This is a genomic window from Gemmatimonadales bacterium (genome assembly GCA_035502185.1).
Taxonomy (GTDB): Bacteria; Gemmatimonadota; Gemmatimonadetes; order Gemmatimonadales; family JACORV01; genus Fen-1245.
Genome location: DATJUT010000077.1, coordinates 1 through 57,671, shown reverse-complemented (window position 1 = coordinate 57,671; position 57,671 = coordinate 1). Strand labels below are relative to the sequence as shown.

54 protein-coding genes (1 of these 54 running past the window's edge) are annotated in these 57,671 nt (G+C 72.5%); 21 read left to right on the top strand and 33 right to left on the bottom strand.

Annotation, left to right across the window (positions count from 1 at the left end):
- The 3 genes in view from VMF70_10630 to VMF70_10620 are tightly spaced (at most 45 nt apart) and all read right to left on the bottom strand, a layout consistent with a single transcriptional unit that may run on beyond the window.
- Positions 1-1,056 carry the 5' portion of an Mrp/NBP35 family ATP-binding protein gene (locus VMF70_10630; protein HTT68474.1) on the bottom strand. 36 nt of this gene lie to the left of the window's left edge, so the window shows 1,056 of its 1,092 coding nt (coding positions 1-1,056); it begins with the start codon at positions 1,054-1,056; the stop codon falls past the left edge of the window.
- A 5-nt stretch (positions 1,057-1,061) separates the two neighbouring features.
- Positions 1,062-1,310, bottom strand: coding sequence for a NifU family protein (locus tag VMF70_10625; GenBank protein HTT68473.1), 249 nt, complete (start codon positions 1,308-1,310; stop codon positions 1,062-1,064).
- A 45-nt stretch (positions 1,311-1,355) separates the two neighbouring features.
- The gene (locus tag VMF70_10620; protein ID HTT68472.1) at positions 1,356-2,393 is read right to left on the bottom strand and encodes a bifunctional oligoribonuclease/PAP phosphatase NrnA; all 1,038 of its coding nucleotides are present in this window, start codon (positions 2,391-2,393) and stop codon (positions 1,356-1,358) included.
- A 219-nt stretch (positions 2,394-2,612) separates the two neighbouring features.
- On the opposite strand from VMF70_10620, the gene VMF70_10615 reads away from it, so the two are divergent.
- Both VMF70_10615 and VMF70_10610 read left to right on the top strand, forming a co-directional pair.
- Positions 2,613-2,939 (top strand): hypothetical protein, encoded by a 327-nt coding sequence (locus tag VMF70_10615; GenBank protein ID HTT68471.1) that lies wholly within the window; start codon positions 2,613-2,615, stop codon positions 2,937-2,939.
- Between the two features lie 11 nt (positions 2,940-2,950).
- Positions 2,951-5,182, top strand: a complete 2,232-nt coding sequence (locus VMF70_10610) for a hypothetical protein (GenBank protein HTT68470.1) — start codon at positions 2,951-2,953, stop codon at positions 5,180-5,182.
- A gap of 89 nt (positions 5,183-5,271) precedes the next feature.
- Here VMF70_10610 and VMF70_10605 read toward each other — a convergent pair whose 3' ends face one another.
- From VMF70_10605 to VMF70_10590, 4 genes are all read right to left on the bottom strand, one after another.
- The gene (locus VMF70_10605; protein HTT68469.1) at positions 5,272-6,780 is read right to left on the bottom strand and encodes an amino acid permease; all 1,509 of its coding nucleotides are present in this window, start codon (positions 6,778-6,780) and stop codon (positions 5,272-5,274) included.
- Between the two features lie 143 nt (positions 6,781-6,923).
- Positions 6,924-8,384 (bottom strand): IMP dehydrogenase, encoded by a 1,461-nt coding sequence (gene guaB / locus VMF70_10600; GenBank protein HTT68468.1) that lies wholly within the window; start codon positions 8,382-8,384, stop codon positions 6,924-6,926.
- Positions 8,385-8,415: 31 nt separating this feature from the next.
- The gene (locus tag VMF70_10595) at positions 8,416-8,778 is read right to left on the bottom strand and encodes a DUF2281 domain-containing protein (GenBank protein ID HTT68467.1); all 363 of its coding nucleotides are present in this window, start codon (positions 8,776-8,778) and stop codon (positions 8,416-8,418) included.
- Positions 8,775-9,713 carry an SH3 domain-containing protein gene (locus tag VMF70_10590; GenBank protein ID HTT68466.1) on the bottom strand — a complete coding sequence of 313 codons (939 nt, stop codon included), beginning with the start codon at positions 9,711-9,713 and terminating at the stop codon, positions 8,775-8,777. Before VMF70_10590 ends, VMF70_10595 begins: the two co-directional genes overlap by 4 nt.
- Positions 9,714-9,844: 131 nt before the next feature.
- Between VMF70_10590 and gpmI the strand changes: the two genes are divergently transcribed.
- The 11 genes from gpmI to VMF70_10535 all read left to right on the top strand — a co-directional run bounded on the left by gpmI (position 9,845) and on the right by VMF70_10535 (position 19,332).
- Entirely contained in the window at positions 9,845-11,395 is a 1,551-nt protein-coding gene (gpmI, locus tag VMF70_10585; GenBank protein HTT68465.1) for a 2,3-bisphosphoglycerate-independent phosphoglycerate mutase, read from the top strand.
- Positions 11,392-12,180, top strand: a complete 789-nt coding sequence (locus VMF70_10580) for a hypothetical protein (protein HTT68464.1) — start codon at positions 11,392-11,394, stop codon at positions 12,178-12,180. Before gpmI ends, VMF70_10580 begins: the two co-directional genes overlap by 4 nt.
- A 77-nt stretch (positions 12,181-12,257) precedes the next feature.
- The gene (locus VMF70_10575) at positions 12,258-12,683 is read left to right on the top strand and encodes a 6-carboxytetrahydropterin synthase (protein ID HTT68463.1); all 426 of its coding nucleotides are present in this window, start codon (positions 12,258-12,260) and stop codon (positions 12,681-12,683) included.
- A 3-nt stretch (positions 12,684-12,686) separates the two neighbouring features.
- Positions 12,687-13,421: a formate dehydrogenase accessory sulfurtransferase FdhD gene (locus tag VMF70_10570; GenBank protein HTT68462.1), complete on the top strand. Its 735-nt coding sequence runs from the start codon at positions 12,687-12,689 to the stop codon at positions 13,419-13,421.
- A complete protein-coding gene (locus VMF70_10565; GenBank protein ID HTT68461.1) occupies positions 13,414-14,259 on the top strand; it encodes a hypothetical protein in 846 nt (281 codons plus the stop codon). Before VMF70_10570 ends, VMF70_10565 begins: the two co-directional genes overlap by 8 nt.
- A gap of 14 nt (positions 14,260-14,273) precedes the next feature.
- Entirely contained in the window at positions 14,274-14,867 is a 594-nt protein-coding gene (locus VMF70_10560; GenBank protein ID HTT68460.1) for a molybdenum cofactor guanylyltransferase, read from the top strand.
- Positions 14,840-15,361 (top strand): molybdopterin-guanine dinucleotide biosynthesis protein B, encoded by a 522-nt coding sequence (mobB, locus tag VMF70_10555; protein HTT68459.1) that lies wholly within the window; start codon positions 14,840-14,842, stop codon positions 15,359-15,361. Before VMF70_10560 ends, mobB begins: the two co-directional genes overlap by 28 nt.
- Before the next feature lie 111 nt (positions 15,362-15,472).
- Entirely contained in the window at positions 15,473-16,993 is a 1,521-nt protein-coding gene (dacB, locus tag VMF70_10550; GenBank protein HTT68458.1) for a D-alanyl-D-alanine carboxypeptidase/D-alanyl-D-alanine-endopeptidase, read from the top strand.
- The gene (gene glp / locus VMF70_10545) at positions 16,990-18,249 is read left to right on the top strand and encodes a gephyrin-like molybdotransferase Glp (GenBank protein ID HTT68457.1); all 1,260 of its coding nucleotides are present in this window, start codon (positions 16,990-16,992) and stop codon (positions 18,247-18,249) included. Before dacB ends, glp begins: the two co-directional genes overlap by 4 nt.
- 151 nt (positions 18,250-18,400) lie before the next feature.
- A complete protein-coding gene (locus tag VMF70_10540; protein HTT68456.1) occupies positions 18,401-18,658 on the top strand; it encodes a hypothetical protein in 258 nt (85 codons plus the stop codon).
- The gene (locus VMF70_10535) at positions 18,655-19,332 is read left to right on the top strand and encodes a hypothetical protein (protein ID HTT68455.1); all 678 of its coding nucleotides are present in this window, start codon (positions 18,655-18,657) and stop codon (positions 19,330-19,332) included. Before VMF70_10540 ends, VMF70_10535 begins: the two co-directional genes overlap by 4 nt.
- A gap of 100 nt (positions 19,333-19,432) precedes the next feature.
- Here VMF70_10535 and VMF70_10530 read toward each other — a convergent pair whose 3' ends face one another.
- The 9 genes from VMF70_10530 to VMF70_10490 form a co-directional block, all read right to left on the bottom strand.
- On the bottom strand, positions 19,433-20,404 hold the full coding sequence (locus VMF70_10530) for an electron transfer flavoprotein subunit alpha/FixB family protein (protein ID HTT68454.1): 972 nt from the start codon (positions 20,402-20,404) through the stop codon (positions 19,433-19,435).
- Positions 20,404-21,156: an electron transfer flavoprotein subunit beta/FixA family protein gene (locus VMF70_10525; protein HTT68453.1), complete on the bottom strand. Its 753-nt coding sequence runs from the start codon at positions 21,154-21,156 to the stop codon at positions 20,404-20,406. Before VMF70_10525 ends, VMF70_10530 begins: the two co-directional genes overlap by 1 nt.
- A gap of 91 nt (positions 21,157-21,247) precedes the next feature.
- Positions 21,248-22,435: an acyl-CoA dehydrogenase family protein gene (locus VMF70_10520; GenBank protein HTT68452.1), complete on the bottom strand. Its 1,188-nt coding sequence runs from the start codon at positions 22,433-22,435 to the stop codon at positions 21,248-21,250.
- A gap of 20 nt (positions 22,436-22,455) precedes the next feature.
- Entirely contained in the window at positions 22,456-23,205 is a 750-nt protein-coding gene (locus tag VMF70_10515) for a SprT-like domain-containing protein (protein HTT68451.1), read from the bottom strand.
- Between the two features lies 1 nt (position 23,206).
- A complete protein-coding gene (locus VMF70_10510; GenBank protein ID HTT68450.1) occupies positions 23,207-24,028 on the bottom strand; it encodes a metallophosphoesterase in 822 nt (273 codons plus the stop codon).
- Positions 24,025-25,407 (bottom strand): hypothetical protein, encoded by a 1,383-nt coding sequence (locus tag VMF70_10505; protein HTT68449.1) that lies wholly within the window; start codon positions 25,405-25,407, stop codon positions 24,025-24,027. The genes VMF70_10510 and VMF70_10505 overlap by 4 nt, the downstream gene beginning before the upstream one ends.
- A gap of 77 nt (positions 25,408-25,484) precedes the next feature.
- Positions 25,485-25,943 carry an isocitrate/isopropylmalate family dehydrogenase gene (locus tag VMF70_10500; GenBank protein HTT68448.1) on the bottom strand — a complete coding sequence of 153 codons (459 nt, stop codon included), beginning with the start codon at positions 25,941-25,943 and terminating at the stop codon, positions 25,485-25,487.
- Between the two features lie 10 nt (positions 25,944-25,953).
- On the bottom strand, positions 25,954-26,472 hold the full coding sequence (locus tag VMF70_10495; protein ID HTT68447.1) for a hypothetical protein: 519 nt from the start codon (positions 26,470-26,472) through the stop codon (positions 25,954-25,956).
- A 180-nt stretch (positions 26,473-26,652) separates the two neighbouring features.
- On the bottom strand, positions 26,653-27,498 hold the full coding sequence (locus VMF70_10490) for an SDR family oxidoreductase (GenBank protein HTT68446.1): 846 nt from the start codon (positions 27,496-27,498) through the stop codon (positions 26,653-26,655).
- A gap of 85 nt (positions 27,499-27,583) precedes the next feature.
- Here VMF70_10490 and VMF70_10485 point away from each other — a divergent pair, with 85 nt between their 5' ends.
- Together VMF70_10485 and VMF70_10480 are read left to right on the top strand one after the other, a co-directional pair.
- Positions 27,584-29,620: a carbon starvation CstA family protein gene (locus VMF70_10485; GenBank protein HTT68445.1), complete on the top strand. Its 2,037-nt coding sequence runs from the start codon at positions 27,584-27,586 to the stop codon at positions 29,618-29,620.
- 46 nt (positions 29,621-29,666) lie between these two features.
- Positions 29,667-29,885, top strand: coding sequence for a YbdD/YjiX family protein (locus tag VMF70_10480; GenBank protein HTT68444.1), 219 nt, complete (start codon positions 29,667-29,669; stop codon positions 29,883-29,885).
- Between the two features lie 59 nt (positions 29,886-29,944).
- On the opposite strand, the gene VMF70_10475 is transcribed toward VMF70_10480, so the two are convergent.
- Positions 29,945-31,549 (bottom strand): DUF885 domain-containing protein, encoded by a 1,605-nt coding sequence (locus VMF70_10475; GenBank protein ID HTT68443.1) that lies wholly within the window; start codon positions 31,547-31,549, stop codon positions 29,945-29,947.
- Between the two features lie 76 nt (positions 31,550-31,625).
- Here VMF70_10475 and VMF70_10470 point away from each other — a divergent pair, with 76 nt between their 5' ends.
- The 4 genes from VMF70_10470 to VMF70_10455 all read left to right on the top strand — a co-directional run bounded on the left by VMF70_10470 (position 31,626) and on the right by VMF70_10455 (position 36,088).
- Complete coding sequence (locus VMF70_10470) at positions 31,626-32,828, top strand: M20/M25/M40 family metallo-hydrolase (GenBank protein ID HTT68442.1); 1,203 nt, start codon at positions 31,626-31,628, stop codon at positions 32,826-32,828.
- 14 nt (positions 32,829-32,842) lie between these two features.
- Entirely contained in the window at positions 32,843-33,946 is a 1,104-nt protein-coding gene (locus tag VMF70_10465) for a prephenate dehydrogenase/arogenate dehydrogenase family protein (protein HTT68441.1), read from the top strand.
- A gap of 62 nt (positions 33,947-34,008) precedes the next feature.
- Positions 34,009-35,028, top strand: coding sequence for a putative zinc-binding metallopeptidase (locus VMF70_10460; protein HTT68440.1), 1,020 nt, complete (start codon positions 34,009-34,011; stop codon positions 35,026-35,028).
- 7 nt (positions 35,029-35,035) lie between these two features.
- Positions 35,036-36,088 carry an ATP-grasp domain-containing protein gene (locus tag VMF70_10455; GenBank protein HTT68439.1) on the top strand — a complete coding sequence of 351 codons (1,053 nt, stop codon included), beginning with the start codon at positions 35,036-35,038 and terminating at the stop codon, positions 36,086-36,088.
- On the opposite strand, the gene VMF70_10450 is transcribed toward VMF70_10455, so the two are convergent.
- The 11 genes from VMF70_10450 to VMF70_10400 all read right to left on the bottom strand — a co-directional run bounded on the left by VMF70_10450 (position 36,085) and on the right by VMF70_10400 (position 45,736).
- A complete protein-coding gene (locus VMF70_10450) occupies positions 36,085-37,101 on the bottom strand; it encodes a sugar phosphate nucleotidyltransferase (protein ID HTT68438.1) in 1,017 nt (338 codons plus the stop codon). The genes VMF70_10455 and VMF70_10450 overlap by 4 nt on opposite strands.
- A 1-nt stretch (position 37,102) precedes the next feature.
- Positions 37,103-37,471 carry a cupin domain-containing protein gene (locus VMF70_10445; GenBank protein HTT68437.1) on the bottom strand — a complete coding sequence of 123 codons (369 nt, stop codon included), beginning with the start codon at positions 37,469-37,471 and terminating at the stop codon, positions 37,103-37,105.
- A complete protein-coding gene (locus tag VMF70_10440) occupies positions 37,468-38,046 on the bottom strand; it encodes a 4Fe-4S dicluster domain-containing protein (protein HTT68436.1) in 579 nt (192 codons plus the stop codon). Before VMF70_10440 ends, VMF70_10445 begins: the two co-directional genes overlap by 4 nt.
- Positions 38,043-41,099, bottom strand: a complete 3,057-nt coding sequence (locus VMF70_10435; GenBank protein HTT68435.1) for a M1 family metallopeptidase — start codon at positions 41,097-41,099, stop codon at positions 38,043-38,045. Before VMF70_10435 ends, VMF70_10440 begins: the two co-directional genes overlap by 4 nt.
- Positions 41,100-41,108: 9 nt before the next feature.
- On the bottom strand, positions 41,109-41,675 hold the full coding sequence (gene atpH / locus VMF70_10430; protein HTT68434.1) for an ATP synthase F1 subunit delta: 567 nt from the start codon (positions 41,673-41,675) through the stop codon (positions 41,109-41,111).
- The gene (gene atpF / locus VMF70_10425) at positions 41,672-42,214 is read right to left on the bottom strand and encodes a F0F1 ATP synthase subunit B (protein HTT68433.1); all 543 of its coding nucleotides are present in this window, start codon (positions 42,212-42,214) and stop codon (positions 41,672-41,674) included. The genes atpH and atpF overlap by 4 nt, the downstream gene beginning before the upstream one ends.
- Positions 42,211-42,474 carry an ATP synthase F0 subunit C gene (gene atpE, locus VMF70_10420; protein ID HTT68432.1) on the bottom strand — a complete coding sequence of 88 codons (264 nt, stop codon included), beginning with the start codon at positions 42,472-42,474 and terminating at the stop codon, positions 42,211-42,213. The genes atpF and atpE overlap by 4 nt, the downstream gene beginning before the upstream one ends.
- Before the next feature lie 33 nt (positions 42,475-42,507).
- Positions 42,508-43,365 carry a F0F1 ATP synthase subunit A gene (gene atpB, locus VMF70_10415; protein ID HTT68431.1) on the bottom strand — a complete coding sequence of 286 codons (858 nt, stop codon included), beginning with the start codon at positions 43,363-43,365 and terminating at the stop codon, positions 42,508-42,510.
- A complete protein-coding gene (locus VMF70_10410) occupies positions 43,362-43,715 on the bottom strand; it encodes a hypothetical protein (GenBank protein ID HTT68430.1) in 354 nt (117 codons plus the stop codon). The genes atpB and VMF70_10410 overlap by 4 nt, the downstream gene beginning before the upstream one ends.
- Positions 43,712-43,984: an AtpZ/AtpI family protein gene (locus VMF70_10405; protein HTT68429.1), complete on the bottom strand. Its 273-nt coding sequence runs from the start codon at positions 43,982-43,984 to the stop codon at positions 43,712-43,714. Before VMF70_10405 ends, VMF70_10410 begins: the two co-directional genes overlap by 4 nt.
- 99 nt (positions 43,985-44,083) lie before the next feature.
- Entirely contained in the window at positions 44,084-45,736 is a 1,653-nt protein-coding gene (locus tag VMF70_10400; protein ID HTT68428.1) for a tetratricopeptide repeat protein, read from the bottom strand.
- Between the two features lie 149 nt (positions 45,737-45,885).
- On the opposite strand from VMF70_10400, the gene VMF70_10395 reads away from it, so the two are divergent.
- Positions 45,886-46,902 carry a MoxR family ATPase gene (locus VMF70_10395; protein HTT68427.1) on the top strand — a complete coding sequence of 339 codons (1,017 nt, stop codon included), beginning with the start codon at positions 45,886-45,888 and terminating at the stop codon, positions 46,900-46,902.
- A gap of 21 nt (positions 46,903-46,923) precedes the next feature.
- Here VMF70_10395 and VMF70_10390 read toward each other — a convergent pair whose 3' ends face one another.
- From VMF70_10390 to VMF70_10370, 5 genes are all read right to left on the bottom strand, one after another.
- Complete coding sequence (locus VMF70_10390; protein HTT68426.1) at positions 46,924-49,770, bottom strand: DUF4388 domain-containing protein; 2,847 nt, start codon at positions 49,768-49,770, stop codon at positions 46,924-46,926.
- 113 nt (positions 49,771-49,883) lie between these two features.
- A complete protein-coding gene (locus tag VMF70_10385) occupies positions 49,884-52,532 on the bottom strand; it encodes a carboxypeptidase-like regulatory domain-containing protein (protein ID HTT68425.1) in 2,649 nt (882 codons plus the stop codon).
- Between the two features lie 8 nt (positions 52,533-52,540).
- A complete protein-coding gene (locus VMF70_10380; protein HTT68424.1) occupies positions 52,541-53,380 on the bottom strand; it encodes a hypothetical protein in 840 nt (279 codons plus the stop codon).
- A 2-nt stretch (positions 53,381-53,382) separates the two neighbouring features.
- Positions 53,383-53,889 (bottom strand): hypothetical protein, encoded by a 507-nt coding sequence (locus tag VMF70_10375; GenBank protein HTT68423.1) that lies wholly within the window; start codon positions 53,887-53,889, stop codon positions 53,383-53,385.
- 112 nt (positions 53,890-54,001) lie between these two features.
- Positions 54,002-54,499, bottom strand: coding sequence for a hypothetical protein (locus tag VMF70_10370; protein ID HTT68422.1), 498 nt, complete (start codon positions 54,497-54,499; stop codon positions 54,002-54,004).
- A 506-nt stretch (positions 54,500-55,005) separates the two neighbouring features.
- On the opposite strand from VMF70_10370, the gene VMF70_10365 reads away from it, so the two are divergent.
- The coding region (locus VMF70_10365) for an AAA family ATPase (GenBank protein HTT68421.1) at positions 55,006-57,671 on the top strand (2,666 nt) is incomplete at its 3' end.

Genomic DNA, 57,671 nt, shown 5'->3' with positions numbered 1-57,671 from the left:
GGCCGTGCGCTCCTGCAGAGCCGCCGCGAGCGCGGCGAAGGCCAGGGCCGCCGGCGACCCGGGCTCCGCGAGCACCACCGGCGTGCCCGCCTCGCCCAGCTCCTGGATCCGCGCCTGCAGCGGGATCTCGGCCAGCAGCGGCAAATCCAGCTCCGCCGCCAGGCGCCGGCCCCCGCCGCTCGAGAAGACGTCGGTGCGCTGCCCGCAGTGCGGGCAGTGGAAGTACGACATGTTCTCCACGATCCCGAGCACCGGCACGCCGACCTTCTCGAACATCTTCGCGCCGCGCAGCGCGTCGCCCACCGCGACTTCCTGCGGCGTGGTCACGATGATCGCGCCCGTCACCTGCACCGACTGCACCAGGCTCAGCTGGGCGTCGCCGGTGCCGGGCGGCATGTCCACCAGCAGGTAGTCGAGCTGGCCCCATGCCACGTCGGAGAGGAACTGCTGGATGATCTTCATGATGATGGGGCCGCGCCAGATGGCCGCGGCGTCGCGCTCGACCAGGTTGCCGAGCGACATCACCTTCACGCCGTGCGCCTGGATCGGCTGGATCCGGCCGCCGGCGACCTCGGGCCGCTGGTCCAGGATGCCGAGCATCCGCGGGACATTCGGGCCGTACACGTCCGCGTCCATCACGCCGACCCGCTGGCCCGCACCGGCCGCCAGCGCCGCCGCGAGGTTCACCGCGACGGTGGACTTGCCCACCCCGCCCTTGCCGCTCGAGACCGCGATCACCCGGCCGAGGTTCGGCAGCTCGCGCGCCGTGGGCGGCGGCACGGTCTTGGGCGTCGTGGCCGGCTGCTGCTGCGCGCCACCCGCCACCTGCATCTTCACGCCCGCCACCCCGGGCACTGCCTGGGCCGCGAGCCGCGCCTCGCGCACCAGCGTGGCCGGGTCCTCGCGCCCCAGGGCGAAGGCGATGCGGACCTGGCCGCCGGCCTCCACCGCGATGTCCTCCACCATGCCCGCCGCGACCACGTCCCGCTCGAGCCGCGGGTTCATCACCTTCCGCAGCGCGGCCTCGACCCTGGCCTTGAGATCGCCGTCCGCCACGCCGCTCACACCGCCGCGACGCCGCGGACTTCCGGCACCGCCATCTTCAGGCGCGCTTCGATCCCCTGCTTCAGCGTGGCCCGCGACATCGGGCAACCCACGCAATGGCCCATCAGACGCACCGTCACGAGACCTTCACTCTCGTCGAAGTCCACCAACTCCACGTCTCCGCCGTCCATCTGGATCGCCGGGCGCACTGTCCCCAGCACTTCCTCGATCTTCTCCAGCGTGGTCGCCACTGCTCGCTCCCGCATATGCGACCACTCCGGTCGCAAATTAGTTGGGCGTTCGGATGAGGGTCAAGAAACCCGCCCATTGGAGAGCAAGCGCCGTGCCGCTGCGAGGACCTGGCCCTGCACCTCGTCCAGCGTGCCGGGAATGGACGCACCCGAGGCCTTCGCGTGGCCGCCGCCGCCGAAGGGCTGGGCAAAGGCAGCCACGTCCACGTCGCCGACGGAGCGGAACGACACCTTGATCCTGCCGCTCGCCAGGGTGCGGAACAGCAACGCCAGCCGGGTGCCCTGCACCGAGCGCGCCAGCTCGACCAGGCCGTCTAGGTCGTCGGCGCTCACGCCGTGCCGCTCCAGCGCGCCGGCCGGCACCGTGATCCACGAGAGTCCGATCTCCGGCTCCACCACGAGCGTCTCCAGCACCTCCGCGGTGAGTCGCAGGCGGCCGACGGGCGCGGTCGCGTACACCTGCTCGTAGATGCGCTCGGGGTCCAGGCCGCACTCGAGCAGCGAGGCCGCGACGCGCAGTGTGCGGGGCGAGGTGTTCGCGAACCGGAAGCCTCCCGTGTCGGTCAGCAGGCCCACGTAGAGCGCGCGGGCCGCGTCGGCCGTGAGCCGCCAGCCCGCGACCTCGGCCAGGTCGAAGACCAGCTCGGCGGTCGCGGAGGCCGCGGCGTCCACCAGGCGCGGCCCCTTGGGCAGCGTGCCGGGCGAGAGGTGATGGTCCACGCAGGCCGTGACGACGTCCCGGCCGTGAATCGTCTCGGCCAGCTGGCCGAGGCGGCCGAGGTCCGAGATGTCGAGCACCAGGAACAGATCCGCATCGCGCAGGGCGGCGACCGCGCGCTCGGTGCAGTCGTGCCGCTTCACCGGACTGACGAGGAAGGCGAAGCGCGGAGGGATCGGCGTCGGGTTCGCGATGCGCACGTCCTTGCCCAGCGCCTCGAGCAGGTGCACCAGCGCGACCTCACTGCCGATGCCGTCGCCGTCGGAGTTGACGTGCGTCGTCATCACGATGCGGCGAGCCGCGAGCAGCGCGTCGGCGACGGCGCGCGCGCCCTTCCGGCGGCCAGCCGGCACGATCTCCCGCTTCGGCTTGGACGTCATGCGAGGCACGGTAAGGGACTCGGAAGCCGCGGGCAAGTGGACATTTCCGCTCCCGTTGCGGACCTGGCGCGCGACGCGTACGGTGGGTCGGCGGCCTGACGCTCGAGTGACGGTGGGGCGCTAGGGTGCACGCCGGCCCGGGGTGCGCTGATGGGAGTGACGACGCGTTTGCTTCTCGTGTTGGCGGTGCTCATGCCCGCCGCCTGCACCCGGTGGTCCATGCGGCCCGTGCCGCTCGCGCAGGCGTTCGCGAGCGATTCCGCCAAGGACGTTGCCGTGCGGCTGCGCGACGACAGCACCCACTGGTGGCGCGTGCGCCAGGCGCGGCTGGTGGGGGACTCGATCGTGGGCCAGAGCAGGGCCAGCGGCCAGCTGCGCCGCGTCACGGTGCCGGCGGACGACGTGCTCGAGCTGGTGGTGCGCGAGCCGGACCGCACCGCCAACAGCGCGTTCATCCAGCTCGCGGAGATGGCCAGCTTCCTCGGCGTAGTGCTGTTCGTCGGCCTCGCCTTCCCGCTGTTCGCTCCCAAGGGATGGTCGCTGTAGGAGGGCCATCGATGCGCATCCGCCTCGCCTGCCTGCTCGCCGCCTGCAGCCTGCTCCCCGCCCGAGTCGTCGCGCAGGACAGCCTGCCCGAGCCGCTCCGACAGACCCGCGCCCTCCTCGCCGCGGGCCGGATCGACGACGCCATCCACCTCGCCGAGCGGTACACCGGCGATCATCCGCGCGACGCACGGGGCTTCCTGGCGCTGGGCGACGCGTGGCTCAGCCAGACGCCGTTCGGACGCTTCCGTGCGATCCGCGCCTACGAGGAGGCGCAGCGCCTCGCGCCCGGCGATCCGGAGCCGGCGTTCCGTTACGCGGCAGCCGGCCTGTGGCTCGGCGGCGACGACGGCGAGGACATCGCCAGGCGGGGCCTGGAGCGCACGCTCGAGCTGGACCCGCGGTACCCCGGCGCGTGGGACCAGTGGCTCACGCTGTTCCGGAACGCCGGCTCGCGGCGGCGGATGGCGGAGCGGCTCTCGCGCTGGTCGGGCGACCCCCTGATCCGCTCTCGCCTCGCGCTGCTGGCGATCGAGGACGAGCACTACGACGACGCCGACGCGCTGCTCGACTCCGCGCTCGCCGCCGACTCGACGAACCCGGCGTGGCTCGCGCTCCGCGCCCAGAGCGACTTCGAGGCCGGCGACACGCTTGGCGGCTGGTCGTTCTACCGGCGGGCCCTGGCCCACGCCGACGCCGACTCGACCGACGCGCTGTGGCGCCAGGTGGTGGGGATCGCGCAGCCCTACGAGGTGAGCCTCTGGTCGGCGGGCGTCGCTCCCGCGCAGAAGCGCACCTGGCTGGAGCTGTTCTGGGCACGCCGCAATCCGAACCTGTTCGCGGGCGTCAACCACCGGGTGGCCGAGCACTTCGCCAGGCTCCGCTTCGCGCGCAAGAACTACCCGCTGCTGCATCCGCTGATCTCGTACCACCGCAGCCAGCTGGCGCGCGCCATGAACCTGGAGCCGTCCTCCGGCGAGCGGGCGTTCTACACGCGCTGCGAGATGTACGAGGTGCTGGTGCCGCGGCACGCGCCGCTGCGGATCTTCGGCCTTCCCGAGGACCCGACGCTTCCCCAGACCGATCCGACTGCGACCTACGCCCAGACCGGTCTTCCGGGCGTGAGCCACGCCAGCGACCGTGCCCGCATCTTCCCCGACCCGACCACCGCCTCGATGGGGGCCTGGATGGAGTCGCTGTTCGGGTCTGCCGTGCAGTCCTCGATGTTCGCGCCGCTCAACCTCGACCTCAGGAGCATGGACAGCGTCGCGGCGCGGGTCGGCTACAACCTCGCCACCGGGCTCGACGACCGTGGCGTGATGTACCTGAGGCTGGGCCCGCCGGACCAGAACTTCATCGGCGCCACCAACGCCGCGGACATGAGCTGCAACACCCGGGACATCGAGCGGTGGCAGTACCAGGAGTACGGCGAAGTGCGGTTCGCGCGTCCGAGCGCCTTCTCCGGCGGCGAGCGCACCGTCCCGGACATGGTCTTCCGGGCGATGAACGAGCGGCAGTTCGAAACGGCGCAGAGAGGTCTCACCGAGGACGCGAGCGCGGAGCCGGCCCCCCTCGACTTCGGCGTCTGGACCGCGCAATTCGCCGACCGCATGGACGCCACGGTCACCGACCTGGTGGTCGTCACCACGCGCGGCGCCGTGGCCGCCTCGCTGGCGGGCGTCGCGGGCGCGAGCGCCCCCGGCGTCGATTCCACTGGCGTGGTGACCCTGCTGGCCCGGCCGGGCAGCTACCTGCTGCTCGCCCAGGCCCGGGACTCGGCGGGGCTCGGCCGGCAGACGCTGCGCATCGGTCTCAAGCGCTTCGACCGGCTGGCGGTGAGCGAGCTGCTGCTGGCGCCCGCCTGGGGCGACTCGGGCGTGGACCGCGCGGCGATGCTGGCCCGGGTCGAGCGCACGCTGGTCTTTCCGCAGGGCTCGCCGATCCGGAGCTACGCCGAGGTCTACGGCCTGCGCGCGGCGGGCGGGATCGCCCGCTACCAGGTCTCCTACGAGCTGCTGCGCACCGGCTCGCCGGAGCGGGACATCCGGCGCGCCGACTGGCCGGACGCGATCCGCTTCGAGTTCCACCGGGAGCGGCCGGCCGGCGCGGGAGGCGTGGCGCCCGAGGTCCTGGACATCACGCCGGAGCAGACGCCGCACGGGAAGTACCTGCTGCGGCTGCGCGTCACGGACCTGGACACCGGCGCCGACGCGGGCCAGGGCACCATCGCGTTCGTGGTCCGCTGAACGCGGCGTCCCGGCGGCGAGCGCCGAGCCCCGAACGCCAAGCGGCCGGCCCCTCACGGAGCCGGCCGCTGCCTCTCGCACGGCAGTCGCTACTTGAGCTGCGCGATCCCGGCCGCCATCTCCCGCTGCAGCACGCTGTGCCGCCGGCTGTAGCCGAAGTAGATCCCGAAGCCGATCAGCAGCCACACCACCAGCCGGATCCAGGTGTCCAGCGGGAGCGTGGCCATCAGGCCGGCGCAGCATACGACGCCCATGATCGGCACGAACGGCACCCACGGCGTCCTAAAAGGACGGGCGAGGTCCGGCCGCGTCCGGCGCAGAATCAGCACGCCGATCGAGACCAGCACGAAGGCGAGCAGCGTCCCGATGTTCACCAGCTGGCCCAGGAGCTGGAGGGGCAGCATCCCGGTGGCGATCGCCACGGCGATCCCGGTGAAGATCGTGGAGAGGTACGGCGTGCGGAACTTCGGGTGCACCGACGCCGCCCACCTGCCCAGCAGGCCGTCGCGCGACATCGAGTAGAACACGCGCGACTGGCCCAGGAGCATCACCAGGATCACCGAACCCAGCCCCAGCACCGCTCCCACGTCCACGAGCACGCGGAGGATCTCCGGCGCGCCGATGCGCTGCATCGCGAGCGCCATCGGGGCCGCGACGTTGAGGTCCTTGTAGGGCACCATGCCCACCAGCACCGCCGAGACGATGACGTACAGCAGGGTGCAGATCGCCAGCGAGCCCAGGATGCCGATCGGCATGTCCCGCTGGGGATTCCGCGCCTCCTGGGCCGCCGTCGAGACCGCGTCGAACCCGATGTAGGCGAAGAACACCAGACCCGCGCCGCGCAGGACCCCGGACGGGCCGTAGGTGCCCCAGTCACCGGTGTTCGGCGGCACGAAGGGCTTGAGGTTCGCGGGGTGGAAGTGCGCCAGGCCGACGAAGAAGATCACCAGGATGATGGACAGCTTCAGGATCACGATGAAGTTGTTGACGGTCGCCGACTCCTTGATGCCGATCACCAGGATGGTCGACATCACGGCCACGACGAACACCGCCGGCGCGTTCACGATGGCGCCCGTCAGGTTGAGCCCCGCGTGCGCGCAGCCGGCCACGGCGTCGCGGACGTTGGCCGCCGTGCACCACGCCGTCGGCGAATTGGTCAGGGTCGCGGGCAACGTGATCCCGAAGTCGTTGAGCAGGCTGACGAAGTGGCCCGACCACCCCACGCCGACGGTGGCCGCGCCGGCGGCGTACTCCAGCACCAGGTCCCAGCCGATGATCCACGCAACCAGCTCTCCCAAGGTCGCGTACGAGTAGGTGTACGCGCTGCCGGCGACGGGAACCGCACTCGCCATCTCGGCATAGCAGAGTCCCGCGAAGGCGCAGGCGATGCCCACGAGGATCATCGAGATCGGCACCGCCGGCCCGGCGTACAGCGCCGCCGCCTGGCCGGTCAGCACGAAGATGCCCGCGCCGATGATGGCCCCGATGCCGAGAGTGATCAGGTTCAGCGGACCGAGCGCGCGCTTGAGGGTGCGCTCGCCGACCGCGTCGGCCTCGGCGCGCAGCGCGGTGATGGACTTGGTGGCCCACAGGTTCATCGGAGCGACCTTTGGCTGCAGGGCTGGTAGCGGGACGCGAGCGTGCCCGCACCGGGGTGGAAGCGCGCTAGACTACTGGAGAGCGGCCGGCGGTGTCAAGCGCGGTGTCCCGCGAGCGGGCTCGCGGGAGCGGCCGCCGTGGCTCACGGGCTGTAGTTCGGCGCCTCGCGCGTGATGGAGACGTCGTGCGGGTGCGACTCCCGCAGTCCGGCGGACGTGATCCGCACCAGCTCGGTCCGGGTCTGCAGGTCGCGGATCGTGGCCACGCCGCAGTAACCCATCCCGCTCCTCAGCCCGCCCACCAGCTGGAAGACCACGTCGGCCACCGGGCCCTTGTACGGCACCCGTCCCTCGATGCCCTCCGGCACCAGCTTGGTGGCCGACATCTCGCCTTCCTGGAAGTAGCGGTCGGCCGAGCCCTCCTGCATCGCCGCCAGGCTCCCCATGCCGCGGATCACCTTGAAGCGCCGCCCCTCGTAGAGCAGCGACTCGCCCGGGCTCTCCTCGGTGCCGGCGAACACCGCCCCCATCATCACGCTGTCGGCGCCGGCGGCGAGCGCCTTGACCGCGTCGCCCGAGTACTTCACCCCGCCGTCGGCGATCACGGGCACCCCCGAGGCGCCCGCCACGGCGTCCTGGATGGCCGTCACCTGCGGCACGCCGACGCCCGTCACGACGCGGGTGGTGCAGATCGAGCCCGGTCCCACGCCGACCTTGACTGCGTCCACGCCGCGCTCGACCAGGGCGCAGGCGCCCTCGCGGGTCGCGACGTTGCCGCCCACCAGCTGGGCGTCCGGCAGCGCCTGGCGCAGCTCGGCCACCGCCTGCAGCACGCCCTCGCTGTGGCCGTGCGCCGAATCCACCACCAGCACGTCGCATCCCGCGTCGAGCAGCGCGTGCGCGCGGGAGACGGCGTCCTTGGTGGCGCCGAGCGCGGCGGCGACCCGCAGCCGGCCCAGGTGGTCCTTGTTCGCCGAGGGGTAGTCGCGCCGCTTGAAGACGTCCTTGACCGTGATGAGCCCCTTCAGCTTCCCGTCGCCCGCGACCACGGGGAGCTTCTCGACCTTGTGACGCGCGAGGATCTTCACCGCCTCCTCGAGCGTCGTACCCACCGGCGCCGTCACCAGGTTCTTGCTGGTCATCACCTCGCGGATCGGCCGGTCGAGGTTGCTCTCGAACTGGAGGTCGCGGTTGGTGATGATCCCCACCAGCCGGCGCTCCGTGTCCACGATCGGCACGCCGGAGATCTTGAAACGCGCCATCAGGTGGAGCGCCTCGCGGATGGGGCGGTCGGGGGGCAGCGTGATCGGGTCGAGGATCATCCCGCTCTCCGACCGCTTGACCCGGTCCACCTCGGCCGCCTGCCGGTCGATGGGCAGGTTCTTGTGGATCACCCCGATGCCGCCGAGCCGCGCCATGGCGATGGCCATCTCCGCCTCGGTCACGGTGTCCATCGCCGCCGAGACGAACGGCAGGTTCAGGGAGATGGTGCGCGTGAGGCGGGTGGACACGTCCACCTGCCGGGGATGCACCGTCGAATGGCCGGGGACCAGCAGGACGTCGTCGAAGGCGAGACCGTCGAGCGGACGAATACGGCTTTCCATGGCGGAAGATACCGGGCCGCTCCGGGCGAAATCAAGCAGTATGCGCGCCGCCCTCCGGTGGCTCCGGGGCGGCCTTGGGCCCGGGCGGGGGCGCGGGCCGCTGGCCGGTCACCTCGTCCACCACCGCCTTGCCCGCCGCCGCGATGCCGCCCACGACCCGGCCCGCCGCGGCCATGGTGTCCATCGTGCTCTTGATGGCGGTGGCCGAGACGCGGCCCGCCCGAAGCGTGTCCTCCACCGTCTCCGCGAGCCGCTGCAGCGCGGACGGCGACTCCGGCGTCCGCGCCGCGTACTTCGACTCGAGGAACTCGATGTAGTCCAGCACCTGGTAGACCCGCTCGTCGGACAGGGTCTCCAGCTTGCGCTCGATGCGCTTCCTCAGGAACTCGTTCATGGGACGACGTCCACCAGCTCGAGGATCGGATTGGCGAGGTAGGTGCTCCGGCCGCTCTTGACCCGCGCCACGATCGTGACGCTGTCCAGCGGCTGCAGTCGCGCGATCTCGGCCACCTTGTCGGGCGGCACCACCACGTACACGAAGGCGTATTCGGGCGCCGGGCCCCGCGCCAGGATGTACTGCTGTCCCGGGGCGAAGTCGGGGCGCAGCTCGTCCGCGGTCTGCAGCGCGATGAACTGGATGGTCCACCGGATCACCCGGCCGCGCCACTCCTCCGGCGCGGACCGCAGGTCCGCCGCCGTCACGCTGCTCACCGTCTGCCCGCCGGCCTGCCGCAGCTCGCCCGCCCGCACCCACCCCGCCGCCTCCACCCGTACCCAGTCGCCCGCGCGCGCCGTGACGCGGACGGGCACGCCGGCCTCGAGCAGGCCGGCCGCCAGCGAGTCCGGCGCGTGGTAGAGCCGCACCGGTCGCTGCAGGACCGCGCTGCGGACATCGACCGTGTCGAGCGAGCCCGACGTGTCCGCCGGCGCCGCCGCCGCGGTCGCAAACGACGCGCCCGCCGCGAGTCCCGCCAGGGCCCGGCTCGCCACCCAGCCGGCGCGACGCACGTGGATCCACCCGTTGCGCTGCTCCACCGAGTCCACCAGCGCACCCTTCACCAGCCGCGCCACGAGCCGGCCGTTGGGCACGGTGCGCAGGTACTCGTCCCGGCTCAGCGCCAGACCGTGCCCGTCGCGATTCGCCGACGCCACGGCCGAGCCGATGATCCATCCGTCCACCGTCACCTGCACGCTGGCGCCGCGGCTTCCCTGCGGAACCAGCGCGACGCCCGCCGTGAGCCGGCCCAGCGGCCGGCCGCCCGGCTCGCCGAGGAACGGCGTGCCGTCGCGCCGCACCGTCGCCGGCTGCTGCGCCGTCGCGGCTCGCACCGGGATGGCGGCGAGAAGTCCGCACGCGGCGAGCGAAAACAGGGTGAGCGCGGCTGGTTGGGGGCGCCGAACGGGGGTAGATTGCGGCCTGCGGTTCCGCACGAAAGTCATTGTAGAACCTGGGAGTAGCGATGTCAAACGGCCGGACGGCGCGACGCGGGGCGGTGGCCCTGGTGGTCCTGGACGGGTGGGGATTCCGCCGCGGGACCGACGGGAACGCCATCGAGCTGGCCCGCTCGCCGACGTGGCACAAGCTGTGGGAGACCCTGCCGCGCACCCTGCTCGACGCCTCGGGCCGGCCCGTGGGGCTGCCCGAGGGTCAGATGGGTAACTCCGAAGTCGGCCATCTCAACCTCGGGGCCGGCCGGGTCGTGCACCAGGACATCGTCCGCATCTCCGACACGATCGAATCGGGCGCGTTCTTCGAGATCCCGGCGCTGACTCGCCTGGTGGCGGACGTGCAGGCGCGCGGGGGCACGCTGCACCTGTTCGGCCTGATCGGCCCGGGCGGCGTGCACGCGCTGGACCGGCACCTCCTGGCCTGCGTCGAGCTGGCCGCGCGGGCGAAGCTGCCGCGCGTCGCCATCCAGGCGCTCCTGGACGGCCGCGACACCCTTCCCGCGTCGGCGGAAGGGTTCATGCGCGAGCTGGTCGCCGCCGTGGGCCGCCGCGCCGTGGTGGCCACCGCCACGGGCCGGTACTACGGCATGGACCGCGACAAGCGCTGGGACCGCACCAAGCTCGCGTACGACGCGATGATGCACGGCGTCGGGACGCCGGTCACGGATCCGGTGGCCGGCATCGCCGCGGCGTACGCCCGTGGCGAGACCGACGAGTTCATCAAGCCGCTGGTGGTGGTGGATGGCGCCGGTCAGCCGGTGGCGCCCATCCGGCCGGGCGACGGCATCCTGTGCTTCAATTTCCGCGCGGACCGGATGCGCCAGATGGTGCGCGCCTGGACCGAGCCGGACTTCGCCGGCTTCGATCGAGGCGGGGCGCCGACGATGGACGTGGTGACCATGACCTCGTACGACGCCACGTTCACGGTCCCGGTGGCGTTCGGGCCGGAGGTGCTGAACGAGATCCTGGCCGACGTGGTGAGCCGCCATGGGCTGGGCATGCTGCGCACCGCGGAAACCGAGAAGTACGCTCACGTGACCTACTTCTTCAACGGCGGGGTCGAGCAGCCGTACCCCGGCGAGGAGCGGCTCCTGGTGGACAGCCAGAAGGTCGCCACCTACGACCTCAAGCCGGAGATGAGCGCGGCGGGCATCACCGACATCCTGTGCGGAGCCATCGAGCGGCGCTCGCACGACTTCATCCTGGCCAACTACGCGAACGGGGACATGGTCGGCCACACCGGCAAGCTGCCGGCGGTCGTGCGCGCCGTGGAGACCGTGGACTCGTGCCTCGCGCGCGTGATCGCGTCCGCCGAGAAGGGTGGGGCCTCGCTCATCGTGACCGCCGACCACGGCAACTGCGAGATGATGATCGATCCGGGAACCGGTGGCCCCCACACCGCGCACACCACGAACCCGGTTCCGCTGCTGCTGATGGACGGGGGATTCCGCGGCGCGCTGCGCCCCGGCGGCGCGCTGCGCGACGTCGGGCCCACCATCCTCGCGCTGCTCGGGCTCGAGCAACCGGGCGCGATGACCGGCCGGGACCTGAGAGCCGCGTGAGGGCCGCGCCAGCCGTCCGGCGGTGCCTCACCGGGCCGCGCAGGGCGCGCGCCGGCGCGTGGGCGCTGGCGGCCTGCCTGCTCGCCGGCGCCGCGTGGCCCGCGGCCCTCACGGCGCAGGAGGTCGGGAACCCGCCCGAGCGCTCGCCGTACCGCGACATCCTCGAGCACCAGAGCGTGACGCTGTTCGGGGGCCGCTTCGGCGGCAACGCGGGCCAGGCAGGGGTCGGCGCGATGCCGGGCCTGGCGTTCGGCGCCCAGCTCGCGGTCCGGCTCTCCGGCCCGATTGATTTCTGGTTCACCCTCGCCAGCGCCGCGAGCCGCCGGCGGACGATCATCGCCGACACGCTGGTGACCCGAACCGACTCGGCGCGCGCCGGTCCCGACATCAACCTGCCGCTGGTCCTCGGCGACATCGGCCTGGGCCTGAACATCACCGGCGACAAGACCTGGCACGGGTTGGCGCCGTACGTCGGCGCCGGCCTCGGAATCGTCACGCCCACCCAGAAGGTCACCGACCCCGGCGGTTTCACGGTCGGCACCAACTTCGCGCTGGTCCCGGCCGTCGGGACGCGCATCTTCCTCTCGAGATCACTCGCCCTGCGGCTCGAGGTGCGGGACTACTTCTTCCGCTACCAGTATCCGCTGGCCTACTTCGACTCCCTGAACCTGCACTTCGCCGGGCCGCCACCACGCCCGGCGGTCCTCTCGCTGGGCTCGAGCGACCGGCAGTGGGTGGGCAACGTCACGCTGTGGCTCGGCGTGTCGTACCTGTTCACGTTCTGACCCGACGCGCCGGCGACGCCCAGCGCCCGGACGTGGCCGGCATCGCCCACCCGGCGACTTGCGGGGTATCTTAGCGCATGGCCACGGCGTATCTGACCCGGACGGTCCAGTTCAGCGCCGCCCACCGCTACTTCCGGCCCGAGTGGAGCGAGGCCCGGAACGCCGAGGTGTTCGGCAAGTGCGCCGCTCCGCACGGCCACGGGCACACCTACCGCTGCATGGTGACGGTGCGGGGGACCGTGGACGGGAGCACCGGGATGGCCGTCGACCTCGCAGCGCTCGACCGGATCCTCGCCGAGGAGGTGGTGGGGCGCTTCGACCATCGGCACCTCAACCTCGACCTGCCCGAGTACGCGTTCGGCCGGACCGTGCCGACCGGCGAGGAGCTGTGCCAGGACGTGTGGCGCCGAGTGGCGGCGCGCCTGCCGTCGGGCTGCAGCCTCGCCTCGGTGCGCGTCGAAGAAGAGCCGGCGCTGTACGCGGAGTATCGCGGCGAGGCGTAGCCGGTGAGCCGCAAGATCGCCGAGGGCCGGCTCGCCGCGGTCGAGGAGACTCCCGTCTGGCTGGAGGTGAACCACCGGCCGGCGGTGACGTGGATGTGCACTCCAGACCAGCTCGAGGAGCTGGCGGTGGGGTGGCTGCACGGCGAGGGCTACATCGGAGCGCTGGCCGACCTGCTCTCGCTCACGCCGTGCGCCACCGACCTGGGATTCTGGGCGGAGCTGGCGCCCGCGCGGGTGGAGGCCATCGAGAAGGACCCGCGCCGCCGGGTGCTGGCGTCGGGGTGCGGCGCCGTGAGCGTCGCGCTCGCCGACCCGGCCTCCCTGCCGGCGACCGCATCACGCGGCGAGGCGCCGCCCGCGGAGACGTTGCGCGCGCGGTTCAAGGAGCTGTACCAGCGGGGCACGCGGTACGCCGAGACCGGGGGCATCCACGCGGCCGCGCTGACCGACGGCCACGCGCTGCTCCAGCACGCCGAGGACATCGGGCGGCACAACGCGGTGGACAAGGTGATCGGAGGGATTCTGATGGCGGGTCGCTCTCCGGAAGGGCTCGGGCTCCTCGTGACCGGGCGCATCTCGGCCGAGCTGGCGTTCAAGGCGGCACGCGCGGGCATCGTGTACGTCGCGACGCCCTCCGTGCCGTCCACGCTGGCGCAGGCGATCGCGAAGCGCGCCGGCCTCACCCTGGTGGGCCGGGCGGTGTCGGGCTCGCCGCAGCTGCACCGTCCCGATGCGTGACGCCCGCCGTCTCGCCCGGTTCGCACTGGTCCTCGCGGCGGCGCTGGCGCGGCCGGCCGCGGCGCAGACGCCCGACCAGCCCAACCTCATCTTCACCATCTCCGCGGGCCTCACCACCGGCGGCGACCTCTGGACCATCCCCGTTCAGCTGGCGTACGCCTCGAACAACGGGTCGCAGAACCTGTGGGACACGTTGTCGCTGGGGCGGAGGATGCGCCCGGGGCTCCTCGCCACCGTGAGCGCGACCTACTTCCGGTCGCCGCACCTCGGCTACACGCTCGAGGCCGGCTTCTTCGGACTGGAGACGCAGGGCTCGTGTGACGCGCGGTCGTTCGTGCCCGTGGCCAGCCTACCCCCCAACCAGCAGGCCTGCGCCTATCTGCACGGGCAGGACATCCGCGGCGACGCGGTGGGGCTGCTCGGAGGCCTGACCTACCGGGTCACGACCGGCGGCGTGCAGCCGTTCGTTCGAGCCGAGGTCGGCGCCGGGTTCCTCGGCAGCTCGTTCGTCGAGATGACCGGACCCGCCCTGCTCGGCGACGGCAGCCAGACCCTGGTCTACTTTCTGTCGGACCAGAATCACACGGAGCTGACCTGGATGGTGTCGCTCGGCGCCGGCTTGATGGTGCCGCTCGGGCCGGGCTACCAGCTGCGGATGGAGGCCCGCGACGTCATCCTCCCGCTGCCCCGCCCGCTGGGGCCCGCGACCGACACGGCCGCTGTCGCGGTCGGCAGCCAGCTGCCGCAGCCTCCCATCGGCCTCAAGGTCAGGCAGCTGCCGACGTTCTCGTTCGGCCTGGACGTCGTGCTCGAGCGGCGGAGGGGCCACCGCTACTGACCCTCTCCGGCGCGGTGATCGCAGGGGGCGGGGCGACTCGCTACGGCGGTGCCGCGAAGGGGCTGCTGGAAGTCGGCGGGCGCCGGATTCTCGACCGCGTGGTGGAGGGCCTCGAGCGCGCCACCGGGCGACTCCCCATCCTCGTCGCCAACGCGCCCGACGCCGCCCGGTGGCGCCCCGATCTCACGGTGGTCGCGGACGTGCTCCCGGGGAACGGCTCGCTGGGCGGGATCCTCACCGCCGTCGAGACCGGGGGCAGCGCGCTGTGCGTGGCGTGGGACATGCCGTTCGTCCGCTCCGAGCTCCTGGCGGCGCTGGGCGATCTGCTGGCCGGCGCCGACGCCGCGCTGCCCGAGAGCGGCTCGCGCCGCGGGCTCGAGCCGCTGTGCGCCGCCTACGGCCCCGCCTGCGGTCCGGCGATCCGGGCCGCCATCGGCCGCGGCGACGCCCGGGCGATCGGGTTCCACGGCGAGGTGCGCGTGGCGCGGCTGCCGCAGGCGGCCGTGTTGCAGTACGGCGACCCGGCGGTTCTATTCTTCAACGTCAACACACCCGACGATTTGGCGCGAGCGGAACACCTATGCCGGACCCACGACTCGTATCGGTGATCGGCAAGAAGAACTCCGGCAAGACGACCCTCGTGGTGGCCCTGGTCCGCGAGCTGGTGCGCCGGGGGCACCGGGTGATGACGATCAAGCACGGCGCGCACCCCTTCGACCTGGACGAGAAGGGCCGCGACACCTGGCGCCACGTCCACGAGGGGGGCGCCGAGCGGGTGGTGATGGAGACGCCGGGCTCGCGGTTCCTGATCGCGCGCGCGGACGAGGAGGCCGGGCCGCGCGAGCTGACCGCGCGGTACCTGGCGGACGCGCACTTCGTGGTCGTGGAGGGATTCAAGAAGTCCGATCTCCCCAAGATCGAGGTGTACCGGCGGGCGGTGCACGCGCAGCCGCTGTACGATGCCGCCGCGCCCGACGCCTCGCAGTACATCGCCATCATCACCGATGCGAGCGACTACCGGGCCAGCGTCCCGGTGCTGCGATTCAGCGACACCAACTGGCTCTACCGCCTCGTCGACCTCGTCTCCCAGGGCGCGCGCTGAGGCGCGCGGCGCCGGGGGAGCACCGACCCGCGACGTGAGCGTCCTTCGCGCCGCCCGCACGACCCTCGCCCTACGGGGGATCACCGCGCCGGCGGCGGCCCAGCTCACGACGTGAGCGTTCGTCGCGCCGTCCGCCACGCCGCCTTCGCCCTCCCGGGAATCGGCGGCCCGCTCGCCGCGCTGCTCCTGGCGGGATGCGCGGTCCGCAGCGCTCCGCCTCCACTCGCCCCGCAGGTGGCCGCCCTCGCCGCCGAAGTGGACGGCGTGCTCGCCGACCCCGCCTTCGCCCGCGCCTCGTGGGGCGTGGCGATCCAGTCGCTGGACAACGGCCAGGTGCTCTACCGCCGCGACGCCGAGCGGCTGTTTCTCCCCGCCTCCAACCTCAAGCTCCTGACCGCCGCCGCCGCGCTGGTGCGCCTCGGCGCCGACTTCCAGTACCGGACGCCGGTGATCGCGCGCGGCACGCGGCGCGCCGACACCCTCGTCGGCGACCTCGTGGTGGTCGGCCGTGGTGATCCGGCGCTCGCCGTGGACGCCACGAGCGGCGCCGATCCGCTGACGCCGCTGCGGCCGTGGGCGGACTCGTTGCGCCAGCGGGGCATCCGGGTCGTCCAGGGCCGGCTGCTCGGCGACGCGTCGCTGTTCACCGATCCGCCGCTGGGTCCGGGCTGGGCGTGGGACGATCTCGACGCCGACTACGCGGCGCCGGTGAGCGCGCTGCAGTTGAACGAGAGCGTGGCGTGGATCCAGGCGACCCCGGGCGCCGCGGCCGGCCAGCCGGTCGCGGCCGCACTGCTGCCGCCCTCGGCGCCGCTGCGCCTGTTCGACGCGGCCACCACCGCACCGGCCGACTCCGGCGTGCTCGCGCTGACCTGGAGCCGCGCGCCGTTCGGCGACTCGGTCGCACTCGCGGGACGGATCTCGGCCGGGCGCCCGCCGGTGCGCCTGCTGGTCTCGGTGCCCGACCCCGCGCGCTACTTCCTCGCGGGGCTGCGCGCCGTGCTCGCCGACGCGGGCATCTCGGTGCTCGACCAGCCGACCCCCGCCGACACGGTGGCCGACACCCTGTTCACCTGGCAGTCGCCGCGGCTCGACAGCGTGCTGGTCCTGCTCCTCAAGCCGAGCCAGAACCAGATCGGCGAGACGCTGCTGCGGACGCTCGGCGCCCAGGTGAAGGGCGTGGGCTCGATGGACAGCGGGCGGGCGGTGGTCCGCGAGGTGCTGGCGGGCTTCGGCGTCCCGCCGGACGCGTACGTGCTGGCCGACGGCTCCGGGCTTTCGCGCTACAACTACGTGACGCCCGACGCGGTCGCGCGGGTGCTGGAGGCGATGTACCGGCGCTCCGAGTTCGCGCCGTTCTTCGCAGCCCTGCCCGTCGCGGGCGTGGATGGCACCCTCGCGCAGCGACTCAAGGGTACCCGCGCCGCCGGCAACGCGCACGCGAAGACGGGCTCGCTGTCCAACGTGCGGTCGCTGTCCGGGTACGTTCGCACGGCCGACGGGGAGATGCTGGCGTTCGTGCTGCTCGCGAACGGCTTCACGGTCCCGCAGCGGGTGGTCGACGCCGCGGCCGACCGGATCGTCGAGCGGCTCGCGAACTTCAGCCGCAGCGAGGACGTGGGCGGCCGGTGAACGGCGTCCGGGACGCGATCGATCTGGTCGTCGCCGGCGTCGCCGTCCTGCCCGCCGAGGCGGTCCCGCTCCGCGACGCGCTCGGCCGGGTGCTCGCCGAGAGCGTGGACTCGCCGATCACGGTCCCGGCGCACACCAACTCCGCGATGGACGGCTTCGCCGTGCGCGCCGACGACGTGCGGGGCGCGGCGCGGGGGACGCCGAGGCGGCTTACGGTCGTCGAGGAGGTGCGCGCGGGCGCACTGCCCACCCGGCGCATCGGACCGGGCGAGGCGACCCGCGTGTTCACGGGCGCCCCCCTGCCCGAGGGAGCCGACGGCGTCATTCGGCAGGAGGACACGACGCTCGCCGGACCCGTCGTGGAGGTGCTGGACGACCGCGACGCGGGCCGCAACGTGCGGTTCGCCGGCGAAGACCTGCGGCGCGGCGCGCGGGTGCTGGAGGCGGGCACCCCGCTCGGCCCGGCCCACCTCGGCGTCCTCGCGTCGATGGCCCGCGCGATCGTGCGGGTGCGGCGCCGGGCACGGGTCGGCATCCTGGCCTCCGGCGACGAGATCGCCGACCTCGACGAGACCGAGGCCATTCTCGCGGGCCGCAAGACCGCGTCGTCCAACTCCTACACGCTCGACGCGCTGGTCCGGCTCGCCGGCGCCGTTCCCGTCCCGCTCGGCATCGCGGCCGACACGCCCGCGAGCGTGCGCGAGAAGCTGGAGCAGGGCTTCGCGACCTGCGACCTCGTGGTATCCACCGCAGGCCTGAGCGTGGGCGCGTACGACTACCTGCGCGCGGTGCTCGAGGAGCTCGGCTGCCGGATGCTCGTCTCCAAGGTGCGGATGCGGCCCGGGTCCCCGACCGCGTTCGGCACCGTGCGGGGCGTGCCGTGGCTCGGGCTGCCCGGCAACCCCGTCTCCACGATGGTGTGCTTCGAGCTGTTCGTGCGCCCGGCCGTCCTGAAGATGCAGGGCCACACTCTCCTGCACCGGCGGGTCGTGCGCGCGACCCTGGACGAGCCCGTCACGACCCCCGGCCGACTGACCCACTTCCTCCGGGCGGTGGCCCGGGAGTCCGCGGAGGGATGGCGGGCCCGGCTCACCGGTCCGCAGGGCTCGGGCATCCTCACCTCGATGACCAGGGCGAACGCGCTGCTCATCGTACCGGAGGGGGTGGACGAACTGCCCGCCGGTGCGACCGTCGAGGCGATGCTGCTGGAGCACGAGAGCATGGTCGCGGAACCACCAGTAAGAGGTGAGAAGTGAGGAGTGAGACGTTCAGGTGAGACGTGAGAGGTGGAACGGCGTGAGAGGTGAGCGCTCCTCTCACCACCTCACGTCTTGGCTTCTCACCTCTCACGTGAACGTCTCACTTCTCATCCTTCACGTCCTACGGCTGACCTTCACGAGGACCCTAATGAACCTCCTCCTCACTCCCGCCATGCTCGAGGCCTTGAAGCGCGCCAAGCACATTCCGCCCGACGTGCAGAAGGAAATCGACGGCGCCAAGGTCGAGCGCGGCAGCTATCGCCTGCATCTCTCGGAGGACGAGGGCATGGAGCTGTCCGAGCTGCTGCAGTGGCACGTGCGCACCGATCCGGCCACGGGACAACCCACCGCCGAGACGGCGCCCTACGCGGAGATCATCGCCCGCATCGCGGAGCAGCAGCTGTGAGCGCGGTCGCCGCAGCCGCGCCACTGGCGCCGTTTCTGGTCATCGGCGCCATCGCGGTGGCCGTCGGTGCCGGCATCTCCCTGGCGCTGGCGTTCGAAAAGAAGCGGACCGCCGCCCTGGCGGACGCATGCTTGCGGATGGGCTTCAACTTCCAGCCCGAGATTCCCACCGAGCAGGCCTCGAGCTTCGGGACCTTCCACCTCTTCAGCGTCGGCCACGGGCGGAAGGGGTGGAACCTGATGACCGGGAAGGTGGACGACGCGGCGGCTTCCGTCTTCGACTACCGCTACACGACGGGGGGTGGGAAGAACTCGCACACGTGGACCCAAACGGTGGCGATCATCCCCGGCGCGGGAGGGCTCCCGGAGTTCATGCTGTCGCCGGAGCACTGGTGGGACAAGATCGGCGAGATCTTCGGCCACAAGGACATCAACTTCGAGGCCAGCCCCGACTTCTCGAAGCACTACCTGCTCAGGGGTCCCGACGAGGGCCGGATCCGAGCCGCGTTCGGCGCGGAGGCCCTGGGTTACTTCGCGCAGCATCCGGACTGGTCGGTCGAGGTGAAGGACGACGCCATGGCGATCTACCGCCGCGCCAAGCGCCCCAAGCCCGAGGAGATGCAGTCCTTCGTGGCCGACGTGGCTTCGGTCCGCCGCGCCCTCGTCCACTCGTAGCAACGTACGCGGGCGCCCTGCTGGTCCTCGTCCCGATCGCGACGCTGGTGCTGCGCGTCCTCACTGATTCCCTTCGTCTGGTAGCGAGCCCGCCGCAGGGTCAGCCGGCCTTGGCCTTCGCGACCTCCTCGGTCAGCCGCGGCACGATTTCGAACAGGTCGCCCACGATCCCGTAATCCGCCACCTGGAAGATCGGCGCGTCCTTGTCCTTGTTGATCGCCACGATCACCTTCGCCGTCCGCATCCCCGCGAGGTGCTGGATCGCGCCGGAGATGCCCACCGCGACGTAGAGCTGCGGGCTCACCGTCTTGCCGGTCTGGCCCACCTGCTCGGCGTGGGGCCGCCAGCCGGCGTCCACCACCGCGCGCGAAGCGCCGACGGCCGCACCGAAGGCCTTCGCCAGGTTCTCGATCAGCGCGAAGTGCTCCGGACCCTTGAGGCCCCGGCCTCCGGAGACCACCACCGACGCCTCCGCCACGTCGAGCCTCCCCTGCTCGGCCGCCTTCACCTCGCGCACCACCACCCGCGCGGCCGGGAACGCGGCCACCTTCCCCACCGCGCCGCTCTTCGCCGCGCTCCCCGGCACGAACGTGTTGGGCCGCACCGAGACCACGGCCAGGGGCGCGTCGAGCCGGAGCTGCTGCACCGCCCTGCCCGCGTACACCGGCCGCGTCGCCGTGACCTTGCCACCCTCGATGCGGATGCCCGTCACGTCGCTCGCGAGCGGCGCGTCGAGCCGAGCAGCGATCCGGGGCGCCAGGTCCTTCCCCGCCGCCGTCGCGGCGACCAGCACGGTGCCGTACCCGCCGCCCTTCGCCACGGCCGCCACGGTCGCCGCGTAGCCGTCCGGCGAGTACCTCGCGAACGAGGCGTCCTCGGCCACCAGCACCCGGTCGGCGCCGACCGCGCCGAGCTGCGCGCCCGCCGCATCCACGCCCGGCGCGCCGAGCACCAGTGCGTCCACCGTTCCGCCCATCGCGTCCGCCAGCTGGCGCGCCGCCCACACCACTTCCCGGCTGGTCTTGCGCAGCGCGCCGTCGCGCTGCTCGGTCACCGCGAGCACGTCGGCCATCAGAGCACCTTCGCTTCCGTGCGGAGCAGCCGCACCAGCTCGGGGACCACGTCCGGCCCCTCGCCCAGGATCCGCCCCGCCTTCCGCTCGGGCGGCAGGCCGAGCGCCGTCACGACCACGCGGCTCTCGCCCAGGGCCGCCGGCTTCACCTCGATCGGCTTCTTCTTGGCCGCCATGATCCCCTTGAGCGCGGGATAGCGCGGCGCATTGAGCCCCTTCTCGGCGGTCAGCACCGCCGGCAGCGCGAATTCCACCACCTCGACGCCGCCCTCGATCTCCCGCTCCGCCACGCCCTTCCCGCCCTCCAGCTCGAGCTTCGACACCGCCGTGACGCACGGCAGGCCCAGGAGCTCGGCCGTCATCGGGCCGACGGCGTGGTGGTAGTCGTCCACCGCCATCTTCCCGAACAGCACCAGGTCGTAGCCGCCGTCCTTCAGCTCGGCCGCCAACGCCTTGGCGACCGCCAGTGCGTCCGCCGGGATCCGGTCGGCCTTGAGCAGCACGCCGCGGTCGGCGCCCATCGCGAGCGCGCCGCGGATCGTCTCCTGGGCGGCCTCGGGACCGAGCGCGACGGCCACCACCTCGCCGCCGCCCGCCTTGTCCCGGCGCTGCAGCGCCTCCTCGACCGCGAACTCGTCGTATGGGCCGACGATGAACTTGACGCCGCTCTCGTCCAGCGACACGCCGTCGGCGCCGATCCGGACGCGGGTCTCGGTGTCCGGCACCCGCTTGATGCAGACCGCGATCTTCACTCGATCCCCTCGCTAGTGGTCCCGCCGCCCGTGTTCCCGCCGGGCACGCGGGCGCCCTTCCCGCGCACCGACCGACGCGCGGACGTGTCGGTCACTCGAACGCGCTGATCCCGGTGATCTCTTCCCCAAGGATCAGGGTGTGCATGTCGTGCGTGCCCTCGTAGGTGTACACGCTCTCCAGGTTCGCCAGGTGCCGCATGGCGGTGTACTCGACCAGGATCCCGTTCGCTCCGAGCAGCCGGCGCGCCTCGCGCGCGACCTCGCACGCCGCGTCCACGTTGTTCCGCTTGGCCAGCGAGACCCGTTGCGGCGTCGCCTTGCCCTGGTCCTTGAGCCGGCCGAGCTGGAGGACGAGCAGCTGCGCCTTGGTGATCTCGCTCAGCATCTCGGCCAGCCGCTGCTGCTGGAGCTGGAACGCGGCGATCGGCTTCCCGAACATCACCCGCTGCTTGGCGTAGCGCAGCGCCTCGTCGTAGCACCCCATCGCGGCGCCCAAGGCTCCCCAGGCGATGCCGTAGCGTGCCTGCGTGAGGCAGCTCAACGGGCTCTTGAGCCCCCCGGAGCCCGGCAGCAGCGCATCCCTGCCGACCTTCACGTCCTGCAGGACCAGCTCGGAGGTGTCGGACGCGCGCAGCGACAGCTTGCCCTTCTGGTCCCTGGCGCTGAAGCCGGGCGTGTCGGTCGGCACGATGAAGCCGCGGATGCTGCCCGCGTCGTCGAGCGCCCCGGTCTTGGCCCACACGATCGCCACCTTGGCCGTGGAGCCGTTCGTGATCCACATCTTGGCGCCGTTGAGGACCCAGCCGTCCTTCGTCTCCCGTGCGGTCGTGATCATCCCGCCGGGGTTGGACCCGTAATCCGGCTCCGTCAGGCCGAAGCAGCCGATCACCTCGCCCGCCGCCATCTTCGGCAGCCACTTCTTCCGCTGCTCCTCCGAGCCGAAGGCGTGGATCGGGTACATCACCAGCGCGCCCTGCACCGAGGCGAAGGAGCGCACGCCCGAGTCGCCGCGCTCCAGCTCCTGCATGATCAGCCCGTAGGCCACGTTGTTGAGGCCGGCGCACCCGTACTCTTCCGGCAGGTTGGCGCCGAAGAAGCCCAGCTCCGCCATCTCCGGCACCAGCTGGAGCGGAAACGTCCCCTCGACGTAGTGCCGGTTGATGACCGGCATCAGGCGGTCGTCCACCCACTGCCGGACGGTGCCCTGGACCGCGCGCTCCTCCTCGGAGAGCAGCGCGCCGACGTCGTAGAAATCAACGCCCTCGAATCGTGGAGCCATGGGTTTCCCGGCTTGAGGGGTCAGTCCACCCGCGCGAGCCGGCCGCGGCGCCGCCCGGCGGGCACGTGGCGGCGCGCCGACCCCACGACGCCGACATCGGACGCCTTGCGGCGGAAGGTGCGGCCGTGATCCACGGCGTGGCCCTGCTGGTGCTGCCACAGGTGCACCATTTCGTGCAGCAGGGTGTGCGCGGCCTCCGCCCAGCCGTGGCGGTCGATGTGGCGGCGGCTCATCGTGATCTCGTACGGCTGCCCCGTCTCGTGCCGGATGCACAGCTGACCGAGGCGGGTGTGCATCCGCCCCGACAGGCGGAACGGCAGCGCGGGCAGCGTTCCGCCGAAATGCCGCTCGTTGAGGGTGCGGAACAGCTGCGCGAGGCGCTGCGCCTTCTCGGCGTCCCCCGGCCGCGGGCGGTCGCCCGCGCGCTGGCGGCGCGGCGGGCCCGCGGCGTGATCCTCGGGCCGGAACGAGAGGATCTCGTGCTCCGCCGCCCGCCTCAGCGCGCGCGAGGTGCCCGGCGCCACGAACCGCACCACGGCCTTGAGCACCCGGTCCGGCGCGAGCGCGTAGCCCCGGTGAATCCGTAGCACGCCCCTGGACGACAGGCTCACCATCACGGTGCGGTTGTCGGTGACGCGGATGCCCTTCAACCCGCGCAGGCCCATCAGCTCCAGCCGCCGGGCCAGCAGCGCCTCCTCGGACACCTTGAACCGCGGGGCGGCGTGGGGTTCCGCGTGGTGGTCGACCGGCCGCAGCCAGCGCGGCAGCATCCTATCGAGCAAAGTCCCGCCCCTCGGTCAGCGTGAACGTGCCGGACGCCCGGTCGAAGGCATGAATCTCCACGCGAATGCCCTTCGGCGCGACCCGCAGGACGTTGAAGCTCGGCGGCCGGTGGTTGCGGCCGCGGGTCGAGAGCGTGCCGGCCGTCGAGACCACCACCTGCCTGCCGTCGCGCTCGATGGTGCCGATGCCCTCCTCGTGGTCGTGCCCGCAGCACACCACGTCGGCGCCGGTCGCCACGATGGCCCGCAGGGCGGCCTGCGGCCGCGCCAATCCCCACCGGTCCGAGATGTGCCCCTTGAGCACGTTGTGGTGCACCACCAGCACCTTGAGCGCCGCGCCGGCGCGCCCGAACGCTTCTGCGGCGCGCGCCAGCTCCGCCCGCGGCAGGTGGCCCTTCACCGTGAGGTCGCGCGGGTTCCAGGTCATCGAGCCGAGGGCGAGCCCGTGGGCGGACGCCGCGCCGCAGATCACGAGCCCGTCCACGCTCAGCGTCGGCGCGAGATCGCCGCCGAGGTAGCGCTCGAACTTGGCGAGCCGCGCCCGGCCCAGCAGCGGGACCCCGAACGGCTCCCGCCACCACTGCACGTCGTGATTGCCCGCCACGGCGTGCACGGGCGCCAGCTTCGCCACCGAACGCAGGAAGGCCCGGCCGCGCTGGAGCTCGCCGGCGCGCGCCCGCTGGGCGAAATCACCCGAGATGACGATCGCGGCAGGCGCCAGCGACGGCAGCACCTCCTCGACCGCCTCGACGGCGCGGATGTCGGCCAGGCCGCCGAAATGCAGGTCCGAGAGGTGGACGAGCGTGCTCACCAGCGGGCGCGCACCCGGTAGTCGAGCGTCGCCTCACCCCCCGGGGGCACCCGCACGGCGAAACGCACGCTGGAAGAGCTGAGGCGCTCGGCCGGCACGCTGCTCGACAGCACCTCGAACTGGCCCGGAAACTCGTCCAGCACCTGCACCGTCACCGTGTCGCTCTTCGCGTTCTGGATGGTGACCCGGTACGACGAGATCGACGCACGCCTCCCGTCCATCGCGAACGTGGTCTGCACCCGCTGCGCCGTGATGTCGAACGCGGTTCCCGTCACGAGGTGCAGCTCGCGCCCCGCCGGCGTGTGCTGGACCTGCGGCTCCCCCACCAGCTGGAGGCGGCCGCCGGAATCGGGCGTGAGCACGCGCACGGCGCCCGCCGGCAGCGGCGTGTCGCCGAACGGCGTGCCCTTCGCGCGCCGCACCAGGTAGCCGGTCTCCGCGTGGAGGTCCTGCTCCGGCTGGCTCTGCTGGGACTGGAAGACGTAGGACGCGTGGCGCAGCACGTACTCCGGCTCCACCTGCACCGCGGCCTGCGCGAACAAGGCGACGCTCTTCGACTCGCCCGGAACGAGGTCCACGGTACCGGGGAGCGTGTAGACGTGGGTCTCGCCGACCGACTCCTCGGACGTGACCGAGGCCTCCTCGAGCGCATTCCCCGCGATGGCGGCGCGGGCCATCATCGGACGCGGCGCCGCCGATGGCGCGCGCCGCACGTCCCCCGCCAGCAACTGGACTTCGGCGCCGCTGAACGAGAGTCCACCCGGGTCATCGATCGTCGCGAGGCCGGCCATCGCGCCGGACGCGCGCAGGTTGCGCGGCACCACGAGCGTGTACGATGCCCGCCACTGCAGGCCGTCCGCCTGGTAGGCGAGCCGCAGCGACGGCCGCGCGCGCGCGGCGTCCACCGTGACCGCCAGGCGGGAGGGAGCCAGCTCCACCAGGGAGTCCGGGAACGCCGGCGTGCCGGGGAAGCCGTAGATCACGCCGCCCGCGGTGCGCACCGTCTGCGGGTCGAGCGAGAGCAGGGTGCCGCGAATGAACCGCACCGCCGAGTCGCCGCCCATCACCATGAAGGCGATGTCGCGGCCGACGGCCCGCCGCAGCGACGCCTCGGGGCCCGTGGCCGCGACCACCGTGACCCCACGGATCTCGACGCCGTCGTCCAGGGTGACCAGCGTGCCCGGGTCCACGTTGCGGGTGCCCAGGTCCACGCTCAGCGTGCTCGCACCCCGCGGGACTGCCACCGGGAACGAGCGGCGGACCAGCGCGCGGCCGCTCTGGTAGATCGTGAGGCTCGTCTCCTGGGCGCGGAGCGTTCCGGCGGACAGGGCGGCAGCGACGGCGAACGTTCCAGCCAGTCTCCACGCCTCGCCGCTCACGTCTCCCAGCCACTGCCCAACTGCGCGTCTCGCCACTTCCCTGCGCTCTGTCCTCACGGTCCGCTCCATTCTCTCGGTCACGCTCGCACCAGCTTCGCCAAGTGCTCCGCGAACCCGCTCGTCGTCGCATCGCCACCCAGGTCGTGCGTCCTGACCTCGTCGTCCCGAAGGCCGCGGCCGGCGATGTCCGGCGCCGTGCCGTGTCCGGCCTCGAAGATGGCCGCCTTCGGCCCGATGTTCGCGCCGGGCGCGAGGCCCAGCCCGCCCACCAGGCCCGCCATCTCGTCCGAGGGGATGTCGCCGAACATGTTCGTCGTGACGGTGGCGAGCGGGCCCTTCAGCGCGACGCCGGTCGAGCGGATGGACTCGACCGCCGGATCCGGCAGCGGCGCGCCGGGCCGCTCGATCGACTCGGCGCCCGCGACCTGCTGGTCCCACGCGAACGCGCTCCCCGTCGCCTCCAGCACGTGGAGCGTCGCCGCAATCATCTCCGGGCCGATGCCGTCGCCCGGGATCGGCGTGACGCGATGCGCCATCGCTCCGCCCTCAGCGGATGGCGGGAGGCGGTACCGTCGCGGCGGCGCCGTTCGCGAGCGCGGCCTCGGGCGTCGCGGCCGGCGCCCCGACCATGCGGCCCCGCCCCAGCACCTTCCCCTGGCGCACGTCCACCAGCACGAGCACGTACTCGGCCACGTACGTCTCCGCGCGCCGGTCCAGCCTGACGCCGGCCGGCGCCACGGCCATCTGCGCGCTCATCAGCGCGATCAGCGTCCGCAGCTGGCCCCACAGCGGGTCGGCCAGCGACTCGACCCGCGGATTCAACAGGTAGTCCGTCTCCAGGCGCGCGGGGTCGATCCCCATCGCCGGCGCCAGGCGCAGCGCCCGGCGCTGCTCCGCCAGGCCCAGCCATGCGACCCCGGGGGCCCCCCGTCTGAAGGCGCTGTCGAGACTCGCTCCCGCGACTGAGGCGAGCGCGAACCGGCGGGCCACCAGGTCCGCATCCGCCGCGGCCGAGTCGCTCAGCACCATCGCGCCGACCGGCAGCAGGAGCACGCTGGAGCCCACCAGGGCACCAACGGGCAATGGGGCGATGCCTATGGCCTGGAACGGGTCTTCGGGCGTCGTGGGGCGCTGAGACCGCCCGCAACTCGCCGCGAGAAATGGTATCACTATCGCGATGGCGTAACGATACTTATGCGACATGATTCCGCCGATGGGATTTGTCCCGGACCGTCGGCCGGAAAGCTAACCGAGGGTCTGGCCTCCGTCCACGCGAATGACCTCGCCGGTGATGTGGCGGGCGGCGTCGGTGCAGAGGAAGACGATGACCTGCGCCACGTCGTCCGGCTCGGCGAGGCGCCCGAGCGGCGTGCTGCCGCGGGCGCGCGCCACCAGCTCCTCCGAAAGGTGCTGCGTCAGCTCGGTCTTCACGAAGCCGGGGGCCACCGCGTTGACGTTCACGTTGGCGGGGCCGAGCTCGACGGCCGCCGCGTGGGTGAGGCCGATGAGGCCGGCCTTGGAGGCCGCGTAGTTGGCGATGCCGAACCCGGCCTTCATGGCCTGTACCGACGCGACGTTGACGATCTTGCCGTAGTGCTGCGAGCGGAAGATCGGCGCGACCGAGCGGATCATGTGGAACGCGCCGGTGAGGTTCGTCTCCACGACGTCCTGCCAGGCGGTGTCGTCCATCCGCCACAGGGCGGAGTCGCGGGAGATGCCGGCGTTGTTGACGAGGTGATGGACGCCGCCGAGGGCGTTGTGCGCGGCCTGGACGAAGCGGTCGACCTCGTCCTTCTTGCGCACGTCGCAGCGGTCGCAGAACACCGGCACGTTGAGGCTCTTCAGGACGGCCTCGGTCATCGCCGCCTGGACGGCGACGTCGCGACCCGGCAGCTCGACGTAGTTGAAGGCGACGCCGCAGCCGCGGCGCGCGAACTCCAGCGCCGTCGCGCGGCCGATGCCGGTGGCGGCCCCGGTGACGATCGAGCCCTTGCCCTTGAGGTCCGCCTTGCCGCCCACGGGCAGCGGCTGCTCCTGGTGCGCAACCTCCTCGAGGAGCGCGGTCACGGCGTCCGACTGCGGCTTGGGCACGGCGCGAACATATCCGTGGCTCCGGGCAGTGGCAAGGTATTCGCATTGACTGGTGCGCCGTGCCAAGGCTATGCTAGCCCTCAACATGCACCGACTCCTGTCCTCCGTCGTCTGGATCGCCATCGCCGCCCTGGGGGCCACCGCTTTCGCGATCCTCGCGCTGACGCGCGGGGAGAGCATCAGCGCGGCCTGGATCCTCGCCGCGGGGGTGGCGAGCTACGTGATCGCCTACCGCTTCTACGCGCGGTTCCTGGCCCTGCGGGTCTTCGCCCTGGACGACCGCCGGGCGACCCCGGCGGAGCGGCTCGACAACGGCCGCGACTTCGTGCCGACCAACAAGTGGGTGCTCTATGGGCACCACTTCGCGGCCATCGCGGGGGCCGGCCCGCTGATCGGGCCGATGCTGGCCGCCCAGTTCGGGTACCTGCCCGGCACGTTGTGGCTCATCGCGGGCGTGGTGGTGGGCGGCGCCGTGCAGGACTTCACCATCCTGTTCGCCTCGATGCGCCGTGACGGGAAGTCGCTGGGCCAGATGGCGAAGGAGGAGGTCAACTCGGTCGCCGGGATGGCCGCGATGGTCGCGATCCTCGCGATCATGATCATCCTGCTGGCGGTGCTGGCGCTGGTGGTGGTCAACGCGCTGAGGGCGAGCCCCTGGGGCCTGTTCATCATCGCGAGCACCATTCCCATCGCCATGCTGATGGGACTGTGGATGCGCAGCTTCCGTCCGGGCCACGTGCTGGAGGCCTCGGCGATCGGCGTCGTGCTTCTCATGGCCGCCCTGGTGGCCGGCCAATGGGTCGCCCGCGACCCGACGTGGGCTCGCTGGTTCACGTGGTCGGGCCCGGGGCTGTCCTGGGCGATCATCGCCTACGGCTTCTTCGCCGCGGCGCTCCCCGTCTGGCTGCTGCTCTCGCCGCGCGGCTACCTCTCCACGTTCCTCAAGATCGGCACGATCCTCACGCTCGCCGTCGCCATCCTGGTGGTCCTGCCGCAGACCCGGTTGCCCGCGCTGACGCGGTTCGTGGACGGGACCGGGCCGGTGTTCGCCGGCAAGGTCTTCCCCTTCGCCTTCATCACCATCGCCTGCGGCGCGATCTCCGGCTTTCACGCGCTCGTCGCGAGCGGCACCACCCCGAAGATGGTGACCCACGAGAGCGAGGCGCGGCTGATCGGCTACGGTGGCATGCTGATGGAGTCGTTCGTGGGCCTGATGGCCATCATCGCGGCCGCCACGCTCGATCCCGCCGTGTACTTCGCGATGAACGTGCCGGCGGGTACCCTGGGGCCCACCGCCGAGACCGCCGCGCGGACGATCGCGCAGTGGGGCTTCACCCTGCACCCGGGGCAGATGGAGGCGCTGGCCCGCCAGATGGGCGAAGCGACCCTGCTGTCGCGAACCGGCGGCGCGCCCAGCCTCGCCGTCGGAATGGCGACCATCCTGGGCGGGGTCGTCCGCGGGTCCGGCCTCGCGCTCTGGTATCACTTCGCGATCATGTTCGAGGCGCTGTTCATCCTCACGACGGTGGACGCGGGCACCCGCGTGGGGCGCTTCATGCTGCAGGAGCTGGTCGGCCACCTGTGGCAGCCGTTCGGCCGCACGTCGTGGTACCCGAGCGTGCTCGTCTCGAGCGCCGTGATCGTGGCGGGGTGGGGGTACTTCCTCTACCAGGGCGTGGTCGACCCTCTGGGCGGGATCAACTCGCTGTGGCCGCTGTTCGGCATCGCCAACCAGCTGCTGGCGGCGGTGGCGCTGTGCGTCGGCACGACCATCCTGATCAAGATGGGGAAGCAGCGCTACGCGTGGACCACGCTCGTGCCCCTGCTCTGGCTCGCTGCGGCGACGCTCACCGCCGGGTGGCAGAAGGTGTTCGCCGGCGATCCGCGGCTCGGCTTCCTGGCCCACGCGCGGCTGGTAGCGCAGGGCGCGGGCAGCCCGAACGCCGCCCGGCTCATCTTCAACGACCGCCTGGACGCCGCGCTGGCGCTGGCCTTCATGGCGGTGGTGCTGGTGGTGATCGCGGCGTCGGCCCGCGAATGGTGGCTGGTGCTCTCGAGGCGGAAGGCGCCGGCGGTGAACGAGGCCCCGTTCGTGGAGTCGGCCTATGCCACCGGTGACTAGGCCGCGCAGCGGGTTCTCCGCGTCACCCGGGGCGGCGGAGCCGGCGATGCCGGGCCGCGCCGACGCGCAGGACGCGGGCGGGGTGCGGGGGGCGCTGCGCGGATTGCTCGGCGTCGTGCGGCAGATCGTGGGGGCGCCCGACTACCAGCGCTACCTCGACCATCACGCGGCGAGCCATCCAGGCACGCCGCCGCTCACTCCGCGCGAGCACTACGCCGAGTTCGTCACCCGGCGCTTCGGAGGCGGCGCGACACGGTGCTGCTGAGCGGCGGGACGGCTGGGGCCGCCTCGCTCCCGAGCCTCTCACCCATCACCTCTCACCCCTCACGCTTCACCGAGTCCCATTCCCCACCGCATCAGCGATACGGGCAAGCCGCCGTACGACAGCACCTCGTCGTGAAATCGCCGCAGCGGCGCCTCGGGCCCGGTGCGCCGTCGCCAGTCCTCGCGCAGCCGCAGCAGCTCGCGGCGTCCGACGGCGTAGCAGAGCGGACCCGTCGGGTTCGCGCAGTACCGCCGGACCTCCGCCTCCGCGCTCTCGCGCGCGAGACCGAGCGTCTCGACGAGGCTCGCGATCGCCTGCTCCACCGTCATGCCCGCGGTGTGCAGCCGCACGTCCAGCACGACGCGCACCGCCCGCCACAGCAGGTGCAGCCGCTGGAAGAAGGCTTCCTCGGCGCTCGCGAAGAACCCCTCCTCGCCCATCATCTCCTCGCAGTAGAGCGCCCATCCCTCGACGGTGAGCGGCGTCCACACCACGCGCCGCACGGGAGACGCGTGCGCCTGCGCGACCAGGTGCTGCAGGTGGTGGCCCGGGTAGCCCTCGTGCAGCGCGGTGAGGGCCAGCTCGTGCACGCTGTGCTCCCCGAGCCGCGACTCTCCCGGCACGGAGACGTAGAACCAGCCGGTGCGATCGTCCGAGAACGCGCCCGGCGGGTCGTACGCCGCGAACGGGATCAGCGGCTCCATGAAGGACGGCGTGGCGACCACCTCGAGCGGCCCCTCCGGGACGCTGGCCAGCCCCCGCTCCGCCACGAAGCGTCGCGAGCGCTCCATCGCCCCTGCGTACCCCGCCACGAGGCCCGTGCGGGCCGGATGGTCCCGCCGCAGCCGCTCGACCAGGGCACGCCACGGCACGCCCGGTGCCAGCCGTTCCGCGCGCCGCTCCAGGTCGCTCTCGGCCTCCCGGATCAGCGCCTCTCCGAAGCGCAGCAGCTCGGGCGCCGTCTCGCGCAGCGCGTGCCCGTAGTGGAGCCGGAAATCGAATTGCGCCCGTCCGATCGCGAACTCGGCGTCGGAGCGATCGGCCAGCTCGCCGCCGAGGAACGCGACGAACTCCTCCATCTCCTGTCGCGCGGCGCCGAGCGCCTCCCGAGCCGCCTCCCGGGTCGCCGGCGGGCATTGGGCCACGAACTCCGGGATGGCGTCCTCGAACAGGGCGCGCCCGCCGGCTGCGACGGCGAGGGCGGTCTCCGTGAACACCTTCGCCGGCCGGCCGAGAGTCGCGCGCGCGTCGCGGAGAAACCGCGGCGCGTCTTCCAGCCTCGCGACCAGGGCCCGCCCCCGCTCCTCAGGGGTGCGGTCGCGGCGCAGCAGCAGCGAAAACAGGCCGTCGAACAGGTGGGACAGGTGAAACTCGGGGTTCAGCTCGTGCGGCTTCTCCCGCTCGAAGCGGGCGATCGACATGCGCAGGTCGTTGAGGACCGCGGTCTGGTCCACTTCCTCGTCGAGCGACGAGGTCTCGCCGTACTCGAACGCCGACGCCATGGCCTTGAGCGCGGCGAGGGCCAGCTTGACCTGGGGCTTGGTGTAGGTGCCGAGCCGGCCGTCCTGGCCGCTCACCCCCGCCTGGCTCGCGGCGACGGGATCGAGCTGCCACCGCAGATCCAGGTAGGAGCTGACGAGTTCGCGGTAATCGGGTGGCGCCACTGGTACAGTCTGCCCACCGCCCCGGGGCCCGTCAAGCGCGCTTGCGACCTCCCGGCACGCCCGTTAGCCTCCGCGCGTGAGCCACGTCGTGGACGCGATCGCCGCGCTGCCGGAAGTCCGTGCGGCGCGTGCCTGGCTGGAGCGGTTCGACGGCGAGACGCTGGCCTGGCAGCGCGCCATCGCCGCCGTCGCGGCGCCCACCGGCAGCGAGCGCCGGCGCGCCGACGTGGTGGCTGCCAGGTTCGCCGAGGTCGGCATCGGCGCCGTCCGGCGCGACGACGCCGGGAACCTGATCGGCTGCTGGGGCGGCGACGGCACCGCGTCGGCCGGCGTGGTGATCGCCGCGCATCTCGACACGGTCTTCCCGGAGGAGACCGACCTCACCGTGCGCCAGCATGGCGCCCGGCTCATCGGCCCGGGCATCAGCGACAACGCGCGCGGCCTCGCCGGGCTGTTGGCGCTCGCCGGGGCGTGCCACCACGCCGGACTCCGCCCACCGGCACCGATCACCTTCGTCGCCACGACCGGGGAGGAAGGCGCCGGCGATCTGGCGGGCACCCGGCATCTGTTCGCGACCTCCGGGTTCCGGCCCATCGCGTTCATCGCCCTGGACGGCGCCGGCATCGAGCGGGTCGTGCACCGCGCGCTGGGCTCGCGCCGGCTGCGGGCCGTGTACCGCGGGCCCGGCGGCCACTCGTGGGCGGCCTTCGGCGTGGCGAACCCCGTCCAGGCCGTGGGCCTCGCGGCCGTCGCCGTCGGGGAGCTGCCGCTCCCGGCCTCGCCGCGCACCACCGCGAGCGTGGTCCGCATCGGGGGAGGCTCGGGGCTCAACACGATCCCCCAAGAGGCGTGGCTCGAGCTCGACCTCCGCTCGGAGAGCGAGGCGGCCCTCGACGCGCTGTACGGCGCCGCCACGGAGGCACTGGCGCGGGCGTTGGACGGCGCCAACCGCCGTCGCGCCGCCGGCACCGCGCCGCTCACGCTGCAGATCGTGCCACTGGGCTACCGGCCGAGCGGGATCACCGACCCCGGTCACGAGCTGGTGCAGGGCGCGCTCGCCGCGACCCGCTCGGTGGGTCACACGCCCGACCTCGCCGCCGCCTCCACGGATGCGAACGTCCCCATCAGCCGCGGCGTGCCCGGCATCGCGCTGGGCGCCGGCGGGCGCGGCGGCAACACCCACCTCGTCACCGAGTGGTACGAGAACGTGGACGGGCCGGTGGGCCTGTTCCGCGCGCTGCTGGTGGCCTGCGCCGCGGCCGGCCTCGTCGCCGCCTGAGCCGGCACCCCACCGTGACCGACGCGCTGGCCGACCTCAGGGCCCGCATCGCCGCCGTGGACGCGGAGCTGGTGGCGCTGGTGGCGCGGCGGCTGGCGCTCGCGCGGGACGTCGGCGCCGCCAAGCGGGCCGCCGGTCTCCCGGTGCGCAGCTTCGGCACCGAGGCCGAGGTGCTGGCGCGGTTCCGCGAGGAGGCCGGTCGTCACGGGCTCGACCCGCGGCTCGCCGGCCGGCTCGCGCACCAGCTGATCAGCGCGTCGGTGCAGCTCCAGGAGGAGGCGCGCGCCACGGCGGGCAGCAAGGCGCAGCGCATCCTCCTGGTGGGCGGCGCCGGGAAGATGGGGCGGTGGCTGGCGCGGTTCTTCCTCGGCCAGGGCCACCGGGTCACGGTCCTCGACCCCGCGGGCGAGGTGGACGGTTGCGCGTCGGCACGCGACCTCCCGGCCGGACTCGACGGCGCGGACGTCGTGATCGTCGCGACGCCGCTCACCCCGGGCGTGGGCGTGCTGCGGAAGATCCTCGCCCGGCGTCCCACCGCCCTGGTCGCCGACGTCTTCAGCCTCAAGAGCCACGTGCTCGGGGACCTCGAGCGGGCGGCCGCCGGCGGGCTCGCGGTCGCGAGCCTCCATCCGCTGTTCGGGCCCGAGGTCCGGACGCTGGGCGGGCGCGTGCTGGCGGTGCTGGACTGCGGCAACCCGGCCGCGGCCGACGCTGCGGCCGCCCTGTTCGGCGACACCGCGCTCACGATCACCCGCCTGCCGGTGGCCGAGCACGACGCCTACATGCAGTACGTGCTCGGCCTGAGCCACCTGGTCGCGATCCTGTTCTTCACCACGCTCGAGCGGAGCGGGCGCGACTTCGACCAGCTCGCGCGCATGGCGAGCACGACGTTCCTCAAGCAGGCGCGCACCGCGGCGGAGGTCGCCCGCGAGAACCCGCTGCTGTACCACGAAATCCAGGCGCTCAACCGTCATTCGCGGGACCTGTTCACGCTGCTCCACGGCAGCCTCGAGGCGATCGAGTCCGCCGCCCTCGCCGGCGACGGCGCGGCGTTCGTCGAGCTGATCGAGCGGGGGCGGGAGTGGTTCCCGGCCGCACTCCCCGCCGAGCTGGAATGACCCCGGACGTATTGTTCTGAGCCCGCCCCGCTGTTAGCGTAGGGCAACGCCACCCGCGCGCCGTGCCGCCATTCGAGACCACCCCCGCCGACGTCGAGCACCTCCTCGGCAAGCCCATCCGGGAGCTGGGGCTGAAGCTCGAGGGATCCGCGCTCGACAAGTACGTCCATGCGCTGTACCGGGAGATCGAGCGCAAGGGGCTGCGGCAGTTTCGCCCGGCGTGCTATCTCACCGACGAGTGGGGCTGCCCGTCGGGGGAGCCGGTGATCGGCATCCCGTTCTACCTCGCCGATCCCAAGCTCGCGGCGCTCGAGAGGGACATGAACGATCTCGAGGACGAGCGCGAGATCATGATGTACCTGCGCCACGAGGCCGGGCACGCGTTCAACTACGCCTACGAGCTGTACAAGGGCGACGACTGGCGCGCGCTGTTCGGCCCGTTCCGACGCGCCTACAAGGAGCACTACCGGCCCGTGCCGTTCAGCCGCCGCTACGTGCGGCACATCGCCGGCTGGTACGCGCAGAAGCACCCCGACGAGGACTTCGCCGAGACGTTCGCGGTGTGGCTCACGCCGCGGTCGGGGTGGCGCCGCAAGTACCGGGGCTGGCCGGCGATGCGGAAGCTCCGTTACGTCGATCGCGTCGCGCGGCGGGTGGCCGACCAGCCGCCCGCTCGGCCGATGGGCGCGACCGACGTCACGGTCGAGGAGATGGACGTCACGGTCGAGCAGTTCTACCAGCAGCACGCGCCCGACGAGGCGCAGGCCATCGCGGAGCTGGCGCTGGACGCTGATTTGGCCGACATCCTGCTCAAGCCGGCGCCGCGGCGCCGCAACGGCATCCGCGCCGCCGGCCCCTGGCTCGGGGAGCATCGCAAGCAGATCGTGGACAAGCTGACCTACTGGACCGGCGTGCGGCGCCCGCTGGTCAAGGCCCTGGTGGAGTCCATCGAGCAGCGTGTGGCCGCGCTGGGGCTGGCCGTGGAGGTCGCGCGGGAGGACGCCCAGCTGGTGGAAATGACCGCCTACGCGACCACGCTCGCGATGAACTACCTGACCCGCGGGCGGTTCGTCCAACCGTGAGGAGCGCATGACGCAGGGGCTCAAGATCGCGATCCTGTACGACACGTGGGAGGACGGCGGGGAGGAGCCCACCGCGCCGGCCGAGGAGCCGCCCGCCCGCCGCGCGAGGAAGAAGAAGGCCCCCCGGCGGGCTCGGCGCCCCAAGCTGGATCGCGAGGAGATCTTCGACGCCCTCGCCAAGCTCGGGCACGAGCCGTCCTACCTGGTGCTGGACGGTCGCGACCAGAGCCTCCTGGCGGTGGCGCGCTCGAGCGCCGACCTCATCTTCAACCTCACCGAGTCCTACGCCGGCGACGACACCAAGGACATGAACCTCGCCGCGTACCTGGAGCTGCTCGACAAGCCGTACACCGGCGCCGATCCGCACGCGCTCTACCTGGCGCAGGACAAGTCGCTCGCCAAGAAGGTCTTCCACTTCCACAAGATCCGCACGCCGTTCTTCGCCGTCTCGTACAAGGGCCGGCTGGACCACGCGCACGACATCGAGTTCCCGCTGATCGTGAAGCCGCTCTCCGAGGACGGGTCCATCGGCATCGACGCGACGTCGGTGGTCGAGAGCGTCAAGGAGCTGATGGAGAAGATCCACTACATCCACGACGAGTTCGACTCGCCCGCGCTCATCGAGGAGTACATCGAGGGCCGGGAGATCTACGCCGCCATCCTCGGCGAGGCCAAGCCGGAGGCCCTGCCCCTGGTCGAGCTCGACCTCTCCAAGCTGCCCGAGGGCACGCCCCGGATCGCCGGCACCGACGTGAAGTGGGAGAAGGACTCCGAGGGCTACCGCAAGACCCGCTCGCACGTCGTCGAGGGCCTCGACGAGAAGACGACGGCGCGGATCCAGGAGAAGGCCGTCGCCGCCTACCAGGCCCTCAAGCTGCGCGACTACGGCCGGGTCGACATGCGGCTCACGGCGAAGGGCGAGATCTACGTGCTGGAGGCCAACCCGAACCCGTGGCTCAGCTCCGGCGCGGAATTCGCGATGGCCGCGCGCGAGTCGGGCCGCACCTACACCGACCTGATGCGCGACATCGTGGATCTCGCCATGGCGCGGTACGCCTAGGTCGCACGCACCTCGGCGTGAGCGCCGAGCGAGGCCGAGCCCACCAGCCCCTGCAGCACCACCTCGTCCCCGAGGATCGCCCCGTCCAGGCGGACGCGCTCCAGGCGGCAGTTCCGCCCCACGATCGCGTTCGTCACCACGCTGTCGCGCACGATGGTCCCGGCCTCGATGGACGCGTGGGGCCCAACCGTCGAGCGCTCGATCGCGACTCCGTCTTCGATGTAGCACGGCTCGACGATCTTCGCCGAGGCTGCCAGGTGCCGTGCCGCCGGATCGCGACCCGCCGCTCCGCGCAACTTGGCGTCCCGCAACTGCCTTTCCAGCAGTACCCGGTTGGTCTCGAGCGTGGTCGCGACCGTCCCGCAGTCGTACCAGCCGGCGACCTCCGCGGTCCGGATCCGCGCCCCGCGCTCGATCATCCACTGGAACGCGTCGGTGAGGTACCACTCGCCCTGGTTCTGGGGCTTGGCCAGCACGTCCGCGATCCCCCGCCACAGCTGGTCCACCTGACGCACGTAGTACAGGCCGATGTTCGCCAGCTTGGAAATGGGCTCCCGCGGCTTCTCGACGATCCGCGTCATGTAGCCCTTCGCGTCGGTGACGACCACGCCGAAGCGCTGGTAGTCCTCCACCTCCTTCGCCCAGATGATCCCGTCGTCGCGGCTCGTGGTGGCGATCGAGAGGTCGGCGTCGAACACCGTGTCCACGAAGATGATCATCACGGGACCGTGCACGTGCGGCCGCGCCAGGTTGATCGCGCCCGCGGTCCCGTCCTGCACCTTCTGCTCGATGAACCGCGACGGAATCGGGTAGCGCTCGCGCGCGTACGCCTCGACCTGCTCCTTGAGATGACCGGTGATGAAGATCAGCTCTTCGACGTCGAGGCCTTCCAGCCGGTCCATCACCCAGTCCATCACCGGCCGGCCCGCGACCCGGATGAGCGGCTTGGGCACGGTGTGGGTGTGCGGCCTCAGCCGAGTCCCTTTCCCGGCCAGCGGAATGATGACCTGCACGCTAGACCCTCCCGTAGCGGTCCTGGAGGCGGACCACGTCGTCCAGGTGTGATGTCGATGCCTCGAGCACGTCGGTGTGCTCGAGCGCCTCGAACTGGTGTACCAGTCCCGGCGGCACGCGCTGCGCCTCGCCCGCGATCATCTCCCGGTCCACCAGCGCCCCCGCGGCGTCCCGGTAGCGGAAGATCATCCGGCCGCGCAGCACGTAGATGGACTCGTCCTTCTGCTCGTGGTACTGCAGGCTCAGCACGTGGCCCGCTTCGATGTGGAGCAGCTTGCCCACGTACCGGTCCGTGACCGCCCAGTGGATCTCGTAGCCCCAGGGCTTGGGGACCCGCGTGGGCTCGAACCGGTGCGGATGCTCCGTCACACGCCCCCCTCGAGCGACAGGGTGAACGAGGATGGGGTCGTGACGCAAGCCCGCACGCAGATCCCGCACCCCACGCACGCCGTCCCGATCACCGGCCGTCCGGCGTCGTCGAGGTCCAGCGCGGCCGCCCCCACCGGGCACACCCGGGCGCACACGCCGCACTCGATTCCCTGGTACGCGATGCAGCGGCCGCGGTCGAGCGCGAGCGCGCCCATCTTCTCGCCCGCCCAGCCCTCCACCGGCGGGACCAGCGCGCCGGTCGGGCAGACGGTCGCGCAGAACATGCCCTCGCAGGCGATGCACGGCTGCACCAGCGGCTCGATGATCGGCGTCCCGGCCGCCAGTCCCGCGTTGGGGGGCGCGCCCACGACGGCGTCCACCGGACACGCCTCGATGCAGTAGCCGCACCGGGTGCAGGCCGCGAGGAAGGCGGGCTCGCTGATCGCGCCCGGCGGCCGGAAGTGCCGCCGCGGGGCGTAGCGCTCGGCCAGCAGGCTGCCGGCCCCCGTGACGACGAGCTTCAGGGCCTCCGACAGGAACCCGCGCCGGCCGACGGCGTCGTCCCCGCCGGTCACCACGCCTCCTCGAGGCTCCATACGGCCCGGAGCTTGAGCACCCCGTCTCGCGGGCCGCCCGCGACCGCGGCCGCAGGCCGCGACACGAGGAAGGGAAAGTCCAGGCGGGTCACGAAGCTCGTCGGGCCCACGCGGTGCCCGGCGCTGATCCCCAGTCCCGCGTCGCCGGCCGCGGCCCGCCCGATCGCGGCGCGATCGAGCCACGCTCCCTCCGCGAACGCCTCGACCGCGATGGTGCGGAACAGCCCGCCCCGCGCCCGATCGAACACGCGCCAATCCGCCTGAGCGCCCGCACCCACCAGCCAGCTCGCGGCGGCGGCCGGCGCGAAGCCGCGCAGGTCGCCTCCGCCGGGCGCCTGGTAGTCGACTCCGTCCCGCGCGAGCAGGGACCCCGCGCTCCTCAGCAGCGGATTCGCGAAGACCTGGTACGGGTCGGCGCCCGCCAGGAAGATGCGCCGCTGCGGCGGCACGGCCCGGCCGCCCAGCGTCCCCGCTGCCACCCAGCGGGTCCTGAAGTCGAATGTCCCGGTCCGGACGGCACTCCGCAGGTCCACCAGGCCGCGGGCGTAGCTCGCGCCGCGCAGCGAGTGCTGGGCGACGCACCCGGGGGGGACGCACGGCACCGCGGGTGCCTCGATCACCGGGGCGAACGCCTCGCCCGCCGTCAACTCCGCCCGCGCGCTGCCCGACGACACCTCGTCCGTCCGCGCGTGCTCGGCCCACCCCGTGAGCTCGGCCGTATTCGTGTCCGCCCAGCGCGTCCGGTCGAGATAGCGGGCATCGGTCACCGTCATCAGCGTCAGGGCCAGGCCCGCGCGAGCCCGGACCGGGCCCTGGAAATGCGGACTCAGGTCCAGCGATCCCGCCACCCGCTCGCCGGTCCGCCCCTCGACCGACCAGCTCGCCGTCTCCGTCTCGCGCCGCGGCGCCCGGCTCGACACGGGGTTGCGGAGCGAGACGAAGTAGTCGGGCCGCCAGCGGCCGCGCGCCAGGCTGTCGCGGCCGACGCCCGCGCCGGTCGGCCACGTGATCTGGGCCTGGTTCAGCTCGAACCGGCCCAGGTAGTTCGACCGGGACTGGAACCCCAGGGTGAGGCCGCCCGCGTCGTCGTACCAGGCCAGCGGCAGCCAGTTCACGACCAGGCGGTCGCGCCGCGCCGGCGTCGCCGCGGACCACCCCAGGTGATCCTCCTCCACGCCGGGCGCCGCGAGGCGGCCGAGCGCCGCGTTCCACCCCTCGACGTTGTTGAGGTAGTTCCAGTCCATCGTCTGCCGTGCCGGATCGAGCTGCACGCGGCCGGGCTTCGCCGCGGTACGCACCTCGACCGTGTCCCGGCGCTCGATACCCCTCGCGCGCACCGTCACCACCGTGTCCCCCACGGGCAGCGCGACGTCCACGGGCATCACGCCGTCGCCCAGGCGCTCGATCTCGACGTCGGTGACCCAGCCGAGCGCGTCGTGGCGCCGCCGCACCTTGCCCACGGCGTAGTCGACCAGGGGCGTGCCGTGCAGCCACTCGGCGAAGAACCACGCCAGATCCTGGTGCGACACCTCCTCGGCGACCGCCTGGAAGCGCTCCGACGTCACGTGGCGGAAACGCCACCGCGCGTAGTACTCCCGCAGCGCGCGCTCGAACGTCGCCTCGCCCAGGACGTACCGCAGCATCTCGAGGATCAGCTGGCCCTTGGTGTAGACCATCCGCGCGTAGGTGCCGTAGTCGCGATAGTCCTCGGCCGGCAGCACCACCGGCTGGCTCCATCCGTCCAGGTCGAAGCCGAGGATCAGCTGCTGCGTCTGTGCGCTCGGCACGCCCATCCCCCGCGACTGGAAGCTCCACCCGGTCTGGAAGGTGGTGAAGCCTTCGTCGAGCCAGCCTTCCTTCCATTCGTTGTTGCCGAGGATGCCGTAGGTGTAGAGGTGGCCCAGCTCGTGCAGGACCAGCGATTCCCCTGCCCCCCCCAGCATCACCATCATCGGGAACTCCGTGCCGCCGTCCTCGATGCGGTGCACCAGCGTGGCCTGGGGCCACGCATACGATCCGTACAGTCGGTCGAGCCACGCGAGCGAGCGCGTCGCGCGCTCCACCGCCAGGCCCCGGCCCCAGCTCAGGCTGTCGCCCGGGAGGTACAGCGCGTGGATCACCGTGGAGCCGTAGCGCCCCTCCTCGTACACGTAGTCCGGATTGCAGGAGAAGGCGAAGTGCTCGACGCTGTCCGCGTAGAAGCGGACGAGCTTCCTGCCCGGACCTGCGCTCCCGGGCGCCGAGACATCGGGACCAGGGGTGTAGGGTGCAGGGGGTCGCGTGCCGCCGTACCAGTCCCGCTGCAGCGTGACCGGCGTCTCGCGCGTGGCTCTGGCCGCGCCCCACCCGGGATCGCCCGACACCGGCACGCCCGTCGCTCCGCACACCTGATCCGCCATCAGGTCGAGGGTAACATCGTACGTGCCGTACTCTCCGAAGAACTCGCCCTCCGGGAAGAGCGGATGTGCTTCCCACCCGTAGCGGTCGTAGACCGCCACCTCGGGGTACCACTGGGCGAAATCGTACCGCCGTCCCTGGCGTCCCTGCCGCCGCGGCACCACGCTCAGGCGGGAGCGCCACTCCACCTGCACCACGGTCGAGTCGCCCGGCGCGAGCGGGCGCGGCAGCGTGATCTCGGCGACCGTGGAGTCCGGCGCGCCGGGATAGCGGACCGGGACTTCCACGCCGCCCACGGCCACCGCTCCGAGCCGCTCGTACGCGTAGTAAGGATCGGGGAGGATCGCGTACCAGCTCCGGCCGTTCTCCGCCGTCTCGCGCGCCGCCCACTTCGAGCCGGGCCGGAACGCGTTGAGGTAGAGATGGAACGCCATCGTGGCGAGCGTGTCCGGGCTGTTGTTCCGGTACCACATCCGGCCGGAGGCGCTCAGCACGCCCGACGGCTCGTCCAGCCGCGCCGTGATGGTGAAGCGCAGGTCCTGCTGGAAATAGGGGGCCGGGCCCGCGTGGGGCCGCGGTCGGGCGGAGTCGGCCTGCCGGACGAGCAGGGTGGCGACGGCCAAAGCGGCGTACACCTCCTAAGCTTACCTCGCGCTGTCGCCGCCGCCCAGTCGCGCGTGCAACATCAGATGCCGAAGCAGCCCGAGCTTGCGCCGCAGCGATCCGTCGAACACGCGATCGCCCGACCGGACCACCACGCCGCCCAGCAGCGCCGGATCGGTGCGGAAGTGGGCCCTGACCCTCTTTCCGAACACGCGGTCGAGTCGCTGCGTGACGGCCTTCTGCAGCTCGGCGTCGGCCGGCCGCGCCGTGGCCACGACCGCGTGGACGCGGCCGAGCTGGACGTCGACCAGGCGCTCGTACTCCGCCGCCATCTCCCCGATCATCCCCTGCCTGCCCCGCTGCACGACGGCCTGGAGAAAGCGAATGAACGGGACCGGGGCCACGCCATGGAGCGCCCGCTCCACCAGCTGCTGCTTCGCCGCCTTCGCGACCCGCGGTGACATGAAGACCCCTAGCAGCGCGGGATCGGCCGCGAGCACGCCCGCCACGGCGTCGAGCAGCTCGCCGCACCGGTCCACGATGTCGTGGCGCCGGGCCGTGCCGAGCAGGGCGTCGGCGTAGTTGCGGGCGACGGTAGCGTCTCTCACGAGCGCGACTGGTGCAGGCTGTCGAGATACTGGCGGACCAGCCGCCGGTCGGCCTCGCTGTCCAGGTTCCGCTCCAGCACCTTGCTCGCCGCCGCCAGCGACAGCTCCACCGCCTCGCCGCGCAGCTCGGCCAGCGCCTTCTCCCGCTCGGCCACGATCTCGCGCCGCGCCCGCGCGATCAACTCCTCGTGCTCCGCGCGCGCGCGGTCCAGGATCTCCTCCCGCGCCTTCTCCGCGGCCTGGCGGCCCGCGGCCAGCACGTCCTGCGCCTCGCCCTGCGCGCGGGCCAGTTGCTGCTGGTAGTCGGCCAGCAGGCGCTGCGCGTCCCGGTTGGCCTTCTCGGCCTGGTCGAGCTGGGCCTGGATCTTCTTCTCGCGCTCCTCGACCGCCTTGAGGATGGCCGGCCAGGCCCACTTGGCCAGGGCGCCCAGCAGCAGCAGGAACACCACCAGCGTCCAGATCGAGACGCCGGGGTTGATCGCGAAGGGGCCCTTGGGGGCTTCCTCCGAAACCTGCAGGAGGGCGAAGACGGGCGTCACAGAACCTTGAAGAGCAGCGCGAACACCACCGCGGCCAGCGCCACTCCTTCGACCAGCGCCGCCGTCAGGATCATCGCGCCGCGGATGTCGGCCGACGCCTCCGGCTGCCGCGCGATCGCCTCGACCGCCTGGCCGCCGATGCGGCCGATCCCCAGGCCGGCTCCGATCACCGCGAGCCCCAGCCCCAGGCCGGCGCCCAGCAGCGCGTTGTTGTTCTTCGCGACCGCCGCCGCGTCCGCCACGGCTTGCATCATGGACATCTGACTACCTCCGCGAGTCCGGGTATGAGGCGCCTAGTGTTCGTGCTGCATCAGCCCGATGAACGTGGCCGTCAGCAGCGCGAAGATGTACGCCTGGATGAACGCCACCAGCAACTCGATCGCCATCATGAACAGCACGAACGCTACCGACCCGCCGGCGATCGCCCAGCGGAAGTAGTGGATGCCGCCGAACAGGAAGATCAGCGACAGCAGCGACAGGATCACGAAGTGTCCCGCCACCATGTTGGCGAACAGACGGAGCATCAGGGCGAAGGGCTTGACGATCTTCCCGATGATCTCGATGGGGATCATGATCAGCGTGAGCAGCACCGCCGTGATCCCCGTCGTGCCCGGCGGGGTGAAGACGATGGTCTTGAGGTACCCCTTCGGCCCCAGCGTCACGAAGCCGGAGATCTCGATCGTCAGCAGCGCCGTGAGCGCCAGCGCGCCCGTCACCCAGAAGCTGCTCGTCGGCTTCTCGCCGTAGGGAATCAGGCCCAGCAGGTTGCAGTAGAGGATGAACCAGAACAGGGTCAGGATGTAGGGCGCGAACCTCGCGCCGTTCTTGTGGCCGATGCTGGCGATGGCGACGTCGTTGCGCACGAACAGGACGACCACCTCGACCAGGCTGGCGAGACCGCGCGGCGCGCCGCCGCCCTGGTCGCGCCGCCGGGTCAACGCCCGGCCCGCGAGCCACAGCGTGAGGAAGACCAGCACGGCCGCGAGCACCAGGAACACCGACAGTCGCGTGGGCCCCAAGTCGATCGTCAGCCGGCCGACGTGGACCGGCCAGTGGGGCAGGTGGATCTCGCCCCCGAACGGGAGCTCGAGGGTGTGCGAATCCCCCGTGCGCTCGAGGATCATCCGTCCGATGTCGGGCGTCTGCATCATTCGAGAAACCGCGTCTCCGCGTAGAGGAGCGTCAGCAGCACGGTGAGGAACCCCAGCGCCGTCCACAGCGGCGGCAGCACGGCCCTGGTCGCGAGCACCACCCCGACCAGCACCAGCACGGAGGCACCCCGCATCGCGATGCCCGACGCCCAGCGCCGCACGAACTCCGGCGTGCCCGCCTGCATCCCCGGCCTGAGCAGGGCGACCGCAGCGACCTGAGCGGCCGTCGCGATCGCGCCGCCCGCCAGGGCTGCCGCCAGCCCGCGAACTCCTGCCGCGACCACGGCGACCGCCGCCACCACGACTTCGGCGCCGCCGCCCAGCACCGCCATCCGGACCACCCAGCTCACGACGTGCCGTCCCGCGGACCGCGGCCGGGCCCCCTCGTGCCGGGCGACTCGGCCAGCACACGCACGATGAAGGCGTACATCCCGCCTGCGAGACCCACGAGCACGCCGATCAGGGTGAAGATCGGGCGCGTATGGAGCCAGCGATCCAGCAGCACGCCGGCACCGAGAAACAACAGGACGGCGAGGGCCAGCTGGAACCCGGCCGCCACGATGGCGTAGCCTGCGCCGAAGCCGCGGCCTTCAGGGCTCTCGTCCGGTTCCAAGGCCATTCGGGCGGCGGAAATATACCCCTTGTGAAAAGCGCCGCAAAGTCGTTCCCCATTGCGGACGCGGCAGCGATTCCGGGCCCCGGCCCGGGGACCGGTGCTTCATCGATCGACGGCGCCGGCGGGCCGCGAGGACGCGAGCATCTGCCGGAAGCGCGGCTCGTCCCGCAGGGCGTCCAGCTCGGGGAACTGCAGGAAGAACCACAACTCCGCGCCCCGCCGCTCGGCCGGCACTCTCTCGAGGAAGTCGAGCGCAGCCTCGCGCTCCCCGACGGCGGCGAGCGTCGCGCCGATCCAGCGCGCCTGCTGCACCGTGGGGCGGCGAGGATCCTCGATGTCTTCGGCCAGCCGGGCCGCGATGCCTCGTCCCTGCGCGGTGTCGCCCTCGCGGACCGCGAGGATCGCGAGCACCGCCTCGCCCCAGTACGTGAAGCCCTGGGGTCCCAGCCGCTGCGCCTGCTCGGCGTCCGCGCGCGCGCCGGCCCAGTCGCCAAGCAGCATCCTGGTGTGCGCGCGGTCGTTGAGCGTCCAGAACGCGCCCGAATCGATCGCCAGCGCGCTGTCCTGCCACGCCAGCGACTCCGCGTAGCGTCGCTCGACGAGGTAGATCAGGCTGAGCTCGTCGAGGGTGATGGCACGCGCGGGGTCGATGGCCAGCGCGCGGTGGTAGTTCGCCGCTGCGGCCGAGTCTCGACCGGAGATCATCAGGATCCACGCGTACTGGTGGTACGCCTCGGCGTTGGCGGGATCGAGGGCGATGGCGCGCCGAAACGCCGCCTCCGCCGCGGCGAACGAGCGCGGATCGCGGTGGCTCAGCAGGTAGGCGCGCGCCATCCAGCCGTCCGACAGCAGGGAGTCCTGCTGCAGCACCAGGTCCGCCTCCCGCATCCCGCGTGCGACGAGGCTGTCGTCGGGCAGACCTGGATAGGGCCACCCCCAATCCAGGTACAGCCCGTAGGCGTAGGCCGCCCGCGCCCGCGCCCGCACGAATCCCGGATCCTGCGCCGTGGCCGCCTGGTACTCGGCGATGGCGCGGCGGCTTGCGTCGGCGGTCCGGTGGGCGAGGTAGTAGTTGCCGCGCAGGAAGTGGTCGTAGGCCGCCGCGTTGCGGGTCGGGCCTTCGGCCAGCAGCGCCCGCTCGGCCGGCAGGAGCCGGCCCGCGATCGCGCCGGCGACCGCGACCGCCAGATCCTCCTCGATCGCGAGCACGTCGCCGTCGGCGCGGTCGTACTGGCTCGACCACACGGTGACGCCGGTGGAGGCCCGGAGCAGCTCGACCGAGATCCGCACCCGGCCTACGCCCCGGCGCACGCCGCCGCTCACGAGGTAGGCCACGTGCAGCGCGCGTCCGAGCGCCTGCGGTGTGAGCAGCTCCGCGCGCGGGAGCCGCCGCACGGCCGTCCGGGAGGTCACGACCAGCCGGCCGAGTTGGCTCAGCCGCGAGGTGATCTCGTCGGTGAACCCGGCGGCGAGGTAGGCGTCGGAGCTGTCGCGGGATTCGTTGAGGAACTCGAGCACGGCCACACCACGCGCCGCGCGCTCCGTCGCACGGCCGCACGGCTGCGGCGTGCCGTCCGGGCACTGCGCGCGCAGCGCGCCGGGGCCCATCACCACCGCCAGCAGCAGCGCGACTGTGGCCGGAGCCGCCGCGCCCAGGCGGGCGCCACGGCAGGGCCGCCCGGCCGCGGCCCGGCGGCCGGTTCCGGCCGGGGAACCGTGCGCGTACCCTGCGGCGTGTTCGCGCGCCCCCGTCACGCCTGCCTCCGAGGCTGGTCGGGCCGTGGATTCGTGGATGCGCCTAAGCTAGGCCCGCGGAGGCCTTCGAGCCAGCGCAGCGATTCCGTCGAGCGGCCCTTTGGGCGGAACGATTGACCCCGGCCGCGTCGGCGGGGTAACCTAGGTCCATGAGCACGCTCCCACTCCCGATCAAGGGCGAGCGCGACGTCGAGCTGCTCGAACGCCTGGCCGCGGCGCGCACCCGGCTCCTCGAGCAGGTGGGCCAGCGCATCGTGGGCCAGCGCGAGGTGCTCGACGGCATCATCGCCGCGCTGCTCTCCGGGGGCCACGCGCTGCTGGTCGGCGTGCCCGGACTCGCCAAGACGATGATGGTCTCGTCCGTCGCGCAGACCCTGAGCCTGCGGTTCGCCCGCATCCAGTTCACGCCCGACCTGATGCCGAGCGACATCACCGGCACGGAGGTGATCGAGGAGGACCGGACGACGGGCGGGCGTGCGTTCCGGTTCGTCCCGGGTCCGCTGTTCGGGAACATCGTGCTGGCCGACGAGATCAACCGCACGCCGCCCAAGACGCAGGCGGCCCTGCTGCAGGCGATGCAGGAGCACGCCGTGACGGTGGCGAGCCAGACCTACCGGCTGTCCGAGCCCTTCTTCGTCCTGGCCACGCAGAACCCGATCGAGCAGGAGGGCACCTATCCGCTGCCGGAGGCCCAGCTCGACCGGTTCATGTTCGAGCTGCACGTCGAATACCCCTCCCGGGAGGAGGAAGAGCGGATCGTCGAGTGGACCACGGGCGAGACCGTGACGGCGCTCGCGCCGGTGCTCTCGGGGGACGAGCTCCTCGAGCTGATGGGGTTGGTGCGCCGGGTGCCGGCGCCCAAGGTGGTGGTGCAGGCCGCGGTGAAGCTGGCCCGCATGACCCGGCCGTCCGACGCTGGTGCGCCGCAAGCCGTCAAGGAATACGTGGCGTGGGGCGCCGGGCCGCGGGCGTCGCAGTTCCTCGTGCTCGGCGCCAAGGCGCGCGCGGCGATGGACGGGCGTCCGATGGCGGACCTCGAGGACCTCGACGCGGTCACCCTCGCGGTCCTGCGGCACCGGATCGTGGTCAACTTCCACGCCGAGGCGGCGGGGAGGACGGCGGACGACATCGTGCGGGAGGTAGCCGAGACCGCGCGGCATCCGTAGACCGCGCGCGGCGCGGGCGCCCTACTGGCCTTCGGAGATCTCGCTCAGCCGGCCGAGCAGGGGTCGGAGCGCGTCCGCCGACAAACCCGTCTTCACCGTGACCAGGATGTTCCCGAAGCTCGCCGAGCCCGTGGAGAAGGGATAGGCCTCGGACGCCGGCATGATGCGGAGCGCCGTCACCATGGCGGGCCCCGGACCGCCCCGCACGTTGGCCCCTGCCCGCGTTTCCGTCAGCACGATCCGCTCGCACGCCGTGGTCACCTGGGCGACGCGCACCCGGGTGCGGGGGCCCGACGTCGATGCGGTGATGCTCTCGATCGGCAGCCCCTGGATGGCGCCGAGCGTGCCGCCGAGCGCCGAGGTCGCGGCCGCACGGTCCATCGGCGCCCACCCGCCCGCGGCCAGCTCGCGGTCGGCGGCGCAGGTCGCAGTCACCCGCTGCACCGGGCTCAGGCTGATGTCCGCCGCCACCGTGCCACCGGCCGTCGCCTGGGCCTGCGCGCTTCCCGAGACGTAGCCGTCGGCGCTGGCCTGCAGGGCGATCTGCCCGGCGGGAACGTCGCGGATTTCGAACGCGCCCGATCCGTCGGCCACGGCCGAGAGCGCGGTGCCGCGCACCGAGACGTGCGCACCCGCGACCGAACCTCCCGCCGCATCGTGCACGACGCCGTGGACGACGCCGGTCGTGGGCGCGGGCGGCGGCGGCGCGGCCGGCTGGGCGGCGACCGCGACGGGCCGGGGGGCCGGCGTCGCGCGGGCCGGGACCGGCCTCGGCGCCCGCGTCTCGCGTGCAGCGTGCTCGGTGGGCGCGGGACGCGGCGCCGGCGGCGTCGCGACGGCCACGGGCGTCGACGGCCGCGCAGTGGGCTGCGGTGCCGTCGGTGCCGGCCGGCCGCCGGTCTGGGTCACGCTCTGGGCCTCGGCGTTCGCATCGGTGGCGAGGCCGACGCGCCCCGGGCGGCCCCCCCTGGTGATCTGGCCGGCCATGTAGCCCACGAACGCCACGCACGCGATGACGGCCGCGATGGCCAGCGACCGCCCGGGAAAGGCCTGGTGCGGTGCGGGCGTCTTCGCACTGTCCGCTGACCCGACGTCGCCGCCCGCGCGGAAGCGCTCCAGCCTGCGGGGCTCCAGCCGAGCCGCGGGGTCGGGCGCCGGCGGGCCGGCCGCGGCGGCGCGCACGCCCGCGGCCGTCGCGCGCCGTTCCACGGGCGGCCGGGTCCCGGGCGCATCCGTGGCTCGCGTCTGCGCGCCCCCGGTAGCGCCCGCCGCGGCACGGACCTGACCCCGGGCACCGCGGATCATCTCCAGCGACTGGTCCGGAGTCACGAGCCACTGCAGGTTGATGGCCGCCTCCGCGGCCGCCGCCGACTCCGAAACCTGAGCCGCGGCGGGGGTGGACGCCGCCGCTTGCTCTTGAGCGGCGGCCGCCGGCTGCCCGGCAGCCGTTGCCGGCGCCGTGGCCGGCACCTCACCTGCAGCCTCGGCGTGCCCCGCCCCGTTGTCGCCGTGCTGGCCGGGTGCCGCGATCTGTTCGACGTCGCGCCGCGGCGTGAACTCGCCGCGCCGCACCTCGGGACGCGCGCCGGGCGGAACCGCCGCTGCCGCGGCGCCCTGGCGGGGCACCGGCTCGGAGGTCCGGCGATCCCGCGACGGCCCCGAACGCCGGTCCGTCGCGCGACGCGGAGCCTGCCGCCGCTCGACACTCGGCGGAGCCAGGCTCACGGCCCGGCGGCGGTCCGGGCTCGTCCGGCGGTCCGGCCCGCGCCGGTCGATGCCGGCGCGCCGCTCGCGGCCGACCCGCCGGTCGGGAAACGCGCGCTCGACGTGCGCCGGCCCCGCGGCCGCCGCCCGCTGGGCCGTGTGCGGAGCGGCGGGCATCGCCGCCGGTACGGCGCGAAGCTCGGCCGTTCCCCGATGCACCACCGGTCGCGGCGCCGGTGCGACCGCCGGGGCTTTCTCCTCCTCCGGCTCCTCGATCGCCGCCGTGCCCGATCCCGCCGTCTGCCGCACGTGGATCGTGCGCAGGCGCTCGGCGCATTGCGCGCAGTCCACGATGTGCCGCGCCGCCTCCTTGCGCAGCACGGGGTCGGCGAACTCCGCCTCGCGCACCACGTAGGCGAGCAGCTCGCGGTACTCGAGGTGACGAACGTGCGAGCGGCGCTCCACCAGCTGCACGATGCCCGCCGTGACGAGACCGAACAGCGCCTTGCCGACCGCGAACTCGCTCAGCGCGGTCTCTTCGACGATCGCGGTGACGTCGCGCCCGCCGTCGAGCAGCGGCAGAATGTGCTTCTGCTCCTCGGTGAGGTTCTCGGCGGTGGCGCCGAGCTTGTCCCGGACGCAGCGGAACACGAGGTCGAACGAAGGGATCTTCTTCTCGATCTGGCTCCACTCGTCCACCTGGCGCGCGCCTTCGAGCAGCAAGCCTTCGACGTCCAGGGACACGAGCAGGGGCTGGTGCGGCGGCAAGCGGTCGGTGGTGAACGTGAAGCTGCCCTGCTTCCAGGTGAACAGGAAGTACACGGCCTGCTCGACCTGCAGCCGGATGAACCGCTCGAGCTCGCCGCGGTCGATCCGGCCCGAGTCCACCAGGATGCGGCCGATCTGGCGCTTGCTCGTGCGCTTCTGCTCTTCGACCGCCGAGTCGAGCTGGTGCTGCGTGATCCGGCCGCTGCGGACCAGCATGTCCCCGAGGCGGTCGAGGCGGTTCGCCACGGTGGCGTAGCTGACCCGGCCCACGTCGAGGTAGATGTGCCCCTGCATCTCGCCGTCGACGAGGGTCAGGCACCCGCTCTTCCGCCCCAGCGACAGCAGCTGGAGCACGTCGGGCAGGCCTGCCTCCTCGAGGTTTCCCTGAATGGGCACGTCTCAGACTCCGTGCGGACCCGGGATCGGGCGATCCAGCGGTACGCGCATCATTGCATTATGGCGTACCCGGGCCCCGTGCGACACCCCCTGCGGCTCCCCGCGGCGGAGGCTCACTGGCGCGGCTGCAGGGTGAGCTGGAGATCGCCGAACACGTTCTTGTCGCCGGGCCCCGGCGGCACGAAGATCTCGAGCGGCGGGGCGTAGGCGTTGAGTCGGTCGAGCACCGCGTCCGGCAGGGTGACCTCGTAGTCCCCGGGCGGCACGGCGCCCCGGTAGAAGCCCCCGTTGGCGAAGGTGACGACGGTGATCTCCTTGCCGGAATTCAGGTCCCGCAGCACGACCGGCACGCCCGGGACCGGCTCCTCGCCGAGCACCACGAAGCCCGCGATCTCAGCGCCCACCACGACCGGCAGCGCCACCGCGCCGAAGGCGTTGGGCGACGGACGGACGCGGATGACCGGCGCCGGCAGGAGCATGTGCGGGTCGGGCAGCGACAGGGTGTCCACGTCGATCTGGACGGGCTCGGTCGGGAACAGGCCCCACACGGCGAACCGTCCCTCCGAGTCCGTCTGGGCTGCGAGCCCGCCCACCCGGATCGGGATGTCGGGCAGGCCCGGCTCTCCGGGATCCTGCACCCCGTTGCCGTTGTCGTCGCGGAACAGGACGCCGGAGACGCCCGACCGGTCGAGCGCCGCCGCATCGCCGGTCTTGACGAGCCGCGTGCGGGGATCCCACGCCACCGACCCGGAGGCGAACGTCAGCTCGCTGGACCCGGTCTGGGTGGCGAGCCGGCTGCGCGTTCCCACCCGCGGGCCCGCCGTCGCCGTGGTGAGGCCGAGCTCGAGGGTGGCGCCGCCGGTGCGGAACCAGCCCACCGCGGCGTCCAGGCGCAGCAGCCGCGAGATGCGGTGGCCGATGCTCGCCCGCAGCGCCGAAAGGCCGTGCGCGGGCTCGACCGCCAGCTGGCCCTCCACGGTCGATCCGCGAAGCCACGGCCAGGGGCCGCGCAGGATCGCGTCGGCGCTCGCATCGAAGGCGAGCCCCGCGCTGTCGCCCGCGGCGCCCTGGTAGAGCTTGCTGTACAGGACCCCGAGCGAGTAGCGGATCACCCCGATCTGGGTGGTCGCCGACACGCGCTCGACGCCCTGGCGCAGGCCGGCGTTGTCGGTGAGCACGCCCGTGGCATCGAGGTACAGCGCGCCGTGCATCCAGCCCGGCCGCCAGAACACGGAGCCGTCCGTCTCCGAGCCCCCGGAGACCGCCCCGCTGTAGAGGGCACCCGCCTGCGTGTAGCGCGTGAAGGTGGCGCTCGCGTGCAGGTCCTCGTTCGGCTCGTAGTCCGCGAGGGCCCGCAGGTGCCCGTTCACCACCGCTTCGCCCGACAGCCCGAGCGCCGCCGTCGGCGCCGCCGAGACGGCCGCGTACGGCTGCCACAGGGCGCCCCGGACTCCCTGGAAGAACCCGTCGGAGCCGCCCTGCAGGGTGACGTGGCTCGAGAGCCCGTACCGGAAATCGGTGCTGACCAGGGCGTCGCACGGATCGTACTGGCACCGGCCCACGGCGAACGCGTACTCGAACTGCCCCACCGGAAGGCGGCTGACCGGAACCCGGATCGTGCGCTTCTGCTGCACCACCTCGCCGGAGGGGCCGTACAGGACGAGGTTGAACGGGTTCTCGCCGTAGCGCAGCTGCAGTGGGACGAGGAACGCCCCCAACGCGCCCGCCTCCGAGTATCCGAGGAGCCGCCCGCCGTCGTACAACTCCGCCTCCCACCCCGCGGGCACGTTGCCGACGATCGGCTCGACGTCGAACTGGGAGGAGCGGATGAACGGGGCGTTGGTGACCACGGCCCCCTCCACCAGCATCGACCGGAGCCCGTTGGTCTGCACGTCGCCGAGCCGGATCTGCCGGATCCAGGGCGAGTCCGTCCAGGCGCGGGACCATGATGCCTGCAGCTGGGCGCTGGACGCACCGTGATCGTCCCACAGCTGCGGCCGCACCTCCGCGCTGCCGCCCAGCAGCCCCGTGCCGAAGCCCAGCTCCGCGGCCAGCTGGTCGGTCGGCCCGCTGGTGGCCGCCGTCAGCGACCACGTGAAGACCGCGCCGTCCACCACCCGCTGCCGGAGCGCGACGTCGAGCACCTGCCCGGCCGGCGCCGGCCGATAGAGCAGCTGGTGCCGGCGCTCGCGGCGCAGGCGCTGGACGACGGGCAGGCCCGCCGTGCGACCGACGATGGCCGATACGTTCGACCACTCCACGCTGGTCGAAACGCCCAGCAGCCGATCCAGGAGGCTCGTGGCGACGAACAGGTCCCCGTCGTACCAGGCCACGTCGAGCGTGTCGTACGGGATGGAGTCGGGGCCCCGGGTCAGCACCCCCGCGCCGGGCTTGAACACCACGGCGACGTGGCCGGGCTCGAGCACGGCCACCACGGAGTCGTGCAGCGCGAACGCCTCGACGCGGACCTCGGCCATGTCCAGGAACCGGTGGACGGGCAGCAGCAGCGTCGAGTTGATGAACAGCGCGAGCATGACGTCGGACGGGCCGTCCTCGATGTTGAGCTGGACCGGGCCCTCGACGTAGGCGGTGTCCCGACCCGCGCTGTCGCGCGGAATGACGGGCGCGTTATGGAACGCGAGCTGTGCGGCGGACGGCGACGCGGCAGCGCACAGCAGCAGGCCGACCGCGCCCAGCGTCGCGACGCGCCGCTGGAAGCGCGGCCTCGCGGCGGGTGGCATCCGGGTCGGCGCGGCGCTCATGGGTTCCGTCAGCCAACGCGGACGGCCGCCGAATCCGTCACGGTGGGCGCCCGCAGCACCCGGTCCGACGGCAGGTCTGGACGGTCGGCGTGGAGCCGCAGGCGCACGCGATAGTCGCCCGGCGCGATCGAGTCGAGCGGGAAGGAGAAGCGCCGCTGCATCGGGACGTAGACCGCCAGCGTGCTGGACCAGCTGCGCACGATGGAGCCGGCCTGGTTCACCAGCTCGAAATCGGCGGTGCCCAGCCACGCGGCATTGCCCTGGCGCTCCATGTGGGTCCACACGGTGAGCGAGTCCCCTTCCGCCTCGGCCGTCATGTCCCGCACCGTGACGCCGGTCGAGACGGTCCCGTTGCGGAAGTTCACCGACGCCACGAGCCGGATCACGAGATTCAGGCCCGCCCGCACGAGGGTGTCCGCTCCAGCGACCTGCGGGGCCACGCCCTGCCCGGTGACGATCAGCCGCGCCCAGTACTCTCCGGGGGCGAGGCCGGCGGGGGGCCGCGCCAGGAGCCGCACGATCTGCTGGGACTTGGGCTGGAGGAGCACCCGCTGGGGGAACGCGCGGATCCAATCGGCCGCGGACGGATAGTCCCCGGGGTCCTCGACCATCCGGATGAACGGGGTCCCGGCGGAATCCGCGTCGGGGAAGCCGAACTTGATCTCGACCGTCGCCTCCTCGGGCGTGTCCCCGGCGTTGCCGATCGTGACCTGCGCGGAGGGCGCCCGGTCGTCCATGAACACGGCCGTCGGCGACACGTAGATCGCCTCGCTGACGGCCGGCAGGAGGACAGCCACGGCGGCGGCGCTGGCGGCGACCCGCAGGGGGGCGGCGATCCGGTGGCGCATGCTCAGCTCCCCAGGTTGTAGACGGTCAACGCGATCGTGGCGCGGTAGCGCCCGCGCGCCTGGGGCCGGCCGGGCTGCACCGTGCCGCCCAGCCACACGAACAGGTGTCCGTTGCGACCCAGCGAGCCGATCACCGGCCGGTGCGGGTCGAACGCGCGGCTGCGCCGCGGGTGACCATGGCTGAAGTCGGCGAACCCGTCGCCCGGGCCGAAGACGATGGGGAGCAGGGCACCCTCCTCACTGGTGAGCGCGGTGGGCAGGAGGAACTCGACCCGCACGCTCGCGTCGTGCGGCCCCTGGATTTCGAACAACCCCGCGCGATGCGGTTCGAACACCGACACCGACGTGGGGATGCCCGGCAGTACGGTTCCGAAGCTGAGGTCGCTGAGCGCCAGGGCCGTCAGCGGCAGTCTGACCCTGTGGACCTCCGACTGCGCCTGCACGGGCGAGGTCCAGACCGGCGCCGCCGCGGCCACCGCGATCATGCCGAGCGCCAGAGCGCTTCTCATGCGAGACCGGCGACCGTGCCGGTCCGAGAACGGATGCGTGCGAACCACCGAAGCGTGGCCTTTCCCGGACCGACACGGAATGCCGCGGAGAACGATCCCCGCCGCTGGTGCCCTACTGGTACGACACCGTCAGCGTGATCGTGCCCGTGTAGAGGCCCGTCGTCGTGAGCGCCGGCGGATTCACCGTGCCCGCGATGCCGATGACCAGATTCCCCGTCCCGTCCAGCGCCGTCCCGAACGGAGCGGCCGGGCTGAACGTCGTGAACACGGTCGGATACGGGTTCCACTTCAGCCCGTCGCTCGAGGAGAACGTGATCGGGATGGTGGCCCCACCCGTTCCGGTCAGCACGGTCGGGAGCGTGAAGCTGACGGAGACCGCGGCGTTGGGCTGGCCGGAGATGTTGAACCGGCCCGCGTTCGTCGCCAGGCTCGTGGGCGCCTTCGGCGTCCCGGCCGTGACGCTGCCGAAGTCGTCGTCGTTGACCCCGGCGGCCGTCAACGGCGCGACGCCGGACACCTGGGCCTTGGCATTGATCGACGCCGTGGCCGTCGTTTGGGCCGCGGCGTGCGTCGTCAGGATGCTCGCGAAGAGCAGCCCGACGACTGCCATGCCTACCAACCGGTTCTTGCGCGACATTACCCCTCCCTCCTGTGGCAGGACGATGAAACCATGGTTTCCAGTCCGTTGACTGGCCGAAGCTTGCGCGGACACTAACCCTAGTGCAAGAGACAAGCCAAAATACGCCTGTAGCCGCACACAGGTAAGTCGCTATGTCGTTTACGGTTATCTCGCGGCTTGGCCGCCGTTTTGGCCAGTGAGACCGCCGTACAACACCTCCCGTGTTGCGTCGGCGCGATATGAGCCCCCGCCGTCGCCTCGAGGGTGGCCGCGGGCCGCATCCCTAGTCCGCGGCGCGGATTCGAGGATTGGAAAGCTCCCTCGGACCGGGTCGCGGCCGCATGATGACGGACACGGCGCTGCCTGCGCGCGCCGTCCACCGCCGAATTACTCGTCGCCGGATCGCACTTTCGCTTGCGCTGGCGTCCACTTTGGTGACACCTAGGTGATGACCGGCGCTAGGCATTCACCCACCCTCCAGCACCGCGGTGTGGCGAATGAGTGCGCTTCACGAGAGTCATCTTCACGACTACGAGTACCGGTGTCTCGGTCCGATGTCGCTGCGCGGTCCGGCGGGGGAGCGCGTGGCGTTCCGGACCCGGAAGCAGCTGGCGTTGTTCACGCTGCTGGTGCGGCGCCCGGGGCAGCCGCAGTCGCGGGACGGCCTGATCGAGCTGCTCTGGTCCGACGACCACGCGGTGCGCGGCCGCCACTCGCTGTCGCAGGCGGTGTCGCTGGTCAACAAGAGTCTGCGCCGCGAGGCGATCGTGTCGCCGTCGAAGGACGAGGTGGTGCTCCGCGACGGAGTCATCTGGGCCGATGTGGCCGAGTTCGAGCGGTGCGCCGCGCAGCGGCGGCAGCGGGACGCGCGGGCGCTGTGGCACGGCAATCTGCTCGAGGGCATCTGGTTTCCCCGGGCACCGAATTTCGAGCGCTGGCTGGAGGCGGAGCGTCGCCGCCTGCTGGAGACGATGCGGAGGGCGTTGCACGATCTGCTGGTACGGAGCAGGTCGGAAGGCGACTGGGGCGGCATGCGGTCCGTGGCCGAGTCCGCACTGGACCTGGACGGCCTCGACGAGATGGCGATGCTGGCGCAGCTGGTCGCGCTGACACTGCTCGGCGATCGGACGCTGGCGCTGCGGCGGTTCGTGGAGTTCGAAGCGCGGCTGCGGGACGAGCTCGGAGCCGAGCCGGGCCCGGAGATGCGGGACTGGGCACGGCGGCAGCGCTGCAGCGCCTCGGCGCTCCCGTCGGAGACGGGGGAGCCGGGCGGGTCCCGGGTCAGGGAAACGGTGGTTCCGCCGGCGGCGTCGCCGCTCTACGGCCGCACCGCGGAGTTCGCGGCCCTGTGGCAGGCCTGGGAGGCGGCCCGCGGGGGCAGCGGGCGGTGCGTGATCCTGGTCGGTGCGCCCGGCATCGGGAAGACCGCACTCGCGACCAAGCTCACCGACCAGGTGCGGGTCGCGGGCGGCGCGGCGTGCGTGGCGCGCTGTTTCAGGACCGAGAAGTGCGTGCCTTTCGCGCCGGTGTCCACGCTGGTGCGGCAGCTGGCGGGCCTGCCGGGGTTCGTGGCGCTGAGCGAGGTCTGGATCAGCGAGCTGGGGCGGCTGGCGCCCGAGCTGCGGGAGCGGTTCCCCCATGCGCCGCAGGCGCTGGCTGCCGACGACTCCGCGCGCCACCGCCTGTGCGAGGCGACCTGTCGCGCGGGCGAGTCCGTGTCCTTCGAGCAGCCCCTGCTGCTGGTCGTGGACAATGTTCGGGAGGCCGACGAGACGACGCTCGCACTGCTGCACTACTACGGGCGGCAGGTCGCGGGCCAGCGGACCCTGCTGGTGTGCGTGGCGCGCTCCGAGGACGACAGCGGCTGCGACGCGGGTGAATTCGCCGACCAGGCCCGGGAGCAGGGCTTCGCGCAGATCCAGCGGCTCGGTTCACTCGACGAGGCCAGTCTCCAGCAGATTGCGGCAGACGTGCTGTTGCAGCGTGGCCTCGAGCCGTCGGCGCCGATCGTGCAGTCCGTGGGCCGGCTCGCGCGCGGGAATCCGCTCCACGCCACCGAGCTCGCCCTGGCCATTCCCGCGCACGACGGCCGACCGGCGTCGGACTGGCTGCTGGGTCTGGCCGATCAGTCGCGCACGGCGGAGGAGTCGTTCGAGGCCTCGGCGGCGACGCGGCTGGCGGCGCTGTCGCGCGGGGCGCGCGCGGTGACGTCGGCGCTCGCCGTGGCGGCGCGGCCGCTGGCGGAGCACGAGATCCTGGCCGTGACCGAGCTGGCTCCGGCCGAGCTGGCGTCGGCGTTGTTCGAGCTGGAGGGGGGGCGGTTTCTTCGCCGCGAGGCGGCGAGCATGGGCTTCGCTCACGACAGTTACACCACCGTGGCGCGGGGCGCGCTCGAGGAGGCCGAGCAACGCCGGATTCACGCGCGGCTGGCGTCGGTGCTGGCGGAGTCGGCGGCGCGGAACCCCGCGGCGCGCATCGAGGTGGCGCTGCACCTGGAACGGGCGGGGATTCTGGTGGAGGCGCGCGCCCACGCGATGGCCGCCGCGGACTTCGCGGGCACGGTGGGGGCGGTGAGCGAGCGAGCCGAGGCGCTGGAGCTGGTGCGGCGGGTATCGGGCCGTTACGACGGCGAGGTGGCGGCATCGCTCGCCGACTGCTACCTCGGGCTGCGGGAGTTCGAGAGGCTGGACCTGCTGTGCCGGGAGGCTCGTGAGCATCAGGATCTGCCGGCGCGGGTGGTCGGGGAATTCCGCTTTCTGGAGATCGCGGCGGACCACCATTCCGGCCGGGCGGCGCTGTCGCGGATCTGCAGCGCGCTCGAGGAGCTGTTGGGGCCGCAGGGGCCCGGCGACTTCGCGCATCGCAGCGACGCGATGACGCTGCTGATGCGCACGGCCGACAAGACGGGGGCGTTCGACCTCGTGCGGGCGACCGCGCGGGCTCAGCGCCGGGCGTCGGCGACGTCGAATGCGGGCGAGCCTTCGGCGCACGCGCTGTTCGCCAGCGCCTATGTCTTCGCCAAGTACTACTGGCCGCAGCGGGCGCTCCCGCTGCTGGAGCGGGCGCGGGGCAAGGCCGAGCGGGAGCAGAACTGGGAGCTGGAGCACGCGTGCCGGGACGGCATCGGGGTGGTGCTCAAGCAGCTGGGGAGGTTCGCCGAATC

Excerpts from the sequence above, each read along its gene's own strand:
- VMF70_10520 (HTT68452.1), bottom strand. The coding sequence starts at position 22,435 with ATGGCTCCACGATTCGAGGGCGTTGATTTCTACGACGTCGGCGCGCTG.
- mobB (HTT68459.1), top strand. The coding sequence starts at position 14,840 with ATGCCGGACCCACGACTCGTATCGGTGATCGGCAAGAAGAACTCCGGC.
- guaB (HTT68468.1), bottom strand. The coding sequence starts at position 8,384 with ATGGAAAGCCGTATTCGTCCGCTCGACGGTCTCGCCTTCGACGACGTC.
- VMF70_10485 (HTT68445.1), top strand. The coding sequence starts at position 27,584 with ATGCACCGACTCCTGTCCTCCGTCGTCTGGATCGCCATCGCCGCCCTG.
- VMF70_10625 (HTT68473.1), bottom strand. The coding sequence starts at position 1,310 with ATGCGGGAGCGAGCAGTGGCGACCACGCTGGAGAAGATCGAGGAAGTG.
- VMF70_10370 (HTT68422.1), bottom strand. The coding sequence starts at position 54,499 with ATGGCAGTCGTCGGGCTGCTCTTCGCGAGCATCCTGACGACGCACGCC.
- VMF70_10620 (HTT68472.1), bottom strand. The coding sequence starts at position 2,393 with ATGACGTCCAAGCCGAAGCGGGAGATCGTGCCGGCTGGCCGCCGGAAG.
- VMF70_10615 (HTT68471.1), top strand. The coding sequence starts at position 2,613 with ATGCGGCCCGTGCCGCTCGCGCAGGCGTTCGCGAGCGATTCCGCCAAG.
- VMF70_10455 (HTT68439.1), top strand. The coding sequence starts at position 35,036 with ATGACGCAGGGGCTCAAGATCGCGATCCTGTACGACACGTGGGAGGAC.
- VMF70_10515 (HTT68451.1), bottom strand. The coding sequence starts at position 23,205 with ATGCTGCCGCGCTGGCTGCGGCCGGTCGACCACCACGCGGAACCCCAC.
- VMF70_10385 (HTT68425.1), bottom strand. The coding sequence starts at position 52,532 with ATGAGCGCCGCGCCGACCCGGATGCCACCCGCCGCGAGGCCGCGCTTC.
- VMF70_10595 (HTT68467.1), bottom strand. The coding sequence starts at position 8,778 with ATGAACGAGTTCCTGAGGAAGCGCATCGAGCGCAAGCTGGAGACCCTG.
- VMF70_10530 (HTT68454.1), bottom strand. The coding sequence starts at position 20,404 with ATGGCCGACGTGCTCGCGGTGACCGAGCAGCGCGACGGCGCGCTGCGC.
- atpE (HTT68432.1), bottom strand. The coding sequence starts at position 42,474 with ATGTCCATGATGCAAGCCGTGGCGGACGCGGCGGCGGTCGCGAAGAAC.
- VMF70_10395 (HTT68427.1), top strand. The coding sequence starts at position 45,886 with ATGAGCACGCTCCCACTCCCGATCAAGGGCGAGCGCGACGTCGAGCTG.
- VMF70_10610 (HTT68470.1), top strand. The coding sequence starts at position 2,951 with ATGCGCATCCGCCTCGCCTGCCTGCTCGCCGCCTGCAGCCTGCTCCCC.
- VMF70_10565 (HTT68461.1), top strand. The coding sequence starts at position 13,414 with ATGCGTGACGCCCGCCGTCTCGCCCGGTTCGCACTGGTCCTCGCGGCG.
- VMF70_10380 (HTT68424.1), bottom strand. The coding sequence starts at position 53,380 with ATGCGCCACCGGATCGCCGCCCCCCTGCGGGTCGCCGCCAGCGCCGCC.
- VMF70_10540 (HTT68456.1), top strand. The coding sequence starts at position 18,401 with ATGAACCTCCTCCTCACTCCCGCCATGCTCGAGGCCTTGAAGCGCGCC.
- gpmI (HTT68465.1), top strand. The coding sequence starts at position 9,845 with ATGTCAAACGGCCGGACGGCGCGACGCGGGGCGGTGGCCCTGGTGGTC.
- atpB (HTT68431.1), bottom strand. The coding sequence starts at position 43,365 with ATGATGCAGACGCCCGACATCGGACGGATGATCCTCGAGCGCACGGGG.
- VMF70_10605 (HTT68469.1), bottom strand. The coding sequence starts at position 6,780 with ATGAACCTGTGGGCCACCAAGTCCATCACCGCGCTGCGCGCCGAGGCC.
- VMF70_10405 (HTT68429.1), bottom strand. The coding sequence starts at position 43,984 with ATGGCCTTGGAACCGGACGAGAGCCCTGAAGGCCGCGGCTTCGGCGCA.
- VMF70_10575 (HTT68463.1), top strand. The coding sequence starts at position 12,258 with ATGGCCACGGCGTATCTGACCCGGACGGTCCAGTTCAGCGCCGCCCAC.
- VMF70_10480 (HTT68444.1), top strand. The coding sequence starts at position 29,667 with ATGCCGGGCCGCGCCGACGCGCAGGACGCGGGCGGGGTGCGGGGGGCG.
- VMF70_10375 (HTT68423.1), bottom strand. The coding sequence starts at position 53,889 with ATGAGAAGCGCTCTGGCGCTCGGCATGATCGCGGTGGCCGCGGCGGCG.
- VMF70_10500 (HTT68448.1), bottom strand. The coding sequence starts at position 25,943 with ATGGCGCATCGCGTCACGCCGATCCCGGGCGACGGCATCGGCCCGGAG.